At 37.0% G+C, this 57,671-nt stretch carries 53 protein-coding genes and 1 tRNA gene (1 of these 54 only partly in view); 48 read left to right on the top strand and 6 right to left on the bottom strand.

Translation table 11 applies throughout. The annotated features are described in order from the left end of the window. Positions 1 to 1,236, bottom strand: the 5' portion of a protein-coding gene (locus BFA01S_RS01695; protein WP_066225051.1) for an aminotransferase class I/II-fold pyridoxal phosphate-dependent enzyme. It extends 63 nt beyond the left edge of the window; only the first 1,236 of its 1,299 coding nucleotides appear in the window; the start codon lies at positions 1,234 to 1,236; its stop codon lies off the left edge, out of view. Positions 1,237 to 1,403: 167 nt separating this feature from the next. Beyond that, complete coding sequence (locus BFA01S_RS01690; protein ID WP_235842938.1) at positions 1,404 to 2,558, bottom strand: AI-2E family transporter; 1,155 nt, start codon at positions 2,556 to 2,558, stop codon at positions 1,404 to 1,406. Between the two features lie 359 nt (positions 2,559 to 2,917). Between BFA01S_RS01690 and BFA01S_RS01685 the strand changes: the two genes are divergently transcribed. The 13 genes from BFA01S_RS01685 (at position 2,918) to BFA01S_RS01630 (ending at position 20,872) form a co-directional block, all read left to right on the top strand. Further along, a complete protein-coding gene (locus tag BFA01S_RS01685) occupies positions 2,918 to 6,055 on the top strand; it encodes an efflux RND transporter permease subunit (protein WP_066225049.1) in 3,138 nt (1,045 codons plus the stop codon). Between the two features lie 349 nt (positions 6,056 to 6,404). Then, positions 6,405 to 7,025: a DUF47 domain-containing protein gene (locus tag BFA01S_RS01680; RefSeq protein WP_066225047.1), complete on the top strand. Its 621-nt coding sequence runs from the start codon at positions 6,405 to 6,407 to the stop codon at positions 7,023 to 7,025. Positions 7,026 to 7,037: 12 nt separating this feature from the next. Beyond that, positions 7,038 to 8,036 carry an inorganic phosphate transporter gene (locus BFA01S_RS01675; RefSeq protein WP_066225045.1) on the top strand — a complete coding sequence of 333 codons (999 nt, stop codon included), beginning with the start codon at positions 7,038 to 7,040 and terminating at the stop codon, positions 8,034 to 8,036. Positions 8,037 to 8,134: 98 nt separating this feature from the next. Next, the gene (locus BFA01S_RS22210) at positions 8,135 to 8,293 is read left to right on the top strand and encodes a hypothetical protein (RefSeq protein WP_156483502.1); all 159 of its coding nucleotides are present in this window, start codon (positions 8,135 to 8,137) and stop codon (positions 8,291 to 8,293) included. Between the two features lie 69 nt (positions 8,294 to 8,362). Beyond that, entirely contained in the window at positions 8,363 to 9,937 is a 1,575-nt protein-coding gene (locus BFA01S_RS01670; protein ID WP_066225043.1) for a peptide chain release factor 3, read from the top strand. Positions 9,938 to 10,101: 164 nt separating this feature from the next. Further along, positions 10,102 to 10,335 (top strand): DUF2198 family protein, encoded by a 234-nt coding sequence (locus tag BFA01S_RS01665; RefSeq protein ID WP_066225041.1) that lies wholly within the window; start codon positions 10,102 to 10,104, stop codon positions 10,333 to 10,335. 381 nt (positions 10,336 to 10,716) lie between these two features. Further along, positions 10,717 to 12,702, top strand: coding sequence for an excinuclease ABC subunit UvrB (gene uvrB, locus BFA01S_RS01660; protein WP_066225039.1), 1,986 nt, complete (start codon positions 10,717 to 10,719; stop codon positions 12,700 to 12,702). 7 nt (positions 12,703 to 12,709) lie between these two features. After that, positions 12,710 to 15,577 carry an excinuclease ABC subunit UvrA gene (gene uvrA / locus BFA01S_RS01655; RefSeq protein ID WP_066225037.1) on the top strand — a complete coding sequence of 956 codons (2,868 nt, stop codon included), beginning with the start codon at positions 12,710 to 12,712 and terminating at the stop codon, positions 15,575 to 15,577. Positions 15,578 to 15,783: 206 nt separating this feature from the next. Further along, the gene (locus tag BFA01S_RS01650; protein WP_066225035.1) at positions 15,784 to 16,101 is read left to right on the top strand and encodes a magnetosome magnetite crystal formation protein family; all 318 of its coding nucleotides are present in this window, start codon (positions 15,784 to 15,786) and stop codon (positions 16,099 to 16,101) included. Between the two features lie 29 nt (positions 16,102 to 16,130). Next, positions 16,131 to 17,210, top strand: coding sequence for a DUF4097 family beta strand repeat-containing protein (locus tag BFA01S_RS01645; protein ID WP_066225034.1), 1,080 nt, complete (start codon positions 16,131 to 16,133; stop codon positions 17,208 to 17,210). A gap of 22 nt (positions 17,211 to 17,232) precedes the next feature. After that, a complete protein-coding gene (locus tag BFA01S_RS01640; RefSeq protein ID WP_066225033.1) occupies positions 17,233 to 17,442 on the top strand; it encodes a PspC domain-containing protein in 210 nt (69 codons plus the stop codon). Continuing rightward, the gene (locus BFA01S_RS01635) at positions 17,435 to 17,803 is read left to right on the top strand and encodes a phage holin family protein (protein ID WP_066225031.1); all 369 of its coding nucleotides are present in this window, start codon (positions 17,435 to 17,437) and stop codon (positions 17,801 to 17,803) included. The genes BFA01S_RS01640 and BFA01S_RS01635 overlap by 8 nt, the downstream gene beginning before the upstream one ends. 327 nt (positions 17,804 to 18,130) lie before the next feature. After that, a complete protein-coding gene (locus tag BFA01S_RS01630; protein WP_066225029.1) occupies positions 18,131 to 20,872 on the top strand; it encodes a metallophosphoesterase in 2,742 nt (913 codons plus the stop codon). Between the two features lie 31 nt (positions 20,873 to 20,903). On the opposite strand, the gene nagB is transcribed toward BFA01S_RS01630, so the two are convergent. Beyond that, positions 20,904 to 21,644, bottom strand: coding sequence for a glucosamine-6-phosphate deaminase (nagB, locus tag BFA01S_RS01625; protein WP_066225025.1), 741 nt, complete (start codon positions 21,642 to 21,644; stop codon positions 20,904 to 20,906). A 638-nt stretch (positions 21,645 to 22,282) separates the two neighbouring features. Between nagB and hprK the strand changes: the two genes are divergently transcribed. From hprK to BFA01S_RS01525, 20 genes are all read left to right on the top strand, one after another. Beyond that, the gene (hprK, locus tag BFA01S_RS01620) at positions 22,283 to 23,215 is read left to right on the top strand and encodes an HPr(Ser) kinase/phosphatase (RefSeq protein WP_066225022.1); all 933 of its coding nucleotides are present in this window, start codon (positions 22,283 to 22,285) and stop codon (positions 23,213 to 23,215) included. Positions 23,216 to 23,373: 158 nt separating this feature from the next. Beyond that, positions 23,374 to 24,195: a prolipoprotein diacylglyceryl transferase gene (lgt, locus tag BFA01S_RS01615; RefSeq protein ID WP_066225020.1), complete on the top strand. Its 822-nt coding sequence runs from the start codon at positions 23,374 to 23,376 to the stop codon at positions 24,193 to 24,195. 13 nt (positions 24,196 to 24,208) lie between these two features. Then, a complete protein-coding gene (locus BFA01S_RS01610) occupies positions 24,209 to 25,171 on the top strand; it encodes a nucleoside recognition domain-containing protein (RefSeq protein ID WP_066225018.1) in 963 nt (320 codons plus the stop codon). Next, complete coding sequence (ppaX, locus tag BFA01S_RS01605; protein WP_066225016.1) at positions 25,146 to 25,787, top strand: pyrophosphatase PpaX; 642 nt, start codon at positions 25,146 to 25,148, stop codon at positions 25,785 to 25,787. The genes BFA01S_RS01610 and ppaX overlap by 26 nt, the downstream gene beginning before the upstream one ends. A 2-nt stretch (positions 25,788 to 25,789) precedes the next feature. Further along, positions 25,790 to 26,290 carry an acyltransferase gene (locus BFA01S_RS01600; protein WP_066225014.1) on the top strand — a complete coding sequence of 167 codons (501 nt, stop codon included), beginning with the start codon at positions 25,790 to 25,792 and terminating at the stop codon, positions 26,288 to 26,290. A 140-nt stretch (positions 26,291 to 26,430) separates the two neighbouring features. Further along, positions 26,431 to 27,594: an ATP phosphoribosyltransferase regulatory subunit gene (locus BFA01S_RS01595; protein ID WP_066225012.1), complete on the top strand. Its 1,164-nt coding sequence runs from the start codon at positions 26,431 to 26,433 to the stop codon at positions 27,592 to 27,594. 25 nt (positions 27,595 to 27,619) lie between these two features. Then, a complete protein-coding gene (gene hisG, locus BFA01S_RS01590) occupies positions 27,620 to 28,225 on the top strand; it encodes an ATP phosphoribosyltransferase (RefSeq protein ID WP_412758809.1) in 606 nt (201 codons plus the stop codon). A gap of 4 nt (positions 28,226 to 28,229) precedes the next feature. After that, positions 28,230 to 29,498 (top strand): histidinol dehydrogenase, encoded by a 1,269-nt coding sequence (gene hisD, locus BFA01S_RS01585; protein WP_066225009.1) that lies wholly within the window; start codon positions 28,230 to 28,232, stop codon positions 29,496 to 29,498. A 12-nt stretch (positions 29,499 to 29,510) separates the two neighbouring features. Beyond that, positions 29,511 to 30,098 (top strand): imidazoleglycerol-phosphate dehydratase HisB, encoded by a 588-nt coding sequence (gene hisB / locus BFA01S_RS01580; RefSeq protein ID WP_066225007.1) that lies wholly within the window; start codon positions 29,511 to 29,513, stop codon positions 30,096 to 30,098. 1 nt (position 30,099) lies between these two features. Next, positions 30,100 to 30,729, top strand: a complete 630-nt coding sequence (gene hisH / locus BFA01S_RS01575) for an imidazole glycerol phosphate synthase subunit HisH (protein ID WP_066225005.1) — start codon at positions 30,100 to 30,102, stop codon at positions 30,727 to 30,729. Then, positions 30,726 to 31,457, top strand: a complete 732-nt coding sequence (hisA, locus tag BFA01S_RS01570; RefSeq protein ID WP_066225003.1) for a 1-(5-phosphoribosyl)-5-[(5-phosphoribosylamino)methylideneamino]imidazole-4-carboxamide isomerase — start codon at positions 30,726 to 30,728, stop codon at positions 31,455 to 31,457. Before hisH ends, hisA begins: the two co-directional genes overlap by 4 nt. 2 nt (positions 31,458 to 31,459) lie before the next feature. Continuing rightward, entirely contained in the window at positions 31,460 to 32,218 is a 759-nt protein-coding gene (gene hisF / locus BFA01S_RS01565; protein WP_066225001.1) for an imidazole glycerol phosphate synthase subunit HisF, read from the top strand. Next, positions 32,215 to 32,841: a bifunctional phosphoribosyl-AMP cyclohydrolase/phosphoribosyl-ATP diphosphatase HisIE gene (hisIE, locus tag BFA01S_RS01560; protein WP_066224999.1), complete on the top strand. Its 627-nt coding sequence runs from the start codon at positions 32,215 to 32,217 to the stop codon at positions 32,839 to 32,841. Before hisF ends, hisIE begins: the two co-directional genes overlap by 4 nt. 99 nt (positions 32,842 to 32,940) lie before the next feature. Further along, the gene (locus BFA01S_RS01555) at positions 32,941 to 34,395 is read left to right on the top strand and encodes a tetratricopeptide repeat protein (RefSeq protein WP_066224996.1); all 1,455 of its coding nucleotides are present in this window, start codon (positions 32,941 to 32,943) and stop codon (positions 34,393 to 34,395) included. An 89-nt stretch (positions 34,396 to 34,484) separates the two neighbouring features. Continuing rightward, positions 34,485 to 35,432: a thioredoxin-disulfide reductase gene (gene trxB / locus BFA01S_RS01550; RefSeq protein ID WP_066224994.1), complete on the top strand. Its 948-nt coding sequence runs from the start codon at positions 34,485 to 34,487 to the stop codon at positions 35,430 to 35,432. A 393-nt stretch (positions 35,433 to 35,825) separates the two neighbouring features. Next, positions 35,826 to 36,284 (top strand): NUDIX hydrolase, encoded by a 459-nt coding sequence (locus tag BFA01S_RS01545; RefSeq protein WP_066224992.1) that lies wholly within the window; start codon positions 35,826 to 35,828, stop codon positions 36,282 to 36,284. Positions 36,285 to 36,368: 84 nt separating this feature from the next. Beyond that, on the top strand, positions 36,369 to 37,226 hold the full coding sequence (rapZ, locus tag BFA01S_RS01540; RefSeq protein WP_066225070.1) for an RNase adapter RapZ: 858 nt from the start codon (positions 36,369 to 36,371) through the stop codon (positions 37,224 to 37,226). Between the two features lie 7 nt (positions 37,227 to 37,233). Next, positions 37,234 to 38,193 carry a gluconeogenesis factor YvcK family protein gene (locus BFA01S_RS01535; RefSeq protein WP_066225072.1) on the top strand — a complete coding sequence of 320 codons (960 nt, stop codon included), beginning with the start codon at positions 37,234 to 37,236 and terminating at the stop codon, positions 38,191 to 38,193. 26 nt (positions 38,194 to 38,219) lie between these two features. Beyond that, positions 38,220 to 39,170 carry a DNA-binding protein WhiA gene (gene whiA / locus BFA01S_RS01530; protein WP_066224991.1) on the top strand — a complete coding sequence of 317 codons (951 nt, stop codon included), beginning with the start codon at positions 38,220 to 38,222 and terminating at the stop codon, positions 39,168 to 39,170. A 56-nt stretch (positions 39,171 to 39,226) separates the two neighbouring features. After that, positions 39,227 to 39,484, top strand: coding sequence for an HPr family phosphocarrier protein (locus tag BFA01S_RS01525; protein ID WP_066224989.1), 258 nt, complete (start codon positions 39,227 to 39,229; stop codon positions 39,482 to 39,484). A 47-nt stretch (positions 39,485 to 39,531) separates the two neighbouring features. Here BFA01S_RS01525 and clpP read toward each other — a convergent pair whose 3' ends face one another. From clpP to BFA01S_RS01510, 3 genes are all read right to left on the bottom strand, one after another. Next, a complete protein-coding gene (clpP, locus tag BFA01S_RS01520; protein WP_066224987.1) occupies positions 39,532 to 40,128 on the bottom strand; it encodes an ATP-dependent Clp endopeptidase proteolytic subunit ClpP in 597 nt (198 codons plus the stop codon). A 169-nt stretch (positions 40,129 to 40,297) separates the two neighbouring features. Beyond that, positions 40,298 to 41,032, bottom strand: a complete 735-nt coding sequence (locus tag BFA01S_RS01515) for a hypothetical protein (RefSeq protein WP_066224985.1) — start codon at positions 41,030 to 41,032, stop codon at positions 40,298 to 40,300. 179 nt (positions 41,033 to 41,211) lie between these two features. After that, a tRNA-Arg gene (locus BFA01S_RS01510) sits at positions 41,212 to 41,287 on the bottom strand. A gap of 338 nt (positions 41,288 to 41,625) precedes the next feature. On the opposite strand from BFA01S_RS01510, the gene rpoN reads away from it, so the two are divergent. From rpoN to BFA01S_RS01435, 15 genes are all read left to right on the top strand, one after another. After that, positions 41,626 to 42,945 carry an RNA polymerase factor sigma-54 gene (rpoN, locus tag BFA01S_RS01505; RefSeq protein ID WP_066224983.1) on the top strand — a complete coding sequence of 440 codons (1,320 nt, stop codon included), beginning with the start codon at positions 41,626 to 41,628 and terminating at the stop codon, positions 42,943 to 42,945. Between the two features lie 5 nt (positions 42,946 to 42,950). After that, positions 42,951 to 43,211, top strand: a complete 261-nt coding sequence (locus BFA01S_RS01500) for a glutaredoxin family protein (protein ID WP_066224981.1) — start codon at positions 42,951 to 42,953, stop codon at positions 43,209 to 43,211. Between the two features lie 230 nt (positions 43,212 to 43,441). Continuing rightward, a complete protein-coding gene (locus BFA01S_RS01495) occupies positions 43,442 to 44,464 on the top strand; it encodes a sugar-binding transcriptional regulator (protein ID WP_066224979.1) in 1,023 nt (340 codons plus the stop codon). A 106-nt stretch (positions 44,465 to 44,570) separates the two neighbouring features. Beyond that, positions 44,571 to 45,578, top strand: coding sequence for a type I glyceraldehyde-3-phosphate dehydrogenase (gene gap, locus BFA01S_RS01490; RefSeq protein WP_066224977.1), 1,008 nt, complete (start codon positions 44,571 to 44,573; stop codon positions 45,576 to 45,578). 129 nt (positions 45,579 to 45,707) lie between these two features. Beyond that, positions 45,708 to 46,892, top strand: coding sequence for a phosphoglycerate kinase (locus BFA01S_RS01485; protein ID WP_066224975.1), 1,185 nt, complete (start codon positions 45,708 to 45,710; stop codon positions 46,890 to 46,892). A 43-nt stretch (positions 46,893 to 46,935) separates the two neighbouring features. Then, complete coding sequence (gene tpiA / locus BFA01S_RS01480) at positions 46,936 to 47,697, top strand: triose-phosphate isomerase (RefSeq protein ID WP_066224972.1); 762 nt, start codon at positions 46,936 to 46,938, stop codon at positions 47,695 to 47,697. After that, entirely contained in the window at positions 47,690 to 49,222 is a 1,533-nt protein-coding gene (gene gpmI, locus BFA01S_RS01475; RefSeq protein ID WP_066224970.1) for a 2,3-bisphosphoglycerate-independent phosphoglycerate mutase, read from the top strand. The genes tpiA and gpmI overlap by 8 nt, the downstream gene beginning before the upstream one ends. Before the next feature lie 80 nt (positions 49,223 to 49,302). Next, on the top strand, positions 49,303 to 50,595 hold the full coding sequence (gene eno, locus BFA01S_RS01470; protein WP_066224968.1) for a phosphopyruvate hydratase: 1,293 nt from the start codon (positions 49,303 to 49,305) through the stop codon (positions 50,593 to 50,595). A 307-nt stretch (positions 50,596 to 50,902) separates the two neighbouring features. Beyond that, positions 50,903 to 51,343 carry a YwqH-like family protein gene (locus BFA01S_RS01465; RefSeq protein ID WP_082799804.1) on the top strand — a complete coding sequence of 147 codons (441 nt, stop codon included), beginning with the start codon at positions 50,903 to 50,905 and terminating at the stop codon, positions 51,341 to 51,343. Next, positions 51,340 to 51,606 carry a YwqI/YxiC family protein gene (locus BFA01S_RS01460; RefSeq protein WP_066224963.1) on the top strand — a complete coding sequence of 89 codons (267 nt, stop codon included), beginning with the start codon at positions 51,340 to 51,342 and terminating at the stop codon, positions 51,604 to 51,606. The genes BFA01S_RS01465 and BFA01S_RS01460 overlap by 4 nt, the downstream gene beginning before the upstream one ends. Before the next feature lie 17 nt (positions 51,607 to 51,623). Beyond that, entirely contained in the window at positions 51,624 to 53,759 is a 2,136-nt protein-coding gene (locus tag BFA01S_RS01455; RefSeq protein ID WP_066224961.1) for a T7SS effector LXG polymorphic toxin, read from the top strand. 20 nt (positions 53,760 to 53,779) lie between these two features. After that, positions 53,780 to 54,247: a DUF6985 domain-containing protein gene (locus BFA01S_RS01450; RefSeq protein ID WP_066224959.1), complete on the top strand. Its 468-nt coding sequence runs from the start codon at positions 53,780 to 53,782 to the stop codon at positions 54,245 to 54,247. 629 nt (positions 54,248 to 54,876) lie between these two features. Next, positions 54,877 to 55,851 carry a hypothetical protein gene (locus BFA01S_RS01445; protein WP_066224956.1) on the top strand — a complete coding sequence of 325 codons (975 nt, stop codon included), beginning with the start codon at positions 54,877 to 54,879 and terminating at the stop codon, positions 55,849 to 55,851. 16 nt (positions 55,852 to 55,867) lie between these two features. Further along, a complete protein-coding gene (locus tag BFA01S_RS01440) occupies positions 55,868 to 56,323 on the top strand; it encodes a hypothetical protein (protein WP_066224955.1) in 456 nt (151 codons plus the stop codon). A gap of 886 nt (positions 56,324 to 57,209) precedes the next feature. Beyond that, positions 57,210 to 57,665: an immunity protein YezG family protein gene (locus tag BFA01S_RS01435; RefSeq protein ID WP_066224954.1), complete on the top strand. Its 456-nt coding sequence runs from the start codon at positions 57,210 to 57,212 to the stop codon at positions 57,663 to 57,665. Positions 57,666 to 57,671 lie beyond the last annotated feature (6 nt).

Here is a 57,671-nt window from a genome sequence, read left to right as displayed (position 1 = left end):
TTCTTCCACACTTGAGAATGCAATTCTCAAGTCAGTTGAATTGATAGAGATTGTACCGACACCATATTTATCAAGAAGGTGGAGTCTTAATTCTTCTGCATCGATTCCGTTAAGCTTCATGCACATGAAGTATCCTGAATTGAACGGGTAGTAGCTCCAGTATTTATTGTATTCTTCTTTATTTAATATTTCTTTTAATTTTACTGCTCTCTTCTTCATTTGTTCGAATTTTTCTTGTTTTTCTTTTGCGAACTCTTCCGAACGTAAAGAATTAAGGATAATAGACTGGGATGGATGGGAAGCACTTGAAATCGTTCCACGAATAATCCCTTTTGTTTTTTGTTCTAAGGCATTAAGTACAGCATCGCTCTCATGTGCGAAAGTAATGAAACCGACACGGAAGCCCCATACATAGTTCTCTTTTGTTGCACCGTCGATTTTCACTGGTAATACACGAGGGTGTACATTTGCCAGAAGACCAAAAATCGATTCCTTGATTGAATCTTCGAAAAATAGTCCGAAATAAGCATCATCAACAAGTACAACAAGATTTAAGCCGTTTTCAGCAGCTTCTTTAATAACTTCAACGATTTCCTCAGCTTCTGATTGGCCAGGAGTGTAGCCTGTTGGATTGTTAGGGAAGTTTAATACTAAAATAACTTTTCCTTTATCCTTATTTGCTTCGATCGTTGCTTTTAGTCCAGCTGTGTTAAATGTATTTTCCTCATTAAATAATGGATATGTGCTTACAGTCGTCCCACGTCTTACATTGAATGTAATATTGTAGTTGCCCCAGTATTTATCAGGTAAAATAACAACATCGCCTTCATCCGCAAATAAGTCAGCAGCAATACTTAAGCCATGTGTTAGTGCATTAGTAGCGATTGGAAGTCCGAAATTAACGTCTTTTAAGCTTGGGTTTTCCGCAAGTAATTTCTTTTTCCACTCTTTTCTAAGCTCTTCTTTACCTTGAGGTGGTGCATATGGATATAAATCCTTCGGTGAAAACTCATCGCTGAAAATATTTTGAATGTGACTAAAATGCATCGGTTGTCCGTGTTCAGTCGCAATTCCGATTGAAGCATTGAAACGATGTGCTTTTTGACCAGCTTCAGCAGATTGACTAAGAATTCCTTTTGGATAAAAAAGCTCTTTACCTAAGTTTGACAGCATATCATAGACAGCTTCATTTTCTTCTTTGATAGCCTCATTTAATGTTCTGGCTAAATCATTCATTTTTTTCTCACCTTCATCAAAATATTTAGAGAATTGTTACTAATAGTTTACCACACTAAAGTAACACTCTCTAGAGCTATTTGAGTTCTAAAACATTTTTTTTCAAAAATCGACATTATACGAATAGTGTAACATATTTTTACAGAAGAAATTGCTATATGGAACATCTACTGCTTCTCTTCTTTTGCCTCATCATAAAGCTTGCTTCGCATTTTAAACCATTCAAATAGATGTGATGTAATAACTTTGATAACAGCATAGCCCGGGACAGCTAAAATAATGCCGACGATGCCGAATAGGTTCCCTGCTGTTAAAATGATAAAAATAATCGTGATCGGATGTATATGCAAGTTTCTGCCCATAATTTGCGGGGAGATAACTTTTCCCTCAATAAGCTGAACGATTGTCCAAACGATAATAAGCTTTAACAGCATAAATGGCGATGTAACGAGCGCGATGATTAATGCTGGTGTAATAGCGATTGCTGGACCAAGATAAGGGACAATGCTTGTACATCCCGCAATAATAGCGAGCACTGATGCATAATCAAGTCCGATAATTTGAAAGCCGATAAACATTAGAACTCCGATACAGAAGCTGACAATAATCTGTCCTCTAATATAAGAGCTGATTTGATTGTTCATTTCCTTCATAACAGTGAATGTTTGTCTACGCATATTGACCGGCAGGAAATTCAAAATAAAGTCTGGAAGCCTTCTTCCATCTTTTAATAAGTAAAAGAGAATGAAGGGCAATGTAACAATTGCTAAAACAAAGTCTTTTACAGCGCCAACAAAATGTCCAATGCCAATCCATGTTGTGTTAAGTAAAGACGCAGCCTGTTCAGAAAGTCGGCTGGAAAAATCTGCGATGTTTATATTCAGCGTGTGCTGTACCTGGTTCACTACTTCACTGCCTAAAACATCTCTCGTAAGTACTTCTATATCCATCGAATAAGTTGGAACATTATAGATTAAGCTCATTACCTGCTCTCTTAAAAAGGGGATGACAGATACGATAATGATTGTGATAATTCCAGCAATCAATATATATAACAGAAAAATAGAGTAAATTCTTTTTACTTTTTTTCTTTCTAGAAAATTGACGATCGGGTTTAGTAGATAGTAGACAACCGAAGCCAAAACGATTGGTAATAGTACAGTCTTTAACAGGACGCTGATCGGAGTGAAAATAAAGGAAACCTTCATAAAAACTAAAATGTTTAGTCCAATTAATAACAAAATCATTAAAAATAAAACAAATTTATTATTTAAAATAAATTGTTTGAAAACACCAATTCTTGATGGCTTTTGTGAATTCAAAAAACATCCCCCTACTCTATAAAATAATGCTATTCTTTCTGCACTAGAAAGATTAAACTCTTCTTTTAATTATAGAGATAAATGATGGAAAGGTCATGTAAATTTTCTTAAGTTTTCTTTAATATTTTACAAAAATATTGTAATTTCGAAATCAACTTGAACTTTACGTACGGTAATAGGCTATAGTGAGAGATAAGAGGGAAAGATGGAGGTATTATAAGCGATTTGGATATATTATGACTGGAATGTTCACATTTTTTAAAAATAATATGTCAGTTTTTCTATTTTCGTTGACGTTGACTGACTGGTCATTTATATTAATAATCGTTATGACTAATTAGTCAAAAATGGAGGTAGTCATGAATCAGATTATTAACTTCGTACTAAAGAACAAGTTTGCTGTATGGCTTTTAACGATCATTGTTACAGTGGCAGGCTTATATTCAGGAATGAACATGAAGATGGAAACGATCCCTGATATTAATACGCCTATTATGACGGTAACGACGGTTTACCCTGGTGCTACACCAGAAGAAGTAGCCGATAAAGTATCAGAACCAATTGAAAAAGCAATTCGAAATTTGAATGGTGTCAATATTGTCAGCTCCAATTCATTTCAAAATGCTTCTTCCATTCAAATTGAGTATTCCTTTAAAAAAGATATGGATGAGGCAAAGGATGAAGTGAATGAAGCGCTGGCTAATATTGAATTTCCAAAAGAAGTGAATAAACCGGATGTTCAAAAGCTTAGCTTGAACGCTTTTCCGATTTTAGCATTAAGTGTTTCGAACGATAATCAATCGTTAGCAGAGTTAACGACAAAAGTAGAGGAAGATATTCTTCCAGCATTGCAGGGAATTGATGGTGTTTCCTCTGTCCAAGTTTCAGGACAGCGTGTGGAAGAGGTACAGTTTACTTTTAATCAGGAAAAAATGGACAAATACGGACTTGATGAGGAAACGGTTCAAAATATTATTAAAGGATCAGATGTTACATTTCCTTTAGGTCTTTACACATTTGAGAATACAGAAAAATCTGTTGTTGTTGATGGGAATATCATTAGTCTTAATGACTTGAAAAATATAAAAATTCCTGTTACACCGAAGATGACAGATGCCGGTGCGGCGGGTGGAATACAGCAAGCACCAGCTGCTATGCCAAATGAAATGCAGGCTGCTGGGCAAGTACAGCCGCAAAATATCGAACTCCCGACTGTAAAGCTTTCTGAAATAGCAGAAATAAAGGCTGTTGGCAAGGCGGAATCTGTGTCCCGCACGAATGGCAGTGAATCAATCGGGATTCAGGTTGTAAAAGCACAAGATGCGAATACAGTTGAGGTAGCGAATGAAGTAACAGATGTATTAAATAAATATGAAGAAGATATAAAAGGGTTAAAAATAGTTAAAACTCTTGATCAGGCGACTCCGATAGAAGAATCTGTTCATACGATGCTAAGCAAAGCAATTTTTGGTGCTTTATTTGCAGTCGTTATTATTCTTCTTTTCCTTCGTGATATTAAATCAACATTAATTTCAATTATTTCGATTCCGTTATCATTATTGATTGCGATCCTTCTTTTAAAGCAGATGGATATTACACTTAATATGATGACTTTAGGAGCGATGACTGTTGCGATTGGACGTGTGGTCGATGATTCCATCGTTGTAATAGAAAATATTTACCGAAGAATGCTGTTAAAGGATGAAATTTTAAGAGGAAAAGAATTAGTTCGGGAAGCAACAAAACAAATGTTTATGCCGATTTTCTCCTCAACGATTGTAACTATTGCTGTATTCCTGCCACTTGCAATTGTGGAAGGCATGATTGGCGAGCTGTTTTTACCATTTGCACTTACGATGGTATTCGCATTATTAGCATCTCTCTTAGTTGCAATTACGATTGTGCCTATGATGGCCCATAGTTTATTTAAAAAAGGATTAAGAGGCGAAGCGAAATTAAAAGAGCATAAGCCAAGTAAGCTTGCTGGTGTCTATAGAAAGATTTTAAATTGGACGCTGAATCATAAATTTATTACATCAGCGTTAGCTATTCTTTTATTAGTCGGAAGTTTATTCCTAGTTCCAATTATCGGTGTAAGCTTCATGCCTTCTGAAGATCAGAAGATGATGATGGTTACATATAAACCAGAGCCGGGTGAGACGAGGAAACAAGCGGAAGATAGTACGGCAGTTGCTGAGAAGTTCTTCTTAGACCGTAAAAATGTAAAAACAGTTCAATACTCACTTGGAACGGAAAATCCGATGAACCCCGGTGATACGAACAGTGCGATTTTCTTTGTAGAGTACAACAAGGATACTCCTAACTTTGACAAGGAAAAAGAAGCTGTTATTAAGGAACTGAAAACGAAAACAGATCGTGGAGAATGGGCTTCACAAGATTTCGCTGGTGCAGGAAGCAGCAATGAAATCACGATGTATGTTTACGGAGACAACATGGATGATATCGTCCCAGTTGTTCATAAAGTGGAAAAAATAATGAAAGATAATAAGGCGCTGAAAAATATTGACTCAAGTATTTCAGAAACATATGAGGAGTATACTTTAGTTGCTGACCAGGAAAAATTAAGCAAATTAGGATTAACTGCTGCTCAAATTGGGATGGAATTAAGTCCGCAGCGTGAACGTCCTATTTTAACGAAAGTGGAGAAGGACGGTAAAGAGCTTAATGTTTACCTTCAAGTGGAAGAAGAATCTTATAATAATATAGAAGACTTAACAGAAAAGACAATTCAATCACCGCTTGGAAAAGAAGTGAAAATAAAAGATGTAATCGATATAAAAGAGGGAGAAACATCTGATACAGTAACAAGACGTGATGGAAGAATTTACGTTAAAGTCAGCGGAGAATTAACGACGAATGATGTAGCAAAAGCTTCCGGTGAACTTCAAGAAGAGGTTGATAAGATTAAGCTTCCGTCAAATTCTGAAGTGAATATGGGCGGAGTAACAGAAGATATTCAAGAATCATTTACACAGCTTGGTTTAGCAATGCTTGCTGCAATTGCGATCGTTTATTTGATTCTCGTTATTACATTTGGAGGTGGCTTAGCCCCATTTGCGATTTTATTCTCGCTTCCGTTTACAATTATCGGTTCATTAGTCGGTCTTTTAATTGCTGGTGAAACTTTAAGTGTGAATGCATTAATTGGAGGATTAATGCTGATCGGAATTGTTGTAACGAACGCGATTGTTTTAATTGACCGTGTTATTCATAAAGAAAAAGAAGGATTAAGTACGAGAGAAGCATTGCTTGAAGCAGGAACAACGAGACTGCGTCCGATTTTAATGACGGCGCTCGCTACAATTGGTGCATTAATTCCGCTTGCGATGGGACTAGAAGGCAGTGGAATTATTTCAAAAGGGCTTGGTGTTACGGTTATCGGTGGTTTAACAAGTTCTACATTGCTGACGCTCGTTATTGTACCGATTGTTTATGAATTATTAAGTAAGCTAAGAAGAAAGAAAATAGCAGAGTAAAAAAAGAGGTGAGGCTATCTAAAAAGGGTAAAAAGCGACCCGTTTCAGATAGCCTCCTGTAAGGCCCCTTTATGAGAATCCAGTAAAATCAAGGATTTGGTGAAGGGGCCTTACAGTTTTTACAACTTATTAGGGGTTATCAGACAGTCCCATCTCTTTTGTTTCTCATATTTCTCCGTTTTTCGTAAATACTAAAAAAACCTTATACTTGTCATATTATTTTTAGAAATATTACAAGTTTGTAAAGATTTTCGACAAATTATTTTATAATTCATCATTTTTCAATATAATTTGAAGGCAAGATAAAAATAGAGAGATATAATTTGGCTTCTAAACTGGAGGAATTAACATGTTTTCAAAAGGGAAGAAAGATAAGTTTACATCGTTGTTAACGGATATTTCTGTAAACTTAAAAGAGGCTTCACAATTTTTCTTAGATCATAAAATTTCTAATCCGCATGATCTGAAAGTATTTTTTGAAACAATAAAGGATTACGAAAATAAAGGCGATACCATCGTACATACGATGATTAAAGAATTGAACCAGGCCTTTATTACTCCAATTGAAAGGGAAGATCTTCTTCAGCTGACAATGGTTCTTGATGATGTTATCGACGGGATTGAAGAATCGGCTGCATTATTTGAAATGTATTCAGTCGTTCAGCCGACAGACCATATGAAGAAATTTGTTCAAAATATTCATCAATGTTCATTAGAGATTGCAGAGGCAATTGAATTGCTTTCAAATAAGAAATTATCTGCAATCAGCCCGCATTCTGTAAAAATTAAGGAATATGAGTCAAACTGTGATAATTTGTTAAGAACAGCTGTTAAAAACTTATTTGCAACAGAAAAAGATCCGATAAAAATCATCCAGTATAAAGAAATATACGAGACTTTAGAAGAAATTGCAGATAGTTGCCAAGACGTAGCAAATACTCTTGATTCGATTATCATGAAAAATGCGTAGAGGGTATTTACTATGGAAATGACATTAATCATCACGATACTCATTGTTATTTTTGCATTAGGGTTTGACTTTATTAATGGATTTCATGATACAGCAAATGCGATTGCAACAAGTGTTTCAACAAAAGCTTTAAAGCCTAGACATGCCATTATTTTGGCTGCTTTTATGAACTTTTTAGGTGCGATGACATTTACAGGTGTAGCAAAAGCAATTACGAAGGATATTGTTAATCCATTTACTTTAGAAAATGGCTCTCTCGTTATTCTAGCTGCTTTAATTGCTGCAATTATTTGGAACTTAGTTACATGGTACTACGGTATTCCGAGCAGCTCTTCCCATGCCATTATCGGTGCGATTGCCGGTGCTGCGATTGCGGCAGCAGGTTTTGGGGCGCTGAATTATACAGGTTTCTTAAAGATTCTTCAGGCACTTATTTTTTCACCGATTATTGCTTTCGTTATCGGTTATATCGTATACAGTATTTTTAAGGTCGCTTTTAAAAATCATCCGCTTGCAAAGACAAATAACAGCTTCCGCCGTATTCAAATTTTAACGGCTGCGTTTCAGGCATATACACATGGAACGAATGACGCGCAAAAAGCAATGGGGATTATTACAATGGCACTTATAACTAACGGCTTCCAAAGTGATGATGAAGTTCATTTTTGGGTGCAGTTATCATGTGCTCTTGCAATGGGATTAGGTACGTCTGTAGGAGGATGGAAAATTATTAAAACTGTCGGCGGACAAATTATGAAAATCCGTCCAGTTAATGGTGTTGCAGCCGATTTATCATCAGCAGCTATTATTTTAGGTGCAACAGCTATCCATCTTCCGGTAAGTACAACACATGTTATCTCCTCAGCCATTCTTGGTGTCGGAGCATCACATCGTGTAAAAGGTGTAAAATGGCGTACAGCGAAAAGAATGCTTATTACATGGGTTATTACTTTACCGATCTCTGCCACATTAGCAGGAATTACGTATTTTATATTAAATCTTTTCTTTTAATAAAATGAAATAAATCTCAGTCGTATGGCTGAGATTTTTTGTCATAAAATTCCCTCATATTAGTACATTATATAAATTGGAGGAAATGAGGGATAATAATGACATGGGTTCTTTATGGTATTATTGTACTTTTACTTGCAAGCATCTTTATTATTATTAGACTGGCTGCCTCAGAATGGGGAAAAGGGAATCGTTATAAAAGTTCCTGGGATAATTTAATCAAGGAGGAACAATCGGAGGAAAAGGAAGATGTATAATCTTTTATTGTTCTTTCTCTAGCTTTATGATATATTTCATAGCGAATTTAACAAAAAGAGGTATTGGATATGAGCTTAGAAAATGAAATAAATAGACGGCGCACATTCGCGATTATTTCGCATCCTGACGCCGGGAAAACGACATTAACTGAGAAGTTATTATATTTCGGTGAAGTCATTCGTTCTACTGGTACTGTTAAAGGGAAAAAATCAGGAAAATTTGCAGCATCAGACTGGATGGAAATTGAGAAAAAACGTGGAATTTCTGTTACATCAAGTGTTATGAGCTTTCCTTATCACGATTTTCATGTCAATATTCTTGATACACCTGGACATGAAGATTTCAGTGAAGATACGTATCGTACACTAACAGCGGTTGACAGTGTTGTCATGATTATCGATTCAACAAAAGGTGTGGAGCCGCAGACGATTAAATTATTTAAAGTTTGCCGCTTAAGAGGTATTCCGATCTTTACATTCATTAATAAGTTGGATCGTGAAGGAAGAGAACCGCTGGAGCTGCTTGCAGAAATTGAAGAGGTACTCGGGATTGAGTCATACCCGATGAACTGGCCAATCGGAATGGGGAAAAGGTTCCTCGGGATATATGATCGATTTAACAGCCAGGTCGTTCGTTTTAAAGGGGATGAAGAAGAGGAAATCGTTCCATTCGATCACATTGAACAAACAGATTTAGTTGATCATCCTGTTTATAATGATACATTAGGAGAAATCGAACTTCTTGAAGAAGCTGGTAATGAGTTTACGATGGAACGTGTACAAAAAGGTGAGTTAACACCAGTATTTTTCGGGAGTGCACTCGCTAATTTCGGTGTACAAACCTTTTTGGATACGTTCTTACAATTTGCTGCACCTCCTAAGCCGCGTAAAACAGATCAAGGCTTAGTTGCACCAGAGGCAGAAACTTTTTCAGGCTATATTTTTAAAATTCAGGCAAATATGAATCCTGCTCACCGTGACCGTATCGCATTTTTACGTGTATGCTCAGGGAAATTCGAACGGGGCATGAGCGTTAACGTGAGCAGGACGAATAAGACGATTAAGCTAAACCAGACTCAAGCCTTTATGGCGAAAGACCGTGAAACGGTTGATGAGGCATATCCTGGAGATATTATCGGAATATATGATCCGAATATTTATCAAATTGGTGACACGCTGATCGAGGGAAAAGGTAACTTCCATTTTGATGAGTTACCGCAGTTCCCGCCGGAACTATTCAAAAGAGTACAAGCCAAAAACGTCATGAAGTCGAAGCAGTTCAGAAAAGGGATTGAACAGCTCGTTCAGGAAGGTGCTATTCAGCTATTTAAACAGGACCTTACTGATTCCTTTATTCTCGGTGCAGTCGGTCAGCTTCAGTTTGAAGTATTCGAATACCGGATGAAAGCAGAATATAATGTAGATATTGAATTTGTTTCTCTCGGTGAAAGAATTCCGCGCTGGATTAAAAATGAGAAATTTGATAAACGATTTTTCGATTCGCGAAGCATGCTTGTTCGCGACCGTTATGATCAGTATGCTGTTCTTTTTGAAAATGAATTTACGTATCGCTATTTCTTAGAAAATCAAAAAGATATCGAACTAGTCGATCTATTAGAAGAAAATGACTACCAGGCACAATAATTAAGCGGGAGGACTGTACTTTGTATAGTCCTTTTTGCTGTTTTGAGGAAGGACAGAATAAAAGACCAGAGTTGCTGATAAATTTAAAATACAGCCTTCAGCTTTTACAATAAATTACTGATCCTGTATGATAAGGATATTATTGTGTAACAGGGAGATTGAAAATGCTTTTAAAAGCGATCTTAGCAATATTTCTGCCTTTTCTACTCGTTTTATTATTTACGAGGGTTACGTATAACCACTATGTCGGGACTGTTTTAACAGCAGCTTTACTTATTGTTTCTTATTATAAAGGCTATTCTGATTTCACATATGTCATTATTCTTGATTTGTTATCGCTTGCTGTAGGCTTCATTTATGCCCGGAAAATGGCAATGCAGGTAAGAAAGAAAAGCTGATGTTTGAAATGAAGTTTGAAAAGGAATAATGATAAAGTGAAACTTCCTTCAGTGGGGTTTTTCTTATCCTGCACTGAAGGTTAATTGTGTCCGCATTATGCGGTTCATATATATGTTGTTCGTGTGCAGTGATGAATTTAGTATGTGTTCTGTTGTTTGAACCTTTACTGGCAGTTGGATCTTCTGCTTACTTTCGTCGAATTGCTAGAAATTTGAAGCGGGAGTCTTACTGCCCGTTAAGGCTGGGATAAAAAGTGAAAAGGAGCTGCAATAAATGTGGCTCCTTTTCCTGTTTGTATTTTTATCGAACTAAAGTTCGCATTAATAATAATAAATATGATAAAATAAATAGTATATTTAGTTGAAATGGGGGATTCCTTAGTGAATGATCAATTTGAGTTAGTCTCAAAATATGAGCCGCAAGGAGATCAGCCGGCGGCAATAAAAGAATTAGTAGAAGGAATCCATCAAGGAAAGAAACATCAGACACTACTAGGAGCAACAGGAACTGGTAAGACATTTACTGTTTCTAATGTTATTAAAGAGATAAATAAACCGACTTTAGTCATTGCACATAATAAAACATTAGCAGGTCAATTATATAGTGAATTTAAAGAGTTTTTTCCTAATAATGCTGTCGAATATTTCGTCAGTTATTATGATTACTACCAGCCAGAGGCATATGTGCCGCAAACAGATACATTTATTGAAAAAGATGCAAGCATTAATGATGAAATAGATAAGCTCAGACACTCGGCGACATCTTCTTTATTTGAGAGAAAAGATGTCATTATTATTGCCAGTGTGTCGTGTATTTACGGTTTAGGTTCGCCGGAAGAATACCGAGAGCTTGTCGTTTCATTAAGAACTGGAATGGAAATAGAGCGGAATGAATTATTGCGCCGTCTTGTTGATGTTCAGTATGAGCGCAATGATATTGATTTCCAAAGGGGAAGGTTTCGTGTACGTGGTGATGTGGTAGAAATTTTCCCTGCTTCAAAAGATGAGCATTGTATCCGTGTGGAGTTTTTCGGAGATGAAATAGACAGGATTAGGGAAGTGGATGCATTAACAGGAGAGATTATCGGTGACCGTGAGCATGTTGCAATTTTCCCTGCGTCCCACTTCGTTACACGTGAGGAAAAGATGCAAGTAGCAATTAAAAATATTGAAGCAGAGCTTGAAGAACAGCTGAAAATAATGAGGGATAACGGAAAGCTGTTGGAAGCGCAGCGACTTGAACAAAGAACACGATACGATCTTGAAATGATGCGGGAAATGGGTTTCTGTTCGGGAATTGAAAACTATTCAAGGCATTTAACATTAAGAGAAGCAGGTGCGACACCGTATACTTTACTCGATTATTTTCCTGATGACTTTTTAATTGTTATCGATGAGTCACATGTTACACTGCCGCAAATTAGAGGGATGTTTAACGGTGACCAGGCGAGAAAGCAAGTGCTTGTTGATCATGGATTCAGATTACCGTCAGCGATGGACAACCGTCCGCTGAAGTTTGGAGAATTCGAAGACCATATCCATAATATTTTATTTGTATCAGCGACACCTGGACCATATGAGATGGAACATACACCTGAAATGGTGGAACAGATTATCCGCCCGACAGGTTTATTAGATCCTACAATAGATGTAAGACCAATTCAAGGCCAAATTGATGATTTAATTGATGAGATTCATATAAGAGTGAAACGAAATGAGCGTGTGCTCGTAACGACTTTGACGAAAAAGATGTCTGAGGATTTAACGAATTATTTAAAAGAGATCGGTATTAAAGTGAACTATTTGCACTCGGAAATAAAGACTTTGGAACGGATTGAAATTATCCGCGAGCTCCGCTTAGGAAAATACGATGTATTGATTGGGATTAACCTGCTAAGGGAAGGTCTTGATATTCCGGAAGTTTCTCTTGTTAGCATACTTGATGCTGATAAAGAAGGTTTCTTACGTTCGGAACGTTCTTTAATTCAGACGATTGGACGTGCTGCTCGTAATGAGAACGGACATGTTATTATGTATGCTGATAAAATAACAAATTCAATGGAAATTGCGATAAATGAAACGAAGCGCCGCCGCGGGATCCAGGAAGAATACAATGAAAAGCATGGTATTACTCCGAAAACAATTCAGAAGGAAATTCGTGATGTTATTAGAGCGACAGTTGCGGCAGAAGAGATGGAAGAATATGAAGCAAAACCGGTTTCTAAGTTCAGTAAGTTAACTAAGAAAGAAAGAGATACAGTCATTGCAGATATGGAAACAGAAATGAAAGAGGCGGCAAGAGCATTGAACTTTGAACGTGCTGCTGAATTACGTGATTTAATTTTAGAGCTTAAAGCGGAAGGATGAAAGATTAATGGCGATAGATAAAATTGTTGTGAAAGGGGCCCGCGCTCATAATTTAAAAGATATTGATGTAGAAATTCCGCGTGACAAACTGGTTGTATTAACCGGTTTATCAGGATCGGGTAAATCATCACTCGCATTTGATACGATTTATGCAGAAGGACAAAGACGGTATGTTGAATCATTATCTGCTTATGCACGCCAGTTTTTAGGGCAGATGGACAAGCCGGATGTCGATGCAATTGAGGGATTGTCACCGGCAATTTCCATTGATCAGAAGACGACGAGCAGAAACCCGCGTTCAACAGTTGGAACAGTAACAGAAATCTACGATTATTTAAGGCTTTTATTTGCGCGTGTCGGCCGACCTGTATGTCCCACACATAAAATAGAAATCACTTCGCAGACAATTGAACAAATGGTGGACCGGATTTTAGAATATCCGGAACGTACAAAACTGCAGGTGCTTGCTCCAATTGTATCAGGTCGAAAAGGAACACATGTGAAAGTGTTCGATGAAATTAAAAAGCAAGGCTATGTACGTGTTCGGGTAGATGGAGAAATGACGGAGCTTACGGAAGAAATTTCTCTTGAGAAGAATAAAAAACATTCGATTGAAGTTGTTATTGACCGAATTGTTGTGAAAGAAGGGGTTTCAGCCCGTCTAGCAGACTCTTTAGAAACGGCGTTAAGATTAGGTGAAGGCAGAGTCATTATCGAGATTATTGGCGAAGAAGAGCTTCTTTTCAGCGAGCATCATGCATGTCCGCATTGTGGTTTTTCTATCGGTGAGTTAGAACCGCGTATGTTTTCATTTAACAGCCCGTTCGGTGCATGTCCTGATTGTGATGGATTAGGATCAAAGCTCGAAGTGGATTTAGATCTTATTATTCCAAATAAAAGTCTTTCCTTGAAAGGAAATGCGATTGCGCCTTGGGAGCCGACAAGCTCTCAATATTATCCTCAGCTGCTTGAAGCTGTCTGTAATCATTACGGCATTGATATGGATATTCCAGTTGAGAATATTCCGAAACATCAGCTTGATAAAATTTTGTTTGGCAGTGATGGGGAAGAGATTTATTTCCGTTATGAAAATGATTTCGGTCAAATCAGAGAAAATTATATTCAATTTGAAGGTGTCGTTCGTAATGTGGAAAGGCGCTACAAAGAGACAAGTTCTGATTTCATCCGTGAGCAAATGGAAAAGTATATGGGACAGCAGGCATGTCCAACTTGTAAAGGGTATCGATTAAAGAAGGAAACATTAGCTGTATTAATCGACGGAAATCATATTGGTGAAGTAACAAAATTATCTGTTCAGGATTCACTTACTTTTTTTGCTAACTTACAACTAACAGATAAAGAGATGCAAATTGCGAATCTTATTTTAAAAGAAATTATTGAGAGACTGGGTTTCCTTAATAATGTCGGGCTTGATTATTTAACACTCAATCGTTCGGCAGGAACATTGTCAGGTGGTGAAGCACAAAGGATTCGCCTTGCAACCCAGATTGGTTCACGTTTAACAGGTGTCCTTTATATTTTAGATGAGCCTTCGATTGGCCTGCATCAAAGGGATAATGACCGTCTTATCGGAACATTGCAAAATATGCGTGATATCGGCAATACGCTCATTGTTGTTGAGCATGATGAGGATACGATGATTGCTGCCGATTATTTAATTGATATCGGTCCTGGTGCCGGTATTCATGGCGGTGAAATCATTTCGGCGGGTACACCAGAAGAAGTAATGAATGATGAAAATTCATTAACAGGCCAGTATTTATCAGGGAAGAAATTTATTCCGCTGCCGATTGAAAGAAGAGAACTGGACGGCAGATTTATTGAAGTTAAAGGAGCAAAGGAAAATAATTTAAATAATGTTTCGATTAAGTTTCCATTAGGAATGTTTGTGGCAGTGACAGGTGTTTCTGGTTCAGGCAAAAGTACACTCGTTAACGAGATTTTGCATAAATCTCTTGCACAGAAGCTGCATCATGCAAAAGCAAAGCCAGGTGAATATAAAGAAATAAAAGGGATTGAACACCTCGATAAAGTTATTGATATTGACCAGTCACCGATAGGGAGAACACCGAGATCCAACCCTGCCACATACACTGGTGTGTTTGACGATATTCGTGATGTGTATGCAACAACGAATGAAGCGAAAGTCCGCGGCTATAAAAAAGGACGTTTCAGCTTTAACGTAAAAGGCGGACGCTGTGAAGCATGCCGTGGAGATGGAATTATCAAAATCGAAATGCACTTTTTACCTGATGTTTATGTTCCTTGTGAAGTATGTCATGGAAAACGTTATAACAGGGAAACACTTGAAGTGACATACAAGGGGAAAAATATATCAGATATATTAGATATGACAGTGGAGGATGGCGTATTATTTTTTGAAAATATTCCGAAAATCCATCGTAAGCTGCAAACAATTTATGACGTCGGATTAGGTTATATAAAACTCGGCCAGCCTGCAACTACTTTATCAGGCGGTGAGGCACAGAGGGTGAAGCTAGCTTCTGAACTTCACCGCAGATCAACAGGTCGCTCTTTATATATTTTAGACGAGCCGACGACAGGACTTCACGTTGATGATATTTCAAGATTGTTAAAAGTACTCCAAAGACTTGTAGAGAATGGAGATACTGTTCTCGTAATTGAACATAATCTTGATGTGATTAAGACAGCCGATTACTTAATTGATCTTGGTCCTGAAGGCGGGGATAAAGGTGGTAAAATCGTTGCGGTCGGAACTCCGGAAGAAGTAGCGAATGTAGAGCAATCTTATACAGGAAAGTATTTAAAACCGATATTAGAGCGGGATAAGGCAAGAATGGAAAAATTAATTAGAGAAAAAGAATCAGTATAGAGGATGTCTAAAAGGGGTAAAAGGCGACCCCCTTCCAGACATCCTCCTGCAAGGCCCCTTTATGAGAATCCAGTAAAATCAAGGATTTTGTGAAGGGGCCTTTCAGCTTTTCAAACTTATTAAGGATTTATCGGACATCCTCTTTATTTTTTATGAAACTTCTGCTTTGTTTAATCGTATTAATTTATAGAGAGGAGATGAATTTGATGGATAGAAATAAAGTGTTCTCATCTTTATGTTATTTCAGTGTTTTCTTTGCGGCTCTTTTATTTCCAATTGTTGTTTATTTTATCGTTGATGATAATGAAGTAAAGACGCATGCAAAGAAATCGATCATATCACATATTATTCCTTTTATCGCTAGTATTATTTTAGGCGGTATTTTTATAGGAGGCGCATTTCTAAATACTGCTGAAGTTGTATTTCCTTGGATTCTTGTCAGTGGTATGGTGATTGTAGCAGTTATAAGTTTGGCTGTGACTATTTATAACATTGTTCAGGGTATTAAAGTACTTATAGATTAATAAATAGCATAACAAGAGGAGGATGAAAGATGGTAGAGGAACGGAAACGAATTTTAAAACTTGTTGAAGAGGGGAAACTATCGGCAAGCGAGGCACTTACATTAATTGAAGTGCTTGAAGAGGAGAAGAAGGCAAGTGAACAGAAAATAACTGCTTTATCGGAAGATGTTATTTTTACAGATAAACATGCTGAAAATGTGAAAAATGATAAGCCATCATTAGGTGCTAAATTAATGGATTTCGTTGATCAAGCTGTTAAAAAGGTAAAAGAAGTGGATTTAGATTTGAATTTTGGGAAATCCTTTGACGTAAGGCATATCTTCCAATTCAGCCAAGCTTCATTCCAGGAAATCGAGATTGAAATTGTGAGTGGCAGTATTAATATTAAGCCTTGGTCTGACCAGGATGTTAGAGTGGAATGTGATGCGAAGGTGTACCGTGCAGAAGATCAGGATTCCGCTAGAGACAGTTTCCTAAATGGTGTGGAATGTGAAGTGAGCGGCAATAAGTTTCGTTTTTATACGAATAAAAAATCAATAAAAGCAAATTTACTTATTTATGTTCCAGAGCGTGAATATGATCAAATGAAAGCTAAATTATTTAATGGTCCAATAAGAGGAGAACAGCTGCATATTAGCAATTTAAAAACGAAAACAGCAAATGGTGTTATTTCTTTCTCTTCCATAAAAGGAGATCAGGCAGAATTTGAAACAGCGAATGGGCAAATTAAACTGGCTGCGACTCAATATAAAAAGGTAGAAGCTGAAACAATTAATGGACTTATTCACTATGAAGGAACAGCTGAAAAACTCGATATTCAAAGCTTTAATGGTAATTTAATTGCAAATGTAGCGGATGAAAACTGCCATACATTGTATGCAAAAACGACAACAGGAAATATTGATATTTATACGACTAATAAAAATAATATTATCGGTGAGTTCAAATCGAATCTTGGTTCACTTTCCGCAGATGTTCCAGGAGCAGAGATTATTTTTGAGAAAAATGAGACGATGCAAAAAGAATTGAAATTCAGAGTAAATGAATCATCTACAAAACAATTAACTGTTTTTGCTGATTCTAAGACTGGTTCCATCCATTTATCTTAAGTTTAGAAACAGAGGTGGAGAAATGAAGAAAAAATTGTACCGTTCCCGAACGGATCGGAAACTTGCAGGTATACTCGGTGGATTGGCGGATTATTTCGGGATAGATGCGACAATATTACGTATTGTTTTTGTTGTTGCTCTCTTTGCGACATCTTTCCTCCCGCTCCCGCTCGTATATATTGTAATGGCATTCGTTGTGCCGAATGAAGAGGATGTTATAAAGAGTGATTAAGTGGGCAGTTAGCGTTCTTGTGAATGCTGTTATTTTAATCGTTATAGCAGGATATTTTGACTCATTTCATTTAAGCGGGTTTGGAGCAGCGATTATTGCGAGTATCATTCTGTCTGTTTTGAATGTTCTCGTTAAACCGATTCTTATTTTGCTGACTTTGCCGATAACAGTTGTTACGTTAGGATTATTTTTATTTGTTATAAACGCAATCACTTTAATGATGACACAGGGAATTATGGGGGAATCATTTGAAATTGACGGGTTTGGGACAGCAATTCTCGCTTCTATCGTTATTTCTATTTTTCACTTACTTATTCAAAAAGGAATAATTGAGCCATTGAATGAAAAGAGAGGAGATTAAATTTTCTTCTCTTTTTTTATGTGGAAAAATATATAAATTCAAGATACGTTTCTAACATATCTTATCCAAAGAAAGTTCCTGTTTCTAAACCTGGAGTTATTGCAAAACTTAGTTGATTTTTGGCTTATCCATTTGCAAGCAGAGCTTGCAAATGCTTTTCAGCTGAAGCTGAAAAGTGCCCAAATAGATAAAAATTGCTTACTATACGGTTTGTTTCATATATGTTAGTACATTAATTTGTATCTATAGAGCTTGCATTTTGAGAATATTTCTCTCAATTCTACAAAAACTTACACTAATAATGAAAGTGATTGTAGAGGGATGAAAATGAGAGCTATTATGTGCTTAATTATATTTTCGACTGCTATGATTTTTACGGCAAGTATAACAAATGCCGAAATTAGTGAGAAAGCAATACGCCTTAATATAAAAAATAATGAAATATTATCAGGGAAAGTAATGATTAAAGCAACCTCGAATCATTCTAAATCGCCGCTTAGGATTGAAATTAATGGTGAGGAACAAAAAAACCTGTACAAAGCTTTGGAAGATGATGCACAGCTTGTATTTGAAGTGAAAGGAACAAACTTATTTTTTAAAAATGGAGTAACAATTGGCACGAAAGTTTTAAAAACATTTGATGATACGGTTAAATCGTATAAGACGATCTCAGTCCCTGTTCCGGCCAATGAATTAAAAATTGGTGCGGATAATAAAATTTCGATCCGTTCAGGTACGAAAGTATCTCCTTTTGATGATAATTCGGAAGAAAATCGTGATGATTTTTTTATTAAAAATATACGTCTTATTTTAAGTGATGGGACAGTTATTCGTGACAGCACATATGATCTTCATAAAGAAATTGTTCTGGGGGATAAGATGCAGGCATACCATTTTCAATTTGATTTAAAAGAAGAAAATTTCCGTTCCGTTATGAAAGAATGGGACACGAAGCAAGTGAGAGACGGTTCTTATGAAATAAAAGTAATTGCAGACAACCATGAGGAAATAAAATCAAATATTACTGTAGATAATACGGCCCCAGAAATCATTCCTACAATTGAAGAAGGGAAAGAATATAAGGGGGAGATTAAGCTTGAGGCTAGTGTTAAGGACGAGTTAAGTGATGTGAAGAAAATAATTGCTAAAGTTGATAATACATCTGTTTCACTGCCTTATGTAACTTCTTCAGCATATCTATCTCCAGGAGAACATGTTTTTAAGATAGCGGCTGAAGATAGGGCGGGTAATAAGAGAACTGTAAAGCGGACATTTTCCGTAGTGGAGGAAGCCCCGTTATTGCCGACATCTAAATCAGGAAATGTTTCATTGAATCATGCGAAACTGTCAGTTAAAGTAACAGATCCTACAGATGATTATTTAGACGTCTCCTTTTACAAAGCTTATAAATATACTAGCCGTAATAAGGAAAGTATGAAAATTTTCAAAAATGAAAGTGAGACAGAGCCGCCGAAAACATTCAGACCTGAGGGAGAGCAAAGTTTTAGAAAGTCAGAATATAAAAAGATTGCTGCAGCTAATAGTAAAACGGTAGAAACAAAATCAATGACAAAATTTCCTTACCACCGTTTTGACGTTACCGTTGATACAGCTGTAAAGGAAGATGATGATGTGGAGTTTATTTGGAAAGGATATTCTTTGCCGAATCGAAAAGTAACGATGTACGCATGGAGTTATCGGGAAGATAAATGGCTGGAAGCAGATTCAAAAATTGCGGGGAAAGAGCCATTTACGTTAACTGGAAAAGTAAAAGCTGGTGACTTCGTAAAGGATAGAAAAATCAGTGTCATTGTGCAGGATGAACTTGCAAAAGAAAGAAAGAAATACGATTACTCATTCGTATGGATGACAGATACACAATATTATTCAGAAAGTTATCCGCATATTTTCAAAAGTATTACTGACTGGATTGTACAAAATGAAAAAAAGCTTAATATTGAATATGTTTTTCATACTGGTGATATCGTTGATAAGGCAAATGACGAAAAGCAGTGGGCAAATGCTTCTCACTATATGAAAGAATTGGAGAAAGCAAATGTACCTTATGGTGTCCTTGCAGGAAACCATGATGTTCATCATAAGTATGCTGATTATACAGATTATAGTAAATACTTTGGTGAATTCAGATTTGAAAAGAAATCATTTTACGGAGGTTCCTATAAAAATAATAAGGGGCATTATGATCTGATTTCGGTTAAGGGAAATGACTACCTCATGCTGTATATGGGCTGGGGGATAGGAGACGAGGAAATAAAATGGATGAATGAAGTATTAGCAAAATATCCTGACAGGATAGCGATTCTTTCCTTTCATGAATATTTACTCGTAAGCGGTAATCGAAGTCCGCTTGGAAACAAGCTTTTTGAAGAAGTAGTCGTTCCAAATAAAAATGTCGCGCTCGTTCTTTGCGGACATTATCATGACAGTGAGACACTTGTAGATGAAATCGATGATGACGGCGATGGGAAATCGGATCGAAAAGTGTATCAAATGCTTGCTGATTATCAAGGTGCACCAGAAGGGGGACAAGGTTTTATTCGCCTTTTAAGGGTAGATGTCTCAGCAAATAAAATTGATGTAAGAACATATTCACCTTATTTAAAGCGATATAATTATTATGATTTTGCCTATTTTCCGGGGAAAGATGAATTTTCTCTTGAGTTGGATCTGGAGCCGAGAGAGAAGATGGTTGCAACTGATTATTTTGAGATGAATATACACACAGATACATTAATTGGACAAGTAAATGATGTAAAAAGTGGAAATACAGCTTCTGTCATTTGGAATGGACTAATACCTGCGAAAACATATTATTGGTACACTGTCGTTGAAGATAAATTCAATGGGACAAAAAGATCTCCTGTTTGGGGATTTACAATTGTAGACGGTCAAGTAAAAGTAGTCTCTGATGGAAGGGAGATTGGAGAGCAAAAAATATCTTACCCGCTCAAAGGTGAAGAGCCGCTTAGGACAGCCGCTTATTCCTCATTTTTATTAGCGGCTATTATTTTAATTAAGTTGAAAAGAAATAACAATATAAAAATATGATCTCTCTGTAAAAAAGAGAGATCATATATGCTTATTTCTGTTCTTTTTGCAGTAGGGAAGCCGCTGCTTCATCAACGATAATTGTGACGTTTGCATGTGATCTAAGAGCAGATGCCGGTACTAATTCATCAATTGGATCTTCTACTAAAAATTTAATCGCTTTTGCTTTTTCTTTTCCGTTCGCTACAAGGATAATTTCATTGCTTTCTAAAATAGTTTTAATACCCATTGTTAAAGCTTTTGTCGGAACATCATCAATTGAATCAAAATAACGTGAGTTCGCTTGAATTGTTTCCTCTGTTAAATGAACGAGATGTGTCCGGCTTTCAAAGCTCGTACCGGGTTCGTTAAAGCCGATATGGCCGTTATGACCAATGCCGAGCAGCTGAAGATCAATGCCGCCAAGCGAAGAAATAATTTCTTCATAGCGCTTGCACTCTGTCTGTAAATCATCAGCAATCCCGTTTGGAAGATGAATATTTTCTTCTTTTATATTGATATGGCTTAGAAATTCCTCGTTCATATAATAATGATAGCTGTTAGGATCATCTGGTGAAAGACCGACATATTCATCAAGATTCACTGTTTTAATCTGTCCATATGATGTTCCATTTTCTTGGTGATCTTTTCTAAGTTCAGCGTATACACCCTTTGGAGTGCCGCCAGTAGCTAATCCTATCGTTGCATTAGGCTTCTCTTTTATAACGGCAAGCATTTTCTCTGCTGCCAGCTTACTCATTTCATCACTGTTTTTCACTACTATTAGCTTCATTATTTTTTAATTTCTCCTTTTTAGTTGAAGGAAAAAGGAATGGAGCTATGTTTCATAAGCTTTAACAACTACTAAATCAATAAATAGACAAGTTTGCCGTAAAAACTTCGATGAAGTATTTTTTTGCTCACACTACCTCACTCATGGATGTCTGTTCTCTCTTTACATCCTTATTCCTTCATCCTCTATGTTTTTGTACGTTCATTTATCATGACAGAAAGCCATGATCCATTCATGCTTCTACAATAATTATATGTCTATTTTTATGTTTCGGGATACGTTATTGTCAATTGTCTATTTTCATTACTGTAAAATATTCGGATAAATAATTCGCCATTTTCTGTCTAATCCCTGCAATATGCAGATTTGAATTTTAAAGATTTTTTGTATATGTCCAATATTGTTTGTAAGTCTGTACACAGACCTGTAAAGAAATGTTTTAGAAAAGATCATACTAATGCTAAAATAAGAGAGTGTATAAACTATTTTTACAATACAGTTCGGATGAAGTAAAGGTTTTTTGTTCATTGTTAAGTTCGTTTCAGATAGAAGATGAATGTTTGATGAACAATGACCTGAATGCCTATGATGCACAGTAAAATTATATAATGAATTGTCATTTAGAGGAGGAACAGGGGATGCCGAAAGTCCGCACAAAAGATATTATTGAAAAATTCAACCTGAATATATTAAGCGGGGAAGAAGGAATTAGCCGATCCATTACCGTCAGTGATTTATCAAGGCCGGGGATAGAAATTGCAGGTTACTTTAATTACTATCCGAAAGAAAGGGTTCAATTATTAGGAAAGACAGAGCTTTCTTTTTTAGAGCAATTAACAACTGAGCAAATAACAGAAAGAATGGAACGTCTTTGCACAGATATTACTCCCGCAATTATTGTTACAAGAGATATGGAAATTCCTGAACAATTATTAGAAGCATCTGAACGTGCAGGTGTGCCGGTATTAAGCTCACCAATGAAAACGACAAGACTTGCAAGCCATCTTACTAATTTCTTAGAAGCAAAGCTTGCTCCGACAACAGCGATTCATGGCGTACTCGTTGATATTTATGGTATTGGCGTTCTTATTGTCGGCAAAAGCGGAGTCGGAAAAAGTGAGACTGCACTTGAACTTGTGAAAAGAGGACATCGCCTCGTTGCAGATGATTGTGTAGAGATCCGTCAGGAAGATCAGGATATGCTTATTGGAAATGCACCTGAATTAATTGAGCACCTTCTTGAAATTCGAGGTTTAGGTATTTTAAATGTTATGACTTTATTCGGTGCCGGTGCTGTGAGAAGCTTTAAACGTGTAACATTAGTTATTAACTTAGAAATCTGGGATCCGCAAAAGCAATATGATCGTCTCGGTTTAGAAGAAGAGAAAATGAGAATTATCGATACTGATGTTCCTAAGCTTACAGTTCCAGTTCGTCCAGGCCGTAACTTAGCTGTTATTATCGAGGTAGCAGCTATGAACTTCCGCTTGAAACTATTAGGAGTAAATGCTGCTGAGCAATTTACAAATAAATTAGCTGGTGTCATTGGGGATGGACCTGGAGAAGAATAAAGTCAAGCTTCCATCAGTGATGAGTTTAATGGCTAGTTAAGGTCTTCATGATACGGGTCACACATACATTGCTCGCGTGAAGTGGCAAATTTAGTATGTGTGTTCTAGTGCCTGTTAAGGCTGGGAGAAAAAATAAATCTAGGAGTTGAAAAGAGAAAATGGCAGATATATTTCCGCCTCTTGATCCCGTTTTTTTAGATTTAGGTCCGCTGAAAATTCGCTGGTATGGATTAATTATTGGCATCGGTGCTTTATTAGGCCTATGGATTGCAATGCGAGAAAGTGTAAAAAGAGGGTTTCACAAAGATGTGTTCGTTGATTTAGTTTTATTTGCTATTCCAATCGCTATTTTATGTGCACGTCTTTATTATGTTATTTTCAAATGGGATTATTACAGCCAAAATCCAGGTGATATTTTAAAAATTTGGGAAGGTGGTTTGGCGATTCATGGCGGTTTAATTGGTGCAATTGCTACCGGTTTCGTCTATGCGAAAATAAAGAAGCTTTCGTTTTGGAAGCTCGCTGATATTGCTGCCCCGAGTATTATTTTAGGACAAGCGATTGGACGCTGGGGAAATTTCATGAACCAGGAAGCCCATGGAGGTCCTGTCAGCCGTGAATTTTTAGAAGGATTATTTTTACCGGATTTCATTGTTAATCAAATGGAGATAAATGGTGTTTATTATCATCCGACGTTTTTATATGAATCCATTTGGAATTTGGTTGGTTTTATTATTTTGATTTTATTAAGGAAAGTGAATTTACGAAGAGGCGAACTGTTCTTATCTTATATAATCTGGTATTCTATCGGCCGGTTTTTTATCGAGGGACTTAGAACAGATAGTTTGATGCTTACAGAATCCTTAAGAATTGCTCAAGTAATTTCGATCACTCTCATTGTCATTGCGATTGGAGTTCTCCTTTTCCGCCGTTTCAAAGGGTATGCAAATGAGAGATATTTAGATATTGATAAAAAGTAAAGAGGGACTACAGTTGAAAAACAGTTTTAAAAATGGTTTTCTGACAGGTTTACGGACAACATGGACATTAGGAAAAGTAATCTTTCCTGTTACATTGATTATTAGTATTTTACAGCATACACCTGTTCTAGGCTGGATTATTACTTTAATTACACCGGTTATGGGGATATTCGGCCTTTCAGGTGAGGCCGCAATACCTCTTGTTATCGGAAATATGATGACATTATATGCAGGAATCGGTGCTATATTAACAGTAGATTTAACAGTAAAGGAAGTATTTATTTTAGCCGTTATGCTTTCCTTTTCCCATAATATTATTATTGAATCAACAGTTGCTGCAAAAGTTGGATTAAAGCTTTGGATTATTCTTGCTATTAGACTCGGTCTTGCCTTTTTCTCTGCAATTATTATTAATTTAGTATGGCAAGGCGGAAGCGAGCTTGCGCAGTACGGTTTCGTAACGAAAAGTGAAGAAATACCAAACGGCTGGATAGAAATTGTGCTAAATGGAATGGAAAAAGCAGGTCTTGGTATCGTTCAGCTTGCGATTATTGTTATTCCATTAATGATCATTATGCAATTTTTAAAAGATTACGGTTTATTAAAAGTATTAACAAGATGGCTTGCACCTTGTACAAGATTTCTAGGAATGAAAGAAAATACATCGATGACACTTGTAGCAGGTCTGACGATGGGGCTTGCCTATGGTGCTGGTGTTATGATCCAGGCTGTAAAAGAAGATGGAGTGAGCAAGAAGGATTTAACACTTGCCTTTATATTTCTCGTAGCATGCCATGCGGTTGTCGAAGATACATTAGTATTTATTCCGCTCGGCATCCCGGTTTTACCGCTGCTTATTATTCGCCTTACAGTTGCTGTCTTATTAACGATTACAATTAGCTATGTATGGAATAAGAAAGAAAAAACATCAGCTAGGAAGGAAATTTCATATGAAAATAAACACAATACTATTTGATTTAGATGGAACATTAGTTGATACAAATGAACTTATTATTCAATCTTTTTTACACACATTAAATAATTACTACCCAGATAAATATAAGAGAGAAGATGTCCTGCCTTTCATGGGACCGACGCTTCATGAGACATTTGGTGGTATGGACGTAGAACGTGTAGAAGAAATGATTACAATGTACCGTAAATTCAATCATGAAAATCATGATGTATTAGTAAAAGAATTTGATACAGTGTTTGAAACAGTGAAAACTCTTCATGAAAAAGGATACAAGCTTGGAATTGTAACAACAAAAATAAGAAGTACAGTAACTATGGGACTGGCACTTACGAAATTAGACCAGTTTTTTGATGTTGTTGTGACAATTGATGATGTGAAAAATGCAAAGCCGGATCCTGAGCCGCTTTTATTAGCACTCGAACAATTAGGTTCTTCCCCTGATGAGGCAATCATGGTTGGAGACAACTCCCATGATATTGAAGGTGGGAAAAATGCAGGTACGAAAACAGCTGCTGTTGCATGGAGTGCCAAGGGAAGAGACTTCATCGAGAGCTTTCATCCGGATTATATGTTAGAAAAAATGAGTGATCTGCTTAAAGTGGTTGGAGCAGAATAAACGTGAGAAGAACGGAAAGATACTTCGTAGAAGGTCCGAATTCTCTTTGGCATGTATATAAAACAGTTCCTTTTTGGAAAGTCGTTAAAAATTTCATTATTATTCAGCTCGCAAGATATACTCCATTTCTTGCAGTGAAAAATTGGCTGTATCGTACATTTCTCAGAATGAAAATTGGTGAGCAGACATCTTTTGCCTTAATGGTCATGCTCGATGTAATGTACCCTGAAAAAATTTCGGTCGGTAAAAATACAGTGATTGGTTATAATACAACGATTTTAGCGCATGAATATTTAATAAAGGAATACCGCCTTGGAGAAGTACGAATTGGAAATGAAGTGATGATCGGGGCAAATACAACGATTTTACCCGGAATTGAAATAGGTGACGGTGCAATCGTTTCAGCTGGAACACTAGTTCATAAAGATGTTCCAGCAGGGACGTTTGTTGGGGGGAACCCAATGAGGATCATTTATACAAAGGAAGAAATGGATAAAAGATAATCGGGGAAAATCCCTATCTACTCTTTTTGGGGACTATCCCCAAATTTTTCTTGCTTTCATCGCTTTATTTTGTTAGCATATTAGTATATTAGCGAACTAAAGGATTTTTGATAAGTGAATGAAATGGAGGCAGAAGCTTCATGTTTATGTTTGAGAAACCATTAGGTATGAATGATACATTACCTTCTTTATATGAAAATAAAAAGAAAGTCCGTACTCAAATGACGGATGTTATTGAAAGCTGGGGTTTTCAATTTATTGAAACACCTACACTTGAATTTTATGAGACAGTCGGTGTTCAATCAGCGATTTTAGATAAACAATTATTCAAACTATTAGATCAGCAAGGCCAGACACTTGTACTTAGACCAGATATGACAGCACCGATTGCAAGGGTTGCGGCATCCAAGCTTTTCACAGGAATGTATCCGATTCGTCTTGCGTACTTGGCGAATGTGTATCGTGCACAGCAAAAAGAAGGCGGACGTCCGGCTGAATTTGAACAGGTTGGAATTGAATTAATCGGAGACGGTACAACAAATGCGGATGCGGAAGCAATTGCATTAATGATCTCCAGTTTAAAAGAGACAGGACTTGAAAACTTTAAAGTAGCAATCGGCCACATCGGATTTGCGAATGCTCTTTTCAATGAAGTGCTTGGAAATGAAGAACGTACTGCACAGTTAAGAAGATTCTTATATGAAAAGAACTATGTCGGCTATAAAGAGCATGTGAAAGGACTATCATTATCATCAATTGATAAAGAAAGACTTTTATCATTGCTTTCGCTTCGCGGCAGTATCGAAAAAGCGGAGGAAGCAAAAGACTTAGTATCAACAGCAGAAGCGAAGGCAGCATTAGAAGAATTACAGCAATTATGGGCAACACTTGAAGCTTTTGGAGTAACAGAATATTTAAAATTAGATTTAAATTTAGTAAGCCATATGAGCTACTACAGCGGAACATTATTCGAAGTGTATGCAGATAATGTTGGTTTTGTTATTGGTAGTGGTGGAAGATATGATCATTTATTTGAGAAATTCAATCGTGCTGCACCTGCAACTGGCTTCGCGGTAAGAATTGACCGGTTGCTTGAAGCATTAAACTTAACTGCTGAACAGAAATATGAATGTGTTATTTTCAGTCAGGAGCGCCGAAGCGAGGCAATTCAAAGTGCGAATGAACTTCGCAGAAGCGGAAAAAGAGTCGTGATGCAGGAGATATCCGGTATTAAAGATGTTGATGCATATTCAAAACAATTTTATGATGTAACTTATTTCATCGGTTCGAGAAAGGAAGAGTAGGGTGAGTGAAATATTAACAATTGCGATGCCAAAAGGTCGAATATTTGAAGAAGCAGCGGAGTTGTTACGCAAAGCTGAGTACAAGCTCCCGCCGGAATTTGATGAGTCAAGAAAATTAATTATCGATGTTCCTAATGAAAATATCCGTTTTATTCTTGCAAAGCCAATGGATGTGGCTACATATGTAGAACATGGTGTAGCAGACGTTGGAATCGCAGGAAAAGACGTTATGCTTGAAGAAGATCGGGATGTTTATGAAGTACTTGATCTGAAAATTAGCGCATGCCATTTAGCTGTAGCAGGGCTTCCTAATGCAACACTTACAGATGTTGCACCGAAAGTAGCGACGAAATATCCGAAGGTTGCTTCAAGCTATTTCCGTGAACAAGGGGAACAGGTAGAAATTATTAAATTAAACGGTTCAATCGAACTTGCACCATTAATCGGTTTAGCAGATAGAATCGTTGATATTGTTTCAACAGGGCAAACTTTAAAAGAAAATGGCTTAGTTGAGCTTGAACATATTTGTGATATTACATCAAGATTGATCGTCAATCCAGTTAGTTATAGAATGAAAGATCAAGTTATTGATGAATTAGTAGAAAGACTTTCAAAAGTAATTGGGGGATAAAACGATGGAGATCACACGTATTACTAGTGAAAAAGTATCGTTAAGACGTTCCATTGAAGCGGGTACGGATGAACAGCGCAATGTCGTTAAATCCGTTATTAATGAAGTAAGAGCAAACGGTGATGAGGCACTTCTCGCATTTACAGAAAAATTTGACCGTGTTCGCTTAACTAATTTATTAGTTGCGGAAGAAGAAATTGAAGCTGCTTATAAAGAATTAGATGATGAAATGATTGCAATTATCCGTGATGCAGCGGAAAATATCCGTTTTTTCCATGAAAAGCAAAAGCGTGAATCATGGTTTGCATTTAAAGAGGACGGCACGATGCTCGGTCAGAAAATAACAGCTCTTGATGCTGTTGGAGTGTACGTTCCAGGTGGTACGGCGGCATATCCTTCATCTGTATTAATGAATGTCATTCCGGCTCAGGTGGCAGGAGTGAAGAGAATTGTTATTACATCTCCGCCCAATACAAGTGGAACACTTCCGGCAGGTGTATTAGTTGCTGCAAATGAGTTAGGTATTACAGAGATCTATAAAGCAGGCGGCGCACAGGCGGTTGCGGCACTTGCATATGGCACGGAAACTATCCAGGCTGTTGATAAAATTGTAGGTCCTGGGAATATTTACGTTGCCCTTGCAAAAAGGGAAGTATTCGGAGTCGTTGATATTGATATGATTGCTGGTCCGAGTGAGATCGTTGTTTTAGCTGATGAATCAGCAAGAGCGAATGAAGTCGCAGCGGATTTATTATCACAGGCAGAGCATGACAAACTTGCATCAAGCATTCTCGTTACAACTTCCATAGAGCTTGCAGAACAAGTGAAGCTTGAAGTGGAAAAGCAATTAAAAACATTGCCGAGAGAAGAAATTGCAAGACCATCTATTGAAGAGCATGGACATATTTATGTAACGGAGAACTTAGCTGCTGCTGTTTCAGTTGTCAACGAACTCGCACCGGAGCATCTTGAAGTACTAACGAAAGACCCGATGAGTTTATTAGATAAATTGAAGCATGCAGGTGCGATTTTCTTAGGAAGATACAGTTCTGAACCGGTTGGGGATTATTTCGCAGGGCCGAACCATGTTCTTCCAACTAATGGAACAGCGAGATTTTCGAGTCCGTTAAATGTAGATGATTTTACGAAGAAATCAAGCATTATTTCATATAGTGAACAAGCCTTTAATGAAAATGCAGGGAAAATTGCGAAATTTGCAAGACTTGAAGGACTTGAAGCACATGCAAGAGCGTTAGAAGAAAGATTTAAATAGGAGGAAGTAGACATGGTAAGAGCTGCAAGTATTGATCGGAAAACAAATGAAACAAATATTTCGCTTTCACTCTCCATTGACGGCGAGGGGAAATCAGAATTAAAAACAGATGTTCCTTTTATGGATCATATGTTAGATCTTTTCACGAAACATGGACAATTTGATTTAACTGTTAATGCAGATGGTGATATTGAAATTGATGATCATCATACGACAGAAGATATCGGAATCTGCCTAGGGCAAGCATTTAAAGATGCGTTAGGAGATAAAAAAGGGATCAAGCGTTACGGTAATGCGTTTGTGCCGATGGATGAAGCACTTGCACAAGTTGTCGTCGATTTAAGTAACCGTCCGCATTTTGAATTTAAAGGTGAACTCCCGAGTTCAAGAGTAGGTACGTTTGATACAGAGCTTGTAGATGAGTTTTTATGGAAATTTGCGTTGGAAGCTCGTATAAACTTGCACGTTATTATTCATCATGGCCGCAACACACATCATATAATCGAAGCTATTTTTAAAGCATTAGGCAGAGCGTTAGACGAAGCCTCAACAGTGGATCCACGAATCAAGGGGGTTCCTTCAACGAAAGGGATGTTATAAGATGATCGCTATTATCGATTATGGTATGGGCAATTTATACAGTGTAAGTAAAGCACTCGAAAGAATGAATGTTGAATATACGATTTCAAATGATATAGATGTTTTAAATGAGGCAAGCGGCTATATACTTCCTGGGGTCGGTTCATTTAAAGATGCGATGTCTATTTTAAATGAGACAGGCCTTGCGCAGTTCGTAAAAGATATTGCAGAAAGCGAAAAGCCATTACTTGGTATCTGTTTAGGAATGCAGCTTTTATTTGAACAAAGTGAAGAAAATGGCCTTGCGAAAGGATTAAGTCTACTGCCTGGTAACGTAGTGAAGATTCCTGAAGATGCAGGGGAAGAAAAGCTGAAAGTTCCACATATGGGATGGAATGACTTAACGATAAAAAATGAAAGTCCGCTTTTAGAAAATCTAGAAACGAATTTTGCCTACTTCGTACATTCTTATTATGTTAAATCAGAGGAAGCTGAAGTTATTTTAGCGACTGCTCCGTACGGTGTTGATGTTCCTGCGGTTGTTGGCAGAGGCAATGTTTTTGGTACCCAATTTCATCCAGAGAAAAGTAGCGGGCTCGGTCTTTCCATTTTACAAAACTTTATTAAAATGGTTGAAGGAGAAAAAAGATGAGTGAATTTATTATTTACCCGGCAATTGATATGCGCGGGGGGAAATGTGTTCGTTTGCTTCAGGGAGATTATAATAAAGAAACTGTTTATGGGGACTCTCCTTTTGATATGGCCAAGCAGTTTTCTGATGCCGGCGCAAGCTGGATCCATATGGTTGATTTAGACGGGGCGAAAGAAGCAAAGCTTGTTAACCATCAATATGTACTAGATGTGGCAAAAAAGCTTCCTTCTAAAGTTCAAATTGGTGGAGGAATCAGAACAGAGGAAGCGGTGGACTTCTATCTAGAAAACGGTGTTGACCGTGTTATCTTAGGAAGTGCGGCAATTTCGAATCCTGATTTTGTAAAGAAAATGCTTAGTAAATACGGAGAAAAAATTGCGATCGGTATCGATGCAAAAGACGGCTATGTGTCAACAGAAGGCTGGTTAAATACATCGAATGTAAAAGCAACAGATCTTGGGAAGGAATTAGCAGCTGCTGGGGCGGAAGTGTTTATCTTCACTGATATTGCAACAGATGGCATGCTTTCAGGCCCTAATGTGAATGCGGTTGTTGAAATGGCAGAAGCGACAGGAAAAGAAGTGATTGCTTCAGGTGGAGTAAGCTCCCTTCAAGATTTAAAAACTCTTGCTGAGTACCGTGAAAAAGGTGTGCAAGGTGCAATCGTTGGAAAAGCGATTTACACGAATCAATTCACTGTGCAGGAAGCGTTGAAAGAGGTAAAATAAAGATGATTACTAAAAGAATTATCCCATGTTTAGACGTAAAAGATGGACGTGTCGTAAAAGGGATTCAATTTGTCGGTTTAAGAGATGCCGGTGATCCTGTTGAACTCGCAAAATATTATGATGAGGAAGGGGCAGACGAGCTCGTTTTCCTTGATATTTCCGCATCACATGAAGGAAGAAAAACGATGGTTGATGTTGTGGAGCAGGTGGCAGGACAGCTTGCTATTCCATTTACTGTCGGCGGCGGAATTAATACGCTTGAAGATATGAAAAAGATTCTTCGTGCCGGAGCAGATAAGGTTTCTCTTAATACAGCAGCGGTTGTGAATCCTGATGTTATTACAGAAGGTGCTAACTTCTTCGGTTCTCAATGTATTGTTGTTGCTATTGATGCGAAATTTGACGAAACAATTAGAAGCTGGAGAGTATACACGCACGGGGGAAGAACAGCAACTGATTGGGAAGTCGTTGCTTGGGCAAAGGAAGCTGTCAGACGCGGTGCTGGTGAGATCCTTTTAACGAGCATGGACAGTGACGGAGAGAAGAACGGTTTTAACAATGCACTAAATAAAGCTGTGAGTGAAGCCGTATCTGTTCCAGTTATTGCATCAGGCGGTGCTGGAAATGCTGAACATTTCTTCGCTGCTTTTGAAGAAGGAAAAGCGGATGCTGCACTCGCTGCTTCTATTTTCCATTATAAAGAAACATCTGTTAAGCAAGTAAAAGATTATTTAAAGAGTCAAGGGGTGAATGTACGTTGAATATAGAAAATGTGAAATTCGATGAAAAAGGCTTAGTGCCTGCGATCGTACAAGATGCAGCGAGTAAGGAAGTATTAACGCTTGCATATATGAATAAGGAATCCCTTGAGAAGACTTTAGAAACGAAGGAAACATGGTTTTACAGCCGCTCAAGGCAGGAGCTTTGGCATAAAGGAGCAACTTCAGGCAATACACAAAAAGTTGTTGAATTAAGATATGATTGTGACCAGGATGCATTTTTAGTCCTTGTTGAACCGCAGGGTCCAGCTTGTCATACTGGCGCATACACTTGTTTCAATGAATCAGTAGATCAAGAGCAGGTGAATGTGAAGGAAGACCGTTTCCAAATTTTCAGCATTCTTGAGAAAGTCATTGCTGAGAGAGAGGCAGAACGTCCTGAAGGCTCTTACACGACATATCTTTTTGATGAAGGTGTCGATAAAATTTTGAAAAAGGTTGGCGAAGAAGCATCAGAAGTAATTATTGCTGCGAAGAATCGTGACCATGAGGAATTAAAATGGGAAGTAGCGGATTTATTTTTCCATACGCTAGTCCTGCTTCGTGAACAGAAGCTCCCGCTTGATGAAGTGCTGTCCGCACTTGAAGGAAGACATAAAAAATAGTGACTACAGCCGTAAAGACCCCTGCAATATTCTTTTGCTGGGGTCTTTACGTGTGTGGTATACTTACGTACGGTAAACATAAAGAAATGGAGGATTTCAGTGGGAAAACAATTAAGTAAAGCTGGAAAAAAGACACAGGTTGTCCCGTTTCTCCAAGATGGACAATATTATTATAAAAGAGGCTTGAAAGCTTATCGCGAGCAAAATTTTAATAAGGCGATGAAACATTTTGAGCGAGCGGCTGAGTTAGATCCTAAAGACACAAGTAAACTCATTCAATTAGCTACTATTTACACTGAGATGGGAAACTACCAGCAGTCAAATGAACTTCTGGATAATATAATAAATAAGCTCGATCCGACTTTGAATGAGTGCCATTATTTCATGGCAAATAATTTTGCGCATTTAGGGCTTTTTCATGAAGCGTATAAATGTGCAACAGCTTATACAGATAAAGATCCGTACGGTGAATTTATGGAAGAGAATGAGGATTTAATAGAACTTTTAACACTTGAGGAAGATCTGCCTTTTTCTGATGACCCCGATGATCTTATTGTGAAGCAAGATAGAGCGAAGTCGATGCTTGAGAATAATGAGTTTGAAGAAGCGATAGAACTGCTTGAAAAGATTATAAAAGATTACCCGGAATTTTGGTCGGCTTATAATAATCTCTCGCTTGCATATTTTTATATTGGAGATATTAATAAGGCAAAGGAAATTTTAGAAGATATTTTACAGAAGAAGCCTGGTAATCTGCATGCGTTATGCAATCTTCTCGTTTTTTACTTTTATGAGCGGAAAGATGATAAAGTGGATGAATTAGCGGGTATGTTATCCAATATACACCCTATTTTATTTGAACATCGCTACAAGCTCGGTGCAACCTTTGCGCTTGTTAGGAAATATGCTTTCGCTTACAGATGGTTAAGATCTATCTATAAACAAGGTTTTGAAGGGGACGAAACTTTTTACTACTGGCTTTCCTATTCTTCCTATTACGTAGGTAATGTGAAATTTGCTGAACAAATGTGGGAAAGAGTACTTCAGGAGAACCCGAGTAAAAAGGGAGCAGAGCCGTGGAACGAAGATTTAAATGAGACGCATCATTTTCTAAGTATGACAAAGGAAGAACGGCTATATGCCATTTTTCTTGCAGCAGAAACAGATAATTTTGATCAAATTGAGGCATGTCAAAGTGCAAATGTTCCGCAATCAAATTTTGAAAAAGATTTTATTCAGTATATTCTGCAGACGAAGACCGGTGTTCCAGTCCATGTTTCTGACAGTGTACAGACTGTCTTTCAAGTGATAAAAATGCTTTACACTTGCATGGAGGATGAGGCCTTCTTCTTGTATGCGTTCCGTGTATTAATGAGAGCGCATCAAAATAAATTGCCAATAAAGAACGGTAAAGCATGGGCATGTGCTTTAGAGTATGTATGGAAAAAAGAAAATGACCAAAGTTTAAAAAAATCTGCTTTTGCAAAGCGTTATGAAATTTCCGTAACGACTGTTGTAAAATATATTCAGTACGTAAAAGCGACGACAAAATGAGCAAAAAATTGGTATGATTCGATAATATTTTATACGATAAGTGTAAGGAATGACTAAAAACGATTAATTTAATATAAGGAGTGAGATCCATGACAGAAGAAAAAATTTATGATGTGATCATTATAGGAGCTGGACCAGCTGGTATGACTGCAGCTGTATATGCTTCACGTGGGGATCTTTCAACATTAATGTTAGAGCGCGGAATACCCGGCGGTCAAATGGCTAACACAGAAGAAGTAGAGAACTATCCTGGCTATGACCATATTTTAGGGCCTGATCTTTCGACGAAAATGTTTGAACACGCTAAGAAATTCGGCGCTGAATATGCATATGGCGATATTAAAGAAATAATCGACGGAGAAGAATATAAAACAATCATTGCAGGAAGCAAAGAATATAAAGCTCGCGCAATTATTATTGCTACTGGTGCAGAATATAGAAAATTAGGTGTTCCGGGAGAATCTGAATTAGGCGGACGCGGAGTTTCTTACTGTGCTGTTTGTGATGGTGCTTTCTTTAAAGGGAAAGAGCTTGTCGTTATCGGAGGCGGAGATTCTGCTGTTGAAGAGGGCGTATATTTAACAAGATTTGCAAGTAAAGTGACGATTATTCACCGCCGCGATGAACTTCGTGCACAAAAGATTCTTCAGCAAAGAGCTTTTGATAATGAGAAAGTTGATTTCATTTGGAATCATACAGTGAAGGAAATAAATGAAAAAGACGGCAAAGTAGGCAGTGTAACAATTGTAAATACACAAACTGGTGAAGAACAAGAATTTAAAGCAGATGGTGTATTTATTTATGTTGGCTTAACTCCTTTATCAAAACCGTTTGAAAATTTAGGTATTACGAATGAGAATGGTTATATCGTAACGAATGAAGATATGGAAACGAAAGTAGAAGGAATTTTTGCTGCAGGAGATATTCGTGAGAAGAAACTTCGCCAAATCGTAACTGCAACTGGTGATGGCAGTATCGCTGCTCAAAATGCACAGCATTATATAGAGGAATTGGCTGAGAAATTAAAAGTAAAATAAGGTCAAGTGGCGATTAACATAAACGTAACTCTGTTTTAACTATCTTGTAACATGGGTGCAATATAAATAAAGTACTATGTAATTAGTAATTGACCCCCTTTTATAAATAGACTTACTTTTCGAGCATGGGTGCCCTTTCCCATGCTCCTTTTTTGGGAATATGAGAAATGTTGCAGTAATTATGAAAATTTATGTAAAGATAGTAAGTAAAAAGTAATAATCTACTTTTTTATTTTAGAGGCTTTCTATCCGTCTTATTCGTGGAATGTTAACAATTTTGATGAAAATAACGGAAAATGAAGAACGACTTCATTGTAGCAAGTTCATATAAATAGTATAATACAATGTAATCAGATACTTTTAAACATGTAAGCCTAAATTGAGGTGAAGGCGTTGCAAAGAGTTACGAATTGCGTCCTAGTTAAGGACGATAAAGTGCTTCTTCTGAAAAAACCGAGAAGAGGCTGGTGGGTTGCACCTGGTGGAAAGATGGAACTTGGTGAAACACTAAAGGATACAGTTGTCAGGGAATACCGTGAAGAAACAGGTATTTATTTACAAAATCCACATTTAAAAGGGATTTTTACTATTCTCATTCAAGATGGACAGGAAATTGTATCTGAATGGATGATGTTTACGTTCCTTGCTTCAGAATTTAACGGGACAAATGTGAACCAGTCTGAAGAAGGGGTTATCGAATGGCATCATATAAACGACATTCAAAATTTGCAAATGGCACCTGGAGATTATCATATATTAGATTATGTTATTAAAGGAAATGGAATGCTATATGGTACATTTACATATACGCCAGATTTTGAACTGATTTCATACCGTCTTGATCCGCAGTGATTAAGGACGGTGATAGCAGAGGGGGGAAGCAATTTGTTAAGTTGTGATGGGCTGAATGAAAATACATTGCAGCAAGATGTGGAAATGGTCATTATTACGGGAATGTCCGGTGCAGGTAAAACAGTAGCAATTCAAAGTTTTGAAGACTTGGGTTTCTTCTGTGTCGATAACTTGCCGCCAACATTATTACCGAAATTCTTGGAGTTAATGAAAGAGTCGGGTTCAAAGATGAATAAAGTTGCTCTTGTAATGGATCTTCGCGGCCGGGAATTTTTTGACAGCTTATTTGAAGCCCTTGATGAACTAGCTGAAACAGATTGGGTTACACCGCAAATTTTATTTTTGGATGCAAAAGATACTACGCTTGTTACAAGATATAAAGAAACGAGAAGATCACATCCCCTTGCATCAACGGGTTTGCCGCTCGAAGGGATTAGTTTGGAACGGGAGCTTCTAGAAGAGCTTAAAGGAAGAGCTCAACTCATTTATGATACCTCTGATCTAAAACCACGAGAATTAAGAGAAAAAATTCTAAAACAATTTGCTTCAAGTACAGAACATACATTTACTGTAAACTTAACATCTTTCGGTTTTAAATACGGAATACCAATCGATGCTGATTTAGTTTTTGATGTACGTTTTTTACCGAATCCTCACTATATAGATCATATGAGACCGAAAACGGGCCTTGAAGAAGAGGTTTCCTCTTATGTTTTGAAATGGAATGAAACTCAAAAGTTTTTGGATAAACTAATTGATTTACTGTCATTTATGCTTCCGTATTATAAAAGGGAAGGTAAGAGTCAGCTCGTTATCGCAATTGGCTGTACAGGAGGACAACATCGCTCAGTTACACTTGTGGAATACATTGCAAACCATTTTAAAAGTGAATATAATACACAGATTTCACACAGAGATATAGAGAAGAGAAGACGGCAATAACGTGAAAATAGAACAATTGCCAAAAGTAGTTATTATTGGTGGCGGGACAGGATTATCTGTTTTATTAAGGGGGTTGAAATTGAAACCTTTACATATTACAGCGATTGTCACCGTAGCTGATGATGGCGGCAGCTCAGGCAGACTGAGAGATGAATTGCAAATTCCACCTCCTGGAGATATACGCAATGTATTAGCAGCCTTATCCGATGTTGAACCACTTGTTGAAGAATTATTCCAGCACCGTTTTAATAAGGGGAATAATTTAGTTGGGCATTCACTTGGCAATTTAATATTGGCGGCGATGACGAATATAACCGGCGACTTCTTTCATGCAATAACAGAAATGAGCAAAGTATTAAATGTACGCGGCAAAGTGCTGCCGGCAGCTAATTGCAGTGTTATTTTAAATGCGGAAATGAATGATGGCACGATTGTAACAGGAGAATCAAAAATTCCTTATGCAGGAAAACGAATAAAAAAGGTTTTCTTAACACCAAAAGATATTGAGCCGCTGCCAGAAGCATTGGAAGTAATTCGTGAGGCCGATTTAATTATTATTGGACCTGGCAGTCTTTATACAAGTATTTTACCAAATTTATTAGTGCCTAAGATCGGCGAAGAAGTATGTAAAGCGAAAGCGAAAAAAGTATATATATGCAATGTAATGACCCAAGCTGGAGAAACATTATCCTATTCGGCAAGCGATCATATAAAAGCATTATATGATCATATGGATTGTAAGTTTATTGATACAATTTTAGTGAATGATGCCAGAATTCCTGATGAGATTAGAAAAATGTATGAAGAGGAATTAGCAAAGCCGGTTCATTATGATATTGATAAACTGAAAGAATTAGGAATTGAAGTAATCGTTGACCGGATCATTTCATATGAAAATAATGTCATTCGGCATGACACAAATAAGGTTGCCAGCTTGCTTTATAATATGATTTCAATGAGAAGTTAATATTGATGGGTCGGGGGGCGCGCAATATGTCATTTGCATCAGAAACGAAAAAAGAATTAACAAACCTAGAATTAAAGCCATGCTGTGTAAAAGCGGAATTAGCTGCCCTCATTCGAATGAATGGCTCCCTTTCTTTTTCAAACCGCCATATAGTATTAGATATTCAAACGGAAAATGCTGCAATTGCCAGACGTATTTATACATTAATTAAAAGGCAATATGAAGTAACAGTTGAGCTTCTCGTCCGTAAAAAAATGCGCTTAAAAAAGAATAATGTATATATTGTCAGGCTTAATGAGAATGCGAGGGGCATTCTGGAGGATTTAGATATTCTTGGCGAAAATTTTACGTTTATCCGTCACATATCTAAAGATCTTGTGAAAAAGAAATGCTGCAGGCGTTCATATATTCGTGGGGCTTTTTTAGCTGGAGGTTCTGTAAATAACCCGGAAACATCTTCTTACCATCTTGAGATTTTTTCGTTATATAAGGAACATAATGACTCACTTTGTGAATTGATGAATACTTTTCAATTAAATAGCAAAACATTGGAAAGAAAAAAGGGATTTATAACTTACCTGAAGGAAGCGGAAAAGATCACCGAATTTCTAAATGTAATTGGGGCTCACCAAGCTCTATTAAGATTTGAAGATGTACGAATCGTGCGTGATATGAGAAATTCGGTTAACAGGCTCGTCAATTGTGAAACAGCGAACTTAAACAAAACAATTGGAGCTGCTTTAAGACAGGTAGAAAATATAAAATATATCGATGAAAGAATAGGGCTGGATGCATTACCGGATAAATTAAGGGAAATTGCACGCCTTCGTGTGGAATACCAGGATGTCACTTTGAAAGAACTGGGTGAAATGGTTTCAAGCGGTACGATAAGTAAGTCTGGTATTAATCATAGACTAAGAAAGCTGGATGAGATTGCCGAGCAGTTAAGACTGGGGCAGCCTTTATCGCTTAAATAGCTTTTTTAATAATAAATAAATTAACTTTCTAATAAAGAGAAAATGAGGGGATATAAATGGTCGAACAACAAATAGAAGTGAAACTGAAAACTGGCTTGCAAGCACGTCCTGCAGCTATGTTCGTTCAAGAGGCAAATCGTTTTTCATCAGATGTGTTTTTAGAAAAAGAGGGCAAAAAAGTAAATGCAAAAAGCATCATGGGCCTCATGAGCTTAGCAATTAGCACAGGTTCTGTTATTACTTTAATTGCAGAAGGTTCAGATGAACAAGAGGCAGTTGCGTCATTATCTAAATTTGTAGAAAAACAATCATAATTGATGATATAAAAAGGAGATTGGCATTTGCCCAATCTCCTTTTTCGTTATTTAGTTTCAAGTGTGTTTCTGTCTAATACTTTATCAACTAAACCATATTCTAATGCACGCTCTGCTGTCATAAAGTTATCACGGTCTGTATCACGCTGAATAACTTCTAATGGCTGTCCAGTACGCTCAGATAAGATTGTATTAAGCTTATCACGTAAGAATAAGATACGTTTTGCAGCAATTTCAATTTCTGTTGCCTGACCTTGTGCACCGCCAAGTGGCTGGTGAATCATTACTTCACTGTTTGGAAGAGCATAGCGTTTGCCTTTGTCTCCAGCAGCAAGCAGGAAAGCTCCCATAGAAGCAGCCATTCCGATACAAATTGTAGAAACACTTGGTTTAATAAATTGCATTGTATCATAAATCGCCATACCAGCTGTAATAGATCCACCTGGGCTGTTAATATAAATAGAAATATCTTTTTCAGGGTCTTCTGCTTCTAAAAATAATAATTGTGCAACAATGGAGTTAGCAACATTATCATCAATAGCGCTACCTAACAAAATAATACGATCTTTTAAAAGTCTAGAATAAATGTCATAAGCACGTTCACCGCGGTTTGTTTGTTCGATAACTGTAGGTATTAAGTTCATTTCTTATTCCTCCTCTAAAAAAGTTTTAAGAGTATGTATTTCCATCATACAACTAAGGTCAAGATAGGTCAAACGAAAAGCAAGCTCATTTTATGATATTTTGAAAAAATGGCAATATGTAATCATATTAGCCAAAAAGAAGGTATTTCAAACCGCAGTATAATCGGCCTTACTGCTCGTTATTTATAATGAATTTTTCTAATGCGTGATATGTTCCGGAATATTGGACAGCTATTGGGCTATAGTAAATGTCCATTCTGCTGGTAAACCAGAAATAGTCTTTTACTCTTTTATTTAAGTCAATATCTTCAGGTTCACCATATAATGCTTTGTAGTTTTCGGCAAGTTCCTCGTTTTCCTCTGCTTCTAAATCATTAAATACATACATTACAGATACTAAAATAAAGTCATTAAATTGAATCGGATCCGGTATATTACTGATTTCTTCAAAAAGTTCAGTATTTTCTTTTTTAAATTTCTGCCATAGTTTTTCATTCTCTTCCTTATTTAAATTTTTCTTCTTTTTCTCTTTTTGGTGATTGGAAATTTTTTCATCATATGTGTCGTAGTTTAGAATAGAATGCTTGCTTCTCTCTTTACAAAATGTATACTCGATCTCTGCCTTTTTCCCGTTTATCTCTACATCCTTAAATTTGAGTGTAATGCCCTTTAATAAGGTATCCTCTTCTTCTGTAAAAAGAACATTTCCCTGTTTCCTTTCAAATTCAATGATTTCGTCTCTTGTCATGCCAAATAAGGAATCTTTAAAATCTTCTATCTCTCTTTGCTTTTCCTTGATTTGGATTTCTTTTTCTTTCAGTGACTCTTGAGATGATTGCAAATTATTATTTCCGCAAGCTGTAATAATGAATAGTGAAAAAATAATGCCAATTACTCTTTTCATCAGGATCCTCCTAATCATTTAAAAATGAGAATATCCAAGTTTCTCCTTTTGTGTTTGAAAAGGAAAATGGTGGAGATTCATATATATGATTAGAGAGCTGGAAAGTATTTCTGGGCGTTGGAGTAATAAAGAGGGGAAAAGAAAAAAGCAAGGAATCGATCCTTGCTTTTTTGCATTAGCGCGCTCGGAGGGATTCGAACCCCCGGCAGACGTGGTACCGGAAACCACCGCTCTATCCAACTGAGCTACGAGCGCAATTATTAAATTCAGCATTTTTAATTATATCTTATATATTAGTGGATTTCAAGTCTGATCCTCGTTTCATAAATAAAAAATTTTACCCGCAATTAAGGGTGGACGAGATTCTGAAAGAGATAAAAAAGATAGGATACGATCAGATTTATATGTTTGAAGCTGAGAATATAAAATATTATTTAAAAATCTTACAATTGATGGTATCTTTGTCGAATTATCCTCATATGAATCAATTAACTAATAATACAATAAAGATAATGTTTAAGAGTCCCTCCTCAACAATCGTTATCTTTATATGGGAATTATTTGGTGAAAATTGTTCAATAGGGGGAAGTAAAATGGATATGAGAATTGGCATCGTTCAAGAACAGTCTTTAACATTGAATATGACACAGGAAATAAGACAAGCAATTGCTTTACTTCAATATTCTTCAGCAGAATTAGCCTCATATATTCAGGATATTGCTATGGATAATCCGCTTATAGAAGTAAAGGAGACAGCTTTTTCGAATAAAATGACGAAACAGTCCAATCGGGAAATAAACGGAGCAGGCAGCTTTTTAATTGAAAATGTTTCGAAAGAAAATATCAGCTTGGAACAGCATCTTCGCAGCCAGCTCGTCGATATGAAATTAAGCCCAAAAGAGAAGAGGTGCCTGTTTTTATTAATTCATGGTCTTGATTCAAATGGCTATTTGCAGGAAGATATTTCACAATTAGCTGAAAACATCAATGTGCCGGAGAAATTCTTGGGAAGACAGCTGCTAGTCCTGCAAAGCTTGGAACCGGCAGGAGTTGGGGCAAGGTCTTTACAGGAATGTATTTTATTACAGTTAAGAAGGCTGCAGGCGAGAAATATGATGGCTGAGGAGATAATCACACATTATTTTGAGCTCTTTGCAAAAAGGTCATGGAAACAGCTTTCAGGAAAATTGAACATAAGCTTAAATGAAATACAGGACATTCATGATCAAATAAAGATGCTGGACCCAAGACCGGGATTAAAATATGAAAACACAGATACGACATATGTGAGACCGGATATGTCTATTCGTATAAATGATGATGAATTACACATTTATTATCATGATGAGATGACACCGGAAGTGAAAATTTCGTCTGATTATAAACAGTACATAAATAAAACAATTGATAAAGAATTCAAATCGTACGTATCAAGGAAAATTCAGCAATGCAAATGGCTTGAAAAATCTTTGCAACAGCGGAAAGAAACGATGTTAAAAGTAATGAAGGTAATAGCGTATAAGCAAATGGCATTTTTCAAAAAAGGAAAAGCTTTTTTGAAACCGCTCACATTAAAAGATGTTGCAAAGTCTCTGCAAATTCATGAGTCCACTGTCAGCCGTGCGATTAAAGATAAATATGTGCAAACACCTCAGGGGTTAGTTGAAATGAAATTTTTCTTTTCTACAAATATTGATCCAAAAAATGAGCAGAATATCTCATCTGCTACAGTAAAGGAGAGAATTGCAGAGCTTATTTTACATGAAAATAAGAATTCCCCGCTTTCGGACCAGAAAATTGCAAATCTCCTGCAAAATGATTATCGTATAAATATATCGAGAAGAACGGTTGCTAAATACCGCGCAGCATTGAATATAGCTTCATCTGTAAAAAGGAAAGAATATGAAAGGTGACTTTAATGAGTATAAAAGTAAAATTTTTTTCTAAAGAGAATTGTCCATTATGTGATGATGGGCTGAATGTAATAAAATCTTTGCAAAGGGAAATCCCTTTTGAAATTGAAGTTTTTGATATTTATAAAGACGACAAACTATTAGAGTTATATCAAATAATGATTCCCGTAGTGACAGTTAATGAAGAAGTGATTTCATACGGTATTTTAGAGGAAGATAAAATAAAAAAACAGATAATTGAGAATTGTCAAGAAAACAATTCTTGAATATGACGACACACCCTGCTAAAATAAGACGTAAGCAAGGTGTTTTTTTATGCTTGAGAAATTGAAGTTTGTCGAACTTTCGGAGATGATAGCGAGATAAATCGATTTACGGGCATGATCACATCTTTATATGCTCGTCGACTGACGGGTTTTCTTTATGAGTCGGTGGGACATAATAAGTCACAGTGGGACTATTTAAGTCCATCTGAGCTCATGAAAGGAAAGTAGCAATGAGATCATTATTAGATGTACAGAGCAAATTATTACCCGATCTTTTAAATGTTATGCAGAAGCGGTATGAGATTCTAAGATACATAAGATTAATGCAGCCTATTGGTAGAAGAAGTTTAGCGAACAGCTTAGGCATTACCGAACGCATATTAAGAAATGAAGTTCTATTTCTAAAAGACCAAAATCTTATTGATATCAGAACTTCAGGTATGACATTAACAGAAGATGGGACATCATTATTAAAGGATCTTGAAGAAATGATGCCGGATGTTTTAGGATTAGCCTTTCTGGAAAATACATTAAAGGAGAAGTTTAACTTAGACGAAGTCATCGTTGTTTCGGGGGATAGTGATTTGTCTCCATGGGTAAAAAAAGAAATGGGCAGAGCTTGTGTCACATGTATAAAGAGCCGGCTTGCAGCAAAAAATATCGTCGCTGTTACTGGCGGGACTACGCTCGCAGCGGTTGCTGAAATGATGACTCCGGATTCGAAAAATCGTGAGTTAATGTTCGTTCCGGCGCGCGGCGGTCTGGCGGAAAATGTGGAAAATCAAGCAAATACGATATGCGCAAAAATGGCTGGACGTGCGATGGGAAACTATCGATTATTGCATGTGCCGGACCAGCTTAGCAGAGAAGCCTATCAATCAATCATTGAGGAGCCGTCTATTAAAGAACTTCTTGCAACTGTTAAATCTTCAAGTATGGTTATATATGGAATTGGAGACGCTAGAACAATGGCGAGACGCCGTAGAACTCCTGCCGAAGATTTTAAGAAGATTGAAGAAGGAAAAGCTGTAGCTGAAGCATTCGGATATTACTTTAACGAAGAAGGCGAAGTAGTGCATAAAGTGCAGACTGTAGGCATTCAGCTTGAAGATATAAGAAGCATTCCTCATGTTATTGCGGTTGCAGGCGGAGCATCAAAGGCGAAAGCGATCAGAGCGTATATGAAACAAGCAGTGGACTCAGTGTTAATTACTGATGAAGGTGCGGCAAAAGAGTTAATAAGGGCATTTTAATGTCCCTAATTATAAAGGAGCATACTGCTCCATGAATTTAAAATAATCTTACTCAAAAGCGAACTAAAATCATGCTTTTGAAACGATTCTAAGGAGGAAATGAATCATGGCAGTAAAAATTGGTATTAACGGTTTCGGTCGTATCGGACGTAATGTATTTCGTGCAGCATTAAACAATCCAAACGTTGAAGTTGTTGCAGTTAATGATTTAACGGATGCGAACATGTTAGCACATCTTTTAAAATATGATTCTGTACATGGCAATTTAGACATCGAGATTTCTGTTGACGGAAACAATCTTGTTGTTGACGGTAAAACAATTCAAGTATCAGCAGAGCGCGATCCTTCTAAATTAACTTGGGGTGAGCTTGGTGCTGAAATCGTTGTTGAATCAACTGGTTTCTTCACAAAACGTGCTGATGCAGCAAAACATTTAGAAGCTGGTGCTAAAAAAGTTATTATCTCTGCTCCTGCTACTGATGAAGATATTACAATCGTTATGGGTGTTAACGAAGATAAATACGATGCAGCTAGCCACGATGTTATCTCAAATGCATCATGTACTACTAACTGCTTAGCGCCATTTGCGAAAGTATTAAACGATAAATTCGGTATTAAACGCGGTATGATGACAACAATTCACTCATACACAAACGATCAGCAAATTCTTGATTTACCACATAAAGACTACCGTCGTGCTCGTGCAGCGGCTGAAAATATTATCCCAACTTCAACAGGAGCTGCTAAAGCAGTATCTCTAGTATTACCTGAATTAAAAGGTAAATTAAACGGTGGAGCAATGCGTGTACCAACTCCAAACGTTTCTTTAGTTGACTTAGTTGCTGAGTTAGATAAAGAAGTTACTCTTGAAGAAGTTAACGCAGTATTAAAAGAAGCTGCTGAAGGCGAATTAAAAGGAATTCTTGGCTACAGCGAAGAGCCATTAGTTTCTCGTGACTATAACGGTAACACAAACTCTTCAACAATTGACGCATTATCAACAATGGTAATGGAAGGTCAAATGGTGAAAGTTATCTCTTGGTACGATAACGAGAGCGGCTACTCTAACCGTGTAGTTGATCTTTGTGATTACATCGCTTCTAAAGGATTATAAGAATTATTCTTTTAATGCTTGGAACGAGGCAGTATTAACGCTATAATGTAAGCGAAAAGGGGAAAGAGGAGTATCCTCATTCCCCTTTTTTAATGCAGGTTAGCACTATTTCAGGAGGGGGATGAAAGTATGAACAAAAAATCTGTCAAGGACATTGATGTAAAAGGTAAAGTGGTTTTTTGCCGCGTTGACTTTAATGTTCCAATGAAAGATGGCAAAGTTACAGATGATACAAGAATTCGTGCGGCATTGCCAACAATTCAATATTTAACGGAGCAGGGAGCAAAAGTACTTTTAGCAAGTCACTTAGGACGTCCTAAAGGACAAGTAGTAGAGGAGCTTAGACTGGACGCAGTTGCGGCACGCCTTCAAGAGCTTTTAGGAAAAACTGTTGTTAAAACAAATGAAGCATACGGTGACACTGTAAAAGCGGAGATTGAAAAACTGCAAAACGGTGATGTTCTTTTACTTGAAAACGTACGTTTCTATGCTGGAGAAGAGAAAAATGATGCAGAACTTGCAAAAGCATTTGCAGATCTTGCAGATGTGTATGTGAATGACGCATTTGGCGCAGCACACCGTGCACATGCTTCAACTGCAGGTATCGCACAGTACTTACCGGCTGTTGCAGGATTCTTAATGGAGAAAGAGCTTGAAGTGCTTGGAAAAGCATTATCAAATCCAGATCGTCCATTTACTGCTATTATCGGCGGTGCAAAAGTAAAAGACAAAATCGATGTTATTGAAAGCCTTCTTGAAAAAGTAGATAACTTAATTATTGGCGGCGGTTTAGCTTACACATTTATTAAAGCGTTAGGCCATGGCGTTGGTAAATCACTTTTAGAAGAAGATAAAATCGATTTAGCAAAATCATTTATGGAAAAAGCAAAAGCAAACGGTGTTAACTTCTACATGCCTGTTGATATCGTTGTCGGAGATGATTTCTCAAATGATGCTAATACACAAATCGTATCAATAGATCAAATTCCAAGTGATTGGGAAGGTCTTGATGCAGGTCCGAAAACTCGTGAAATTTATGCAGATGTCATTAAAAATTCTAAACTAGTTATTTGGAATGGACCAATGGGTGTATTCGAATTAGACACTTTTGCAAATGGAACAAAAGCAGTAGCACAAGCTCTTGCAGAAGCGAAAGATACATACACAGTAATTGGCGGCGGAGATTCTGCTGCAGCTGTTGAAAAATTCAATCTTGCTGATAAGATGGACCATATTTCAACTGGCGGCGGTGCATCATTAGAGTTTATGGAAGGTAAAGAACTTCCAGGTGTTACAGCACTAAATGATAAATAATTGATCACATAATATTTTATGTGCTTTAAGGATGGTGTAAAAAATGAGAAAACCTATTATTGCAGGAAACTGGAAAATGCATAAAGTATCATCAGAAGCTAGAAGCTTTGTAGAGGAAGTAAAGAGTCTAGTACCATCTTCTGAAAATGCTGATTCAGTCGTTTGTGCTCCAGCAGTTTTCTTAGACCAGTTAGTACAGATAACAAAAGATACTAACCTGAAAATTGGTGCACAAAACATGCATTTTGAAGAGAGCGGAGCATTTACAGGAGAAGTAAGTCCTGTTGCTTTAGCTGATTTAGGTGTGAGCTACGTCGTTTTAGGGCATTCTGAACGTCGTGAAATGTTCGCAGAAACAGATGAAACGGTAAACAAGAAGACTCTTGCTGCATTTAAACACGGTTTAATTCCGATTGTATGCTGCGGAGAAACATTAGCAGAGCGTGAAGCAGGAAAAACCAATGAACTTGTAGAAGCTCAAATTAAACAAGCATTTGCTGGTTTAACAGAAGAGCAGGCGAAACAAGCTGTTATCGCTTATGAACCTATTTGGGCAATTGGTACTGGGAAATCCTCTTCAGCTGAAGATGCAAATGAAGTTTGTGCGTATATTCGCCAAACGATTGCTGAGCAGTTCTCAACTGATGTTGCAAACGCAATTCGTATTCAATACGGAGGCAGTGTAAAGCCGGGCAATATTAAAGAGTATATGGAACAACCGGATATTGACGGTGCTCTAGTCGGCGGCGCAAGCCTTGAAGCACAATCATTCTTGCAGCTTGTGGAGGCAGGAACAAATGAGTAAAGCACCAGTAGCTCTCATCATCTTGGATGGATTTGCATTTCGTAATGAAACAAAGGGAAATGCAGTAGCGCAGGCAAGCAAGCCGAATTTCGATCGTTATTGGAATAACTACCCGCATTCTACACTGATCGCAAGCGGCGAAGCTGTAGGGCTTCCAGAAGGGCAGATGGGAAACTCGGAAGTTGGACATCTTAACATTGGTGCCGGCAGAGTTGTGTACCAAAGTTTAACACGTGTGAATGTTGCGATTCGTGAAGGTGAATTTGATCGGAATGAAACTTTCATTGAAGCATTTGATCATGTGAAGAAAAATGGGACAAATCTGCATGTGTTCGGTCTGTTATCAGATGGCGGTGTTCACAGCCATATCCAACATCTTTATGCTCTTCTTAAACTGGCAAAAAAAGAAGGCGTAGAAAATGTTTATATTCACGGCTTTTTAGATGGACGTGATGTTGGTCCGAAAACAGCTGAGAAATATATTAATGGATTAACAGAAAAAATCAACGAATACGGTATCGGAGAAATTGCAACATTATCTGGACGTTATTATTCAATGGACCGTGATAAGCGCTGGGATCGGGTTGAAAAAGCTTATCGTGCCATGGTATATGGCGAAGGACCAAAGTATACGAATCCAATTGATGTGGTGGAAGACTCATATAAAAACGGCATTTTTGATGAGTTCGTTATCCCTTCTGTTATTACAAAAGAAGACGGGACACCAGTTGCAACAATTCAGGATCATGACGCAGTTATTTTCTATAACTTCCGTCCTGACCGTGCGATTCAAATTTCTAACACATTTACAAACGAGGACTTCCGTGATTTTGACCGCGGAGAGAACTGTCCGAAACATTTACACTTTGTCTGCTTCACGCACTTTAGTGAAACAGTAAAAGGATACGTTGCTTTCAAGCCGACGAACTTAGATAATACTCTCGGTGAAGTATTATCACAGAACGGTTTAAAACAGCTCCGTATCGCAGAAACAGAGAAATATCCGCATGTTACATTCTTTATGAGCGGCGGACGAGAAGAGAAATTCCCTGGAGAAGAACGAATTCTAATCGATTCTCCTAAAGTAGCAACATATGATTTAAAACCTGAGATGAGTGCAAACGAAGTGACGGACGCGTTGCTTGCTGAAATTGCCGCAGATAAATTTGATGCGATCATCTTAAACTATGCAAACCCTGATATGGTTGGGCACTCGGGAATGCTTGAACCAACAATTAAAGCAATTGAAACAGTTGATGAATGCCTTGGAAAAGTGGTTGATGCAATTATCGCAAAAGGCGGAAAAGCAATCATCACAGCAGACCATGGAAATTCTGATGAAGTTGTAACATTAGAAGGTGAGCCAATGACAGCTCATACGACAAATCCAGTACCTGTCATCCTTACCCAAGAAGGTATTGAACTTCGAGACGGCGGTGTTTTAGGAGATCTGGCACCGACAGTGCTTGATTTATTAAAGCTTGAAAAACCGAAAGAAATGACTGGAAATACACTTATTAAATAATTTTCTTCCATTCCTTAACGCGCGAAAGGAAAGAGGAAATGAATAATATTATCTTTTAAAACAAAAGGAGAGAATAAAAAATGGGTTATATTGTAGATGTATATGCTCGTGAAGTACTAGACTCACGTGGTAATCCAACAGTTGAAGTAGAAGTACACACAGAATCTGGTGCAATGGGACGTGCTTTAGTTCCAAGTGGTGCATCAACTGGTGAATATGAAGCAGTTGAACTTCGTGATGGCGATAAAGAACGTTATTTAGGTAAAGGTGTTCTTCAAGCTGTTAAAAACGTAAACGAAATTATCGCTCCGGAACTTCTTGGTTTCGATGTAACAGAACAAGTTGCAATCGACAGAGCGTTAATTGAATTAGATGGTACAGAAAACAAAGGTAAATTAGGTGCAAACGCTATTCTTGGTGTTTCTATCGCTGCTGCTCGTGCTGCTGCTGATTACTTACAAGTACCGCTTTACCAATACTTAGGCGGATTCAACTCAAAAACTTTACCAGTTCCGATGATGAACATCGTAAACGGTGGAGAGCATGCTGATAACAACGTTGATATTCAAGAATTCATGGTTATGCCTGTTGGAGCGGAAAACTTCCGTGAAGCACTTCGCATGGGTGCAGAAATTTTCCACAGCTTAAAATCAGTTCTTAAAGGCAAAGGCCTTAACACTGCTGTAGGTGACGAAGGCGGATTCGCACCTAACTTAGGTTCTAATGAAGAAGCATTACAAACAATTATCGAAGCAATCGAAAAAGCTGGCTACAAACCAGGTGAGCAAGTTGTATTAGCAATGGATGCTGCATCTTCTGAGTTCTACAATAAAGAAGACGGTAAATACCATCTTTCTGGTGAAGGTGTTGTTAAAACATCTGCAGAAATGGTTGACTGGTATGAAGAAATGTCTAATAAATACCCAATCATCTCTATCGAAGACGGTTTAGATGAAAATGACTGGGAAGGTCATAAATTATTAACTGAGCGTATCGGTAATAAAGTACAGCTTGTTGGTGACGATTTATTCGTTACAAATACGAAAAAGCTTTCTGAAGGTATTGAAAGAGGAATCGCAAACTCAATCCTTATCAAAGTTAACCAAATCGGTACATTAACAGAAACATTTGATGCAATTGAAATGGCAAAACGTGCTGGTTACACAGCTGTTATCTCTCACCGTTCTGGTGAAACAGAAGACAGCACAATTGCTGACATCGCAGTTGCGACAAATGCTGGACAAATCAAAACTGGTGCTCCATCACGTACAGACCGTGTTGCGAAATACAATCAGCTTCTTCGCATTGAAGACGAGCTTGATGTTGCAGCAAAATATGATGGAATTAAAACATTCTATAACTTAAAGAAATAATAAAAGAAAGGAACTGCTGAAAAATTCAGCAGTTCTTTTTTTAGTTATATCTCCCTATTATTCTTCATTTAAACCGTTTTCCCGCTAAAATTATTCAAAAAAGTATAGGGCTTACTTGATAAGAATTTCTTTTCTTAGTTCTTTAGGTTTGCTTTTGTTAGGTCTTTAGTTATTAAAAGTAATATTTTGTCTTTTTTAATCCTCTAATAGAAAATTATTAAAAGGTAAATTCATCCTATTTATCTGTCCCCATTTATATTTTAAACTCTAAAATATGGAAGCAATTAATTGAACACTTTTAATTAGGATGGTGGAAATGGACTTTTCTAACACTTTAGGAGAAATATCCTCAAATCTCTCAAATATGTCCGCAAGTATTGAAGAAAAAATCAACCAGCTGGAAAAAGCAAAAACGGAAATTATAGACGAACAAAAAACGAGCTTGACCGAGATAGAAAATATTTTAAAACCGGAGTTAGAAGATGCATGGAAGGGAAATAGAGCCAAAACCTTTCAAGGGTCCCGTAAGGATGCATATAAGGAAATAAAGGAAATTACGGAAAATGATTATGATGAGTACGTAAATGCTATCGAAATGCTTATTACATCTTTAAATGCTCAAAAAAGTGTCTTAAATGGATTAAGTGCAGCTGCACATGGAGCGGAAAAACTATTATCAAAAGGAGAAGAAGCCTTTGAAGAAATAGGAAATACAATAAATTATATAAAGGGAGAGCTGTCGAAATGACAACGATTAAATTAAATTATGAGGAAGTGACCAAGAAACTTAATGATATAAAAAAAGCTCTTGATTCTCTCATTTTGGAACAGCCTCCAGGAGATTTGCTGAAAAATAATAGTTTGGAATTTACGAAGACATGGCTTGATCGTGAAAAAAAACTAAATTCCTTGTTTATTCAATATACCTCAATCATACAGAAAAATTTAGAGGACACATATGCCAATATTAATCTATTAAAAGAACAAGATGAAGCAATTGTTAGAAAATAACGGGAAAGGGCTTTATAATGAATAATAAGATATACGATGCAAAAGCATTATTAGCCACAATGTCAAAACGTAAGAGCCAATACGAAGAAACGAAAAAACAGATGGAAGCATTAAAAAAAGAGTTTAATGAAATCGTTAAGATGTCCGAATTTCAAGGAAAAGGTGCAGAAGCGATTAAGGGCTTCTATCAAGCACAAGTGGATGTAGCCGATGCCTGGGACTCATTCTTTGATATGCAGATTACCTTTTTAAGCGAAATATCAGGAACGATGGAAGATGTGGATTTGCACGGTGAGACAGTTGTAACAGTCCCATTTCTGGAACAGAACGTAGCGAATGGAATTACTTCCTCAGAAAAAATGGTGAACGCACAGCATGATGATTTGAAAAAGATCTTTGAGCGAATTCAGGATATTATTGTTTTAGAAGCTTTTTCAAAAGAAACATTTGAGAATCATATCGGAGAAGCAGAGAAAGAGATGAAAGAAACAGTTAACCAAGTTGATCTTCTCGATACCCGGCTGCAAACAGAATATGCCATAACGGAACAGCATGAAGCAAATATCAGTACTTTATTTAGTGCGCTATTACAGGCAACGGCACAGGGAGGAGAAGTCTCCCCGATTAATTTTGATTCCAAAGCCTATGAAAAGAGTGAAATCTATCAGCTGCAGGATGAATTAAAACAGCAGTCACTCGATTATATTAACTATAAAGAAGAACAGGCTGAAGAGAGAAAATTGATAAAAGAAATAGAGGAAAAGGAAAACAGACCGTGGTATAAAAAAGTTCTTGATACAGGCTCTACTATTGTAGCAGAAGTGACCGGCTACAATGATATGAGAAGGGCAGCAGAAGGAGTCGACCCAGTCACGAAAGAAAAGCTGTCAGAAGCCGAACGGATAGCTGCAGGCGGGATGGCTATAGCAGGCTACATTCCGGTTGTCGGATGGGTAGGAAGGGGCGTAAAGGCAGGGCATGCCCTATATAAAACCGCAAAAGGAGTCAATGCCGCTACCCACGCTCTTCAGGCTTATAAAACACCAAAAGCCTTCTCTATTCTAGAAAAAAGCGAAATGGGCTTATATGGTCTAGTAGCTGCCAACGGTTTCGGAGAATACTTCACCGGAAAAGATATGTTCGGCAATGAGCTGACAGAAGAACAGAAACAGCAAGGCTTAATGACAGGCCTCATGATCGGCGGAACAGCAGGAGCCGCAAGAATTATCGATAAAGGAGTACCTAACCTTCCATACAGCAAGGAATACGTCCAGCAGCAGATTCAGAAGGGTCAAGCGATTCTGAAGGATATGGGTAGAGCGACGAACAGAAAACTGATAAATCTGAGAGAAACAGCAGTATCCAATATTCAACAAGCAGTCTCCCGTATCGAAGGAGCTGTAAAGAAAATAGGGGATATAAAAATCCCGATCGGAATGCCAAGGGAACAACTCGTGCTTGCTGATGGAATGATGGATGATGCTGATGTTACGAGGTTGAAGGATTTCTTTCAGAGGGCTGATAGTGGGGGTTCTAGTTCGCGGGTTGATGATGGTAGGAGTGACCGTGCTTTGGATAGTAATGAAAGTGATATTCCACCTGCCTTTGATCAAACTGAATTTGCTAGTTCATATGAAGCAAGAATTAATCAAACACCTGCAGAAACAAATTTAACGGTTGTTTTCGAAGGGATTAGAGGTGAGTCTTTATGTACTCTAAAACCACCACCAGATCCTAAGTTACAGAAAATCTTAAATGAAGCTGGTATTAATGGAATTGAGTATAAAAATGGAGTTCCTGATTTTTCACCTGTAGCAAAAGCGCAAATAGAGATTGATTATATGTTTGGAGGAAAAGGGTCTAAAGGAAATGCTGCTAGAGGTCTGAATTTTGAGCAAGCAAATGAAGGCTTAGCAAGTCAACTTAATAATTCACCAGAATTGGCCCACCAATTTGGAATGGAATCTGGTAGAATTACAGCAAAAGACATAGAAAAATATCGAGTGAAAAATCAATTAACATGGCATGAGTTAAATGATGGAGTTACTATGCAACTTGTGCCAACAGAAATAAATGCCAAATTTGGACACCTTGGGGGAGTTGGTGAGATAAACGCAGGAGCTTTTGAGCCTGGAGGGTTTGCAAATAAATAATGTAATAAGGAGATTTTTAAATGACAATAAATGATAAAGTTTTTGGAGAACTTGATTATCAGTATAAATGGGTAGGATATAGAACCATAAAGTTTTTGGGAAAGGATACAGAGATAGCATTATTGGTAGGAGGTGCTGAAGATGGGGATTTTGATGAAGGACAATATGTGGCATACAACTCATTAATGGATAATTGGGAACAAATCCAACATAGCATATTACAACCAGTTTTAGATTATTATAAAGAAAAAAGGCATGAGCTTGGTTATGATGTGGCAATTAATGAGGACTACCCATTAATTGAGACAGTTGATCAATTAATAGAACATATAACATTAGTAGGTATTTCAGTTCCGTATGATTTCCTTCGCGATGGACGTGATATAGGAATTTCATTTGATTGTTCATGGGATGAAGAAAATGGTTTAGGAATTCGTCTTATAAATGAAAAGGTAGATGAAGTAGGTTATCAAGATGTCGCTGTTTAAAATAGGGTATTAAAAAGTACAGACCTCATGATGGTTGTACCATCATAGAATATTATGTACAATGATAGGATATAAAAAGAAGTACGAGCTTAGGCGAGATGACATTTTACTAGGTGATGAATATAAACATATAGAATGTATATTAAATTAATGAACTCTTACAGATTCGTAAGTTTTAACATAGTAGTTGTCCTGACATATAAAAGGTATCATACTGTTACTACAAAACTTACAAATTTATGCAACTTAAAAACAGATGGACTTAAAGCACTTGATTGTTTACTAAAGGCAACGAGTGCTTTTTGTGTTTTAACGTGAAAGTTTAAAAGAGCACTATAATTTTATAAGCACAATAAGTGTTAAATTTTTAATTACTATATTTATAGATTGTGATGGCTATATACAGTATATGGCCATAGTAGAGGAAAAAATAAAGGGTTGTATTATTTTTTGAAGTCATCGTACAGTGTGTTGTAACGGATGCATGTTACAGACAAGTTATCCGTAAAGAACGGATAAACGTTACAGGGATTGTAATTTCCGTAACGGGAGGGTGAAAAGTTGGGCGTTGGTGAATCAAGGATAAAAGGCTGGAATAAGAAAATAGATTAATTCACAGGGAGGATGCAATGATAAACCAAAAAAAGTTAGAAATGGCTTTTGGGGAATACAGGGAAAATTTTGTGGATGGAATCAAATTTGAAGATGCTAAAGATAAATATAATGTCAGTAGAAGAAAGATTGAGAAAATCGTTGAGCAAAATGAAACAGCGAAGGATCACATACTATTAATAAATCTAAACAAAATTTTTTCATATTACTTGTCACTATGGAAAAACGATGTATTGATCAGCGGTGGAAACAACGTGGAGGGATTAAAGAACATGCAGAAGGTCTTATTTTACCAGTGCATGGGGCAGGATCTCTATACAATCAGGTATCCTGGGATGATCTTGGGATATTCATTTAGAGAAGTCGTTCTCACATTAGTTCATTTTGCAATGTATGGATGGGAGAAAGAAGAAAATATATTATATGATTTTATGGCTCATCACTTTGGTGGACATTTAATAGATGCCAATGAAGAGAATAGACATATTTGGTTTTTGCTAGAGCTGTACTTGCAGTATAAAAATAAAACCATCGTGGGAACGAATAAAAAATTGCATCTAGCCGTAAAAAATAAGTTTAAGGAAGCTGAACTGCGATGTGGCTCAATCCCTAAAGACCTGAACATTTATGATGAAGTGCTGGGACGCTGGTCGACTGGTGATCTAGAAGAAATAGAACATCTAATTTCGATAATGTCTCAGTATCATTCTGCATTAGCTTCTGAAATTGGTCAGCTAGGTGAATTTGGTGATTTCAGATACGGATTCTATCCTTTTGAAATTTTATTCTTGATCTATGTAAGGAAACAACTAGGGTTGCCAGTACCTGCTCAAATCGATAATTTTCTGATGAATACTCCAGAAGCGAAAATGGTGTTTGAAGAACGTGAGCCATACCCTGAATGGGACCCTACGCTTCAGATGATCGACCAATTTTATCGTAAAAACTACCCGGAATATATTCCTAACAAGCATGGAGAGTTGTTTCAATAAAAGGGAGGAAGCTAATATGCCTGATCAAGGGATAGCACAGATTATATTCCCTGATAGCAAGGATATGGAAACATTTTTGAAGGAGCAAGGAAGTTATGACTTACATGAAGATTTATTAAAATATGGATTGAAGACGAAACAGTTTTTATACGTTGACTATAAAGGTGAGCAATACCAAGAAATTGTAAATTTTATTCTTGATTACGAATTCACCCACCAAATTGAACTAGCAACACAAGAAGAACTCGAGAAATTAGAAGCATTTAATTATGAATTTTTACCTGAAAAGATCAAGGAGACCAATAAAATACTGTCACCGAAGGGTTATGGACTATTTTCATATCCAAATTCGGGTGATTTCTTCGCACTATTCATTGTAAAAATAGAGAGTATAACAAATTTGCTGCAAGAAGAAGTGCTGCTCGATGATAGAATCCCTTTCCAAGAAAGGTGTATCAAGTATTACAGATAGATCTAAGATTGTATGTCTTCAACCTTGACTTGCATCAAGGTTTTCTTATAAGTTAATATCACGATTGCATAGCCATCTAGAATGTACTATTTTTGACCATGTACGATTGTAATAACACCATGTGTTACAGTGATTGTTCATGTTTTTGCAAATTTATTTAAAACTTTTCGTATAAACATGTTACACTTACTTCAAATCCGAATATTTATATAATAAGAATATTGAACGGGAAAGATAATACAGAAGTAAATGACAAGAATTAGAGGACAAAACACCAAACGCACAATTGGTGTTTTGTTTTTGCAAATGATTGTTAAAAAATCCTCCTCATCTTCAATATAGCCAGGCTTAGTATTGAAGATGAGGAGTTATTTGAAATATATATAGATACGTTAAAAAGCTTTACAGCTCGAGAAAGTAAACAAATGATAGTGGACGATCCATCTATACTACCTCGAGTAAAGGATATATTGCCTACAGCAAGTAAATCAGTAAATGAAATACTTGAAGACTTTCTTATGAAGATTCATTTTTAAAATTATTATTTTCAATTGCCAATTCTAATATCAAAAGTGTTAGAGAATAATTGATAACCTTTTTAAAGTTTATTCTCACTCAAATTGTATGAAGGAATAAGCCTTCTGATAATACGTCAAGAAAATAGATATAGATTTTCTTATTGTGTTTTTGCTTGGTGACTTGATATTCTTACCAAATAATATAAGATAACTCTTTATAAACTTTGATTGGTGTTATGCCTCTCAAAGTTTATTCGTTGTGTGGGTGAATTGGCTGCAACTTTAAAAGAAACATCCCCCAAAAAGTAACAGTTAATGTTGATATAATTTACACTGGAAGTGCTATGCGTAAGGAGTGAAAAAGTAGTATGAAAGAATTTGAAGAGAGATTTAGTGAATTGCAATCAGATATGATTTCTATATGTATGGAATACGTTGAAGATAGGGCGGATAAAGTGTATGTTTATGCTTCACGTGAAGAAGGAATTATTTCAAGCAGGTTCTTTTATTGTATTAATAATAAGTATGTAGAATGTCATAAAGTGAATGATGCATTGGAGGATGGAGACGAAAGATATGATGTGTCTCCAAAAAGAATGCTTATGGTGTTGCGTATAATATGTGAAGACATCGAAAAAATTGAAGAATTATGTAAAGAATACGAAAGAGACATGCCAACAGAGATGAAGTTAATATATGATAATAAGAGTGGAAGGTTTAAAGCTGAATACAAGTATGATTTAGTATATACTCATGACGAGATTAAAACGGCAGATCATATTGCTGACGAGTGGTTTGAAGAGATAAAGAATAATAATCTTTAAATAGAC

Source organism: Metabacillus fastidiosus NBRC 101226, from assembly GCF_001591625.1.
GTDB classification, from domain to species: domain Bacteria; phylum Bacillota; class Bacilli; order Bacillales; family Bacillaceae; genus Metabacillus; species Metabacillus fastidiosus.
The sequence above is the reverse complement of the archived record's forward strand: the minus strand, read 5'-3'. Positions and strand labels throughout refer to the sequence as shown.

Coding starts and splice junctions, on each gene's coding strand:
- BFA01S_RS01455 (WP_066224961.1), top strand. CDS start 51,624: ATGAATAATAAGATATACGATGCAAAAGCATTATTAGCCACAATGTCA.
- rapZ (WP_066225070.1), top strand. CDS start 36,369: ATGGTCATTATTACGGGAATGTCCGGTGCAGGTAAAACAGTAGCAATT.
- hprK (WP_066225022.1), top strand. CDS start 22,283: ATGCCGAAAGTCCGCACAAAAGATATTATTGAAAAATTCAACCTGAAT.
- tpiA (WP_066224972.1), top strand. CDS start 46,936: ATGAGAAAACCTATTATTGCAGGAAACTGGAAAATGCATAAAGTATCA.
- BFA01S_RS01435 (WP_066224954.1), top strand. CDS start 57,210: ATGAAAGAATTTGAAGAGAGATTTAGTGAATTGCAATCAGATATGATT.
- gpmI (WP_066224970.1), top strand. CDS start 47,690: ATGAGTAAAGCACCAGTAGCTCTCATCATCTTGGATGGATTTGCATTT.
- BFA01S_RS01525 (WP_066224989.1), top strand. CDS start 39,227: ATGGTCGAACAACAAATAGAAGTGAAACTGAAAACTGGCTTGCAAGCA.
- trxB (WP_066224994.1), top strand. CDS start 34,485: ATGACAGAAGAAAAAATTTATGATGTGATCATTATAGGAGCTGGACCA.
- hisD (WP_066225009.1), top strand. CDS start 28,230: ATGGAGATCACACGTATTACTAGTGAAAAAGTATCGTTAAGACGTTCC.
- BFA01S_RS01640 (WP_066225033.1), top strand. CDS start 17,233: ATGAAGAAAAAATTGTACCGTTCCCGAACGGATCGGAAACTTGCAGGT.
- BFA01S_RS01450 (WP_066224959.1), top strand. CDS start 53,780: ATGACAATAAATGATAAAGTTTTTGGAGAACTTGATTATCAGTATAAA.
- BFA01S_RS01440 (WP_066224955.1), top strand. CDS start 55,868: ATGCCTGATCAAGGGATAGCACAGATTATATTCCCTGATAGCAAGGAT.
- BFA01S_RS01485 (WP_066224975.1), top strand. CDS start 45,708: ATGAACAAAAAATCTGTCAAGGACATTGATGTAAAAGGTAAAGTGGTT.
- BFA01S_RS01515 (WP_066224985.1), bottom strand. CDS start 41,032: ATGAAAAGAGTAATTGGCATTATTTTTTCACTATTCATTATTACAGCT.
- BFA01S_RS01645 (WP_066225034.1), top strand. CDS start 16,131: ATGGTAGAGGAACGGAAACGAATTTTAAAACTTGTTGAAGAGGGGAAA.
- hisH (WP_066225005.1), top strand. CDS start 30,100: ATGATCGCTATTATCGATTATGGTATGGGCAATTTATACAGTGTAAGT.
- BFA01S_RS01675 (WP_066225045.1), top strand. CDS start 7,038: ATGGAAATGACATTAATCATCACGATACTCATTGTTATTTTTGCATTA.
- BFA01S_RS01685 (WP_066225049.1), top strand. CDS start 2,918: ATGAATCAGATTATTAACTTCGTACTAAAGAACAAGTTTGCTGTATGG.
- BFA01S_RS01500 (WP_066224981.1), top strand. CDS start 42,951: ATGAGTATAAAAGTAAAATTTTTTTCTAAAGAGAATTGTCCATTATGT.
- lgt (WP_066225020.1), top strand. CDS start 23,374: ATGGCAGATATATTTCCGCCTCTTGATCCCGTTTTTTTAGATTTAGGT.
- nagB (WP_066225025.1), bottom strand. CDS start 21,644: ATGAAGCTAATAGTAGTGAAAAACAGTGATGAAATGAGTAAGCTGGCA.
- ppaX (WP_066225016.1), top strand. CDS start 25,146: ATGAAAATAAACACAATACTATTTGATTTAGATGGAACATTAGTTGAT.
- BFA01S_RS01595 (WP_066225012.1), top strand. CDS start 26,431: ATGTTTATGTTTGAGAAACCATTAGGTATGAATGATACATTACCTTCT.
- BFA01S_RS01460 (WP_066224963.1), top strand. CDS start 51,340: ATGACAACGATTAAATTAAATTATGAGGAAGTGACCAAGAAACTTAAT.
- hisF (WP_066225001.1), top strand. CDS start 31,460: ATGATTACTAAAAGAATTATCCCATGTTTAGACGTAAAAGATGGACGT.
- BFA01S_RS22210 (WP_156483502.1), top strand. CDS start 8,135: ATGACATGGGTTCTTTATGGTATTATTGTACTTTTACTTGCAAGCATC.
- uvrA (WP_066225037.1), top strand. CDS start 12,710: ATGGCGATAGATAAAATTGTTGTGAAAGGGGCCCGCGCTCATAATTTA.
- eno (WP_066224968.1), top strand. CDS start 49,303: ATGGGTTATATTGTAGATGTATATGCTCGTGAAGTACTAGACTCACGT.
- clpP (WP_066224987.1), bottom strand. CDS start 40,128: ATGAACTTAATACCTACAGTTATCGAACAAACAAACCGCGGTGAACGT.
- BFA01S_RS01465 (WP_082799804.1), top strand. CDS start 50,903: ATGGTGGAAATGGACTTTTCTAACACTTTAGGAGAAATATCCTCAAAT.
- BFA01S_RS01630 (WP_066225029.1), top strand. CDS start 18,131: ATGAGAGCTATTATGTGCTTAATTATATTTTCGACTGCTATGATTTTT.
- BFA01S_RS01445 (WP_066224956.1), top strand. CDS start 54,877: ATGATAAACCAAAAAAAGTTAGAAATGGCTTTTGGGGAATACAGGGAA.
- BFA01S_RS01650 (WP_066225035.1), top strand. CDS start 15,784: ATGGATAGAAATAAAGTGTTCTCATCTTTATGTTATTTCAGTGTTTTC.
- rpoN (WP_066224983.1), top strand. CDS start 41,626: ATGGATATGAGAATTGGCATCGTTCAAGAACAGTCTTTAACATTGAAT.
- BFA01S_RS01665 (WP_066225041.1), top strand. CDS start 10,102: ATGCTTTTAAAAGCGATCTTAGCAATATTTCTGCCTTTTCTACTCGTT.
- hisA (WP_066225003.1), top strand. CDS start 30,726: ATGAGTGAATTTATTATTTACCCGGCAATTGATATGCGCGGGGGGAAA.
- gap (WP_066224977.1), top strand. CDS start 44,571: ATGGCAGTAAAAATTGGTATTAACGGTTTCGGTCGTATCGGACGTAAT.
- BFA01S_RS01680 (WP_066225047.1), top strand. CDS start 6,405: ATGTTTTCAAAAGGGAAGAAAGATAAGTTTACATCGTTGTTAACGGAT.
- whiA (WP_066224991.1), top strand. CDS start 38,220: ATGTCATTTGCATCAGAAACGAAAAAAGAATTAACAAACCTAGAATTA.
- BFA01S_RS01495 (WP_066224979.1), top strand. CDS start 43,442: ATGAGATCATTATTAGATGTACAGAGCAAATTATTACCCGATCTTTTA.
- BFA01S_RS01670 (WP_066225043.1), top strand. CDS start 8,363: ATGAGCTTAGAAAATGAAATAAATAGACGGCGCACATTCGCGATTATT.
- hisB (WP_066225007.1), top strand. CDS start 29,511: ATGGTAAGAGCTGCAAGTATTGATCGGAAAACAAATGAAACAAATATT.
- hisG (WP_412758809.1), top strand. CDS start 27,620: ATGCCAAAAGGTCGAATATTTGAAGAAGCAGCGGAGTTGTTACGCAAA.